The sequence below is a fragment of the Streptomyces sp. NPDC055189 genome (genome assembly GCF_053606765.1).
The window spans coordinates 1-41,161 of sequence record NZ_JBSGSG010000086.1 but is presented as its reverse complement, the minus strand read 5'-3'; the positions used below and the strand labels follow the sequence as shown (position 1 = coordinate 41,161).

Annotated in this window: 29 protein-coding genes, 1 tRNA gene and 1 rRNA gene; 9 read left to right on the top strand and 22 right to left on the bottom strand. The window is 70.6% G+C overall.

What is annotated here, in order from left to right:
- Nucleotides 1–193: 193 nt before the first annotated feature.
- From ACWFR3_RS38165 to ACWFR3_RS38150, 4 genes are all read left to right on the top strand, one after another.
- On the top strand, nucleotides 194–1,837 hold the full coding sequence (locus ACWFR3_RS38165) for an FAD-dependent monooxygenase (protein ID WP_453739293.1): 1,644 nt from the start codon (nucleotides 194–196) through the stop codon (nucleotides 1,835–1,837).
- Nucleotides 1,734–1,967, top strand: a complete 234-nt coding sequence (locus ACWFR3_RS38160; protein ID WP_453739292.1) for a putative leader peptide — start codon at nucleotides 1,734–1,736, stop codon at nucleotides 1,965–1,967. The genes ACWFR3_RS38165 and ACWFR3_RS38160 overlap by 104 nt, the downstream gene beginning before the upstream one ends.
- Nucleotides 1,968–2,033: 66 nt before the next feature.
- Nucleotides 2,034–2,585, top strand: a complete 552-nt coding sequence (locus ACWFR3_RS38155) for a cysteine dioxygenase (RefSeq protein WP_453739291.1) — start codon at nucleotides 2,034–2,036, stop codon at nucleotides 2,583–2,585.
- Nucleotides 2,582–3,001 (top strand): rhodanese-like domain-containing protein, encoded by a 420-nt coding sequence (locus tag ACWFR3_RS38150; protein WP_453739290.1) that lies wholly within the window; start codon nucleotides 2,582–2,584, stop codon nucleotides 2,999–3,001. Before ACWFR3_RS38155 ends, ACWFR3_RS38150 begins: the two co-directional genes overlap by 4 nt.
- 79 nt (nucleotides 3,002–3,080) lie before the next feature.
- Here the strand turns inward: ACWFR3_RS38150 and ACWFR3_RS38145 are convergent, their stop codons facing one another.
- From ACWFR3_RS38145 to ACWFR3_RS38120, 6 genes are all read right to left on the bottom strand, one after another.
- Nucleotides 3,081–5,624: an FtsX-like permease family protein gene (locus tag ACWFR3_RS38145; RefSeq protein WP_453739289.1), complete on the bottom strand. Its 2,544-nt coding sequence runs from the start codon at nucleotides 5,622–5,624 to the stop codon at nucleotides 3,081–3,083.
- Complete coding sequence (locus ACWFR3_RS38140; RefSeq protein ID WP_453739288.1) at nucleotides 5,621–6,316, bottom strand: ArsR/SmtB family transcription factor; 696 nt, start codon at nucleotides 6,314–6,316, stop codon at nucleotides 5,621–5,623. The genes ACWFR3_RS38145 and ACWFR3_RS38140 overlap by 4 nt, the downstream gene beginning before the upstream one ends.
- A gap of 325 nt (nucleotides 6,317–6,641) precedes the next feature.
- Nucleotides 6,642–7,391: a recombination regulator RecX gene (recX, locus tag ACWFR3_RS38135; protein WP_453739287.1), complete on the bottom strand. Its 750-nt coding sequence runs from the start codon at nucleotides 7,389–7,391 to the stop codon at nucleotides 6,642–6,644.
- A 3-nt stretch (nucleotides 7,392–7,394) separates the two neighbouring features.
- Nucleotides 7,395–8,519 carry a recombinase RecA gene (gene recA / locus ACWFR3_RS38130; protein WP_453739286.1) on the bottom strand — a complete coding sequence of 375 codons (1,125 nt, stop codon included), beginning with the start codon at nucleotides 8,517–8,519 and terminating at the stop codon, nucleotides 7,395–7,397.
- A gap of 294 nt (nucleotides 8,520–8,813) precedes the next feature.
- Nucleotides 8,814–10,142, bottom strand: coding sequence for an AI-2E family transporter (locus tag ACWFR3_RS38125; protein ID WP_453739285.1), 1,329 nt, complete (start codon nucleotides 10,140–10,142; stop codon nucleotides 8,814–8,816).
- A 104-nt stretch (nucleotides 10,143–10,246) separates the two neighbouring features.
- Entirely contained in the window at nucleotides 10,247–10,441 is a 195-nt protein-coding gene (locus ACWFR3_RS38120; protein WP_453739284.1) for a DUF3046 domain-containing protein, read from the bottom strand.
- Nucleotides 10,442–10,520: 79 nt separating this feature from the next.
- Between ACWFR3_RS38120 and ACWFR3_RS38115 the strand changes: the two genes are divergently transcribed.
- Nucleotides 10,521–11,507 (top strand): hypothetical protein, encoded by a 987-nt coding sequence (locus ACWFR3_RS38115; RefSeq protein ID WP_453739283.1) that lies wholly within the window; start codon nucleotides 10,521–10,523, stop codon nucleotides 11,505–11,507.
- On the opposite strand, the gene ACWFR3_RS38110 is transcribed toward ACWFR3_RS38115, so the two are convergent.
- The 4 genes from ACWFR3_RS38110 to ACWFR3_RS38095 form a co-directional block, all read right to left on the bottom strand.
- The gene (locus ACWFR3_RS38110) at nucleotides 11,478–12,713 is read right to left on the bottom strand and encodes a PucR family transcriptional regulator (RefSeq protein WP_453739282.1); all 1,236 of its coding nucleotides are present in this window, start codon (nucleotides 12,711–12,713) and stop codon (nucleotides 11,478–11,480) included. The genes ACWFR3_RS38115 and ACWFR3_RS38110 overlap by 30 nt on opposite strands.
- Nucleotides 12,714–12,840: 127 nt before the next feature.
- On the bottom strand, nucleotides 12,841–13,149 hold the full coding sequence (locus ACWFR3_RS38105) for an AzlD domain-containing protein (RefSeq protein ID WP_453739281.1): 309 nt from the start codon (nucleotides 13,147–13,149) through the stop codon (nucleotides 12,841–12,843).
- On the bottom strand, nucleotides 13,146–13,913 hold the full coding sequence (locus ACWFR3_RS38100) for an AzlC family ABC transporter permease (RefSeq protein WP_453739280.1): 768 nt from the start codon (nucleotides 13,911–13,913) through the stop codon (nucleotides 13,146–13,148). The genes ACWFR3_RS38105 and ACWFR3_RS38100 overlap by 4 nt, the downstream gene beginning before the upstream one ends.
- A 44-nt stretch (nucleotides 13,914–13,957) precedes the next feature.
- Complete coding sequence (locus tag ACWFR3_RS38095) at nucleotides 13,958–14,875, bottom strand: AraC family ligand binding domain-containing protein (RefSeq protein ID WP_453739279.1); 918 nt, start codon at nucleotides 14,873–14,875, stop codon at nucleotides 13,958–13,960.
- Nucleotides 14,876–14,955: 80 nt separating this feature from the next.
- On the opposite strand from ACWFR3_RS38095, the gene ACWFR3_RS38090 reads away from it, so the two are divergent.
- The 3 genes from ACWFR3_RS38090 (at nucleotide 14,956) to ACWFR3_RS38080 (ending at nucleotide 21,771) form a co-directional block, all read left to right on the top strand.
- Nucleotides 14,956–19,647, top strand: a complete 4,692-nt coding sequence (locus ACWFR3_RS38090) for an ATP-dependent helicase (protein WP_453739278.1) — start codon at nucleotides 14,956–14,958, stop codon at nucleotides 19,645–19,647.
- 318 nt (nucleotides 19,648–19,965) lie between these two features.
- On the top strand, nucleotides 19,966–20,766 hold the full coding sequence (locus ACWFR3_RS38085) for an Fpg/Nei family DNA glycosylase (protein WP_453739277.1): 801 nt from the start codon (nucleotides 19,966–19,968) through the stop codon (nucleotides 20,764–20,766).
- A gap of 159 nt (nucleotides 20,767–20,925) precedes the next feature.
- Nucleotides 20,926–21,771 carry an SDR family NAD(P)-dependent oxidoreductase gene (locus ACWFR3_RS38080; protein WP_453739276.1) on the top strand — a complete coding sequence of 282 codons (846 nt, stop codon included), beginning with the start codon at nucleotides 20,926–20,928 and terminating at the stop codon, nucleotides 21,769–21,771.
- 590 nt (nucleotides 21,772–22,361) lie between these two features.
- On the opposite strand, the gene ACWFR3_RS38075 is transcribed toward ACWFR3_RS38080, so the two are convergent.
- The 9 genes from ACWFR3_RS38075 to ACWFR3_RS38035 all read right to left on the bottom strand — a co-directional run bounded on the left by ACWFR3_RS38075 (nucleotide 22,362) and on the right by ACWFR3_RS38035 (nucleotide 37,106).
- Entirely contained in the window at nucleotides 22,362–22,832 is a 471-nt protein-coding gene (locus ACWFR3_RS38075) for a Dps family protein (RefSeq protein WP_453739275.1), read from the bottom strand.
- Nucleotides 22,833–23,137: 305 nt separating this feature from the next.
- Nucleotides 23,138–23,512, bottom strand: coding sequence for a helix-turn-helix domain-containing protein (locus tag ACWFR3_RS38070; RefSeq protein ID WP_135333667.1), 375 nt, complete (start codon nucleotides 23,510–23,512; stop codon nucleotides 23,138–23,140).
- Between the two features lie 109 nt (nucleotides 23,513–23,621).
- Nucleotides 23,622–24,269 carry a CinA family protein gene (locus ACWFR3_RS38065; RefSeq protein ID WP_453739274.1) on the bottom strand — a complete coding sequence of 216 codons (648 nt, stop codon included), beginning with the start codon at nucleotides 24,267–24,269 and terminating at the stop codon, nucleotides 23,622–23,624.
- Nucleotides 24,266–24,979 (bottom strand): CDP-diacylglycerol--glycerol-3-phosphate 3-phosphatidyltransferase, encoded by a 714-nt coding sequence (pgsA, locus tag ACWFR3_RS38060; protein ID WP_453739273.1) that lies wholly within the window; start codon nucleotides 24,977–24,979, stop codon nucleotides 24,266–24,268. The genes ACWFR3_RS38065 and pgsA overlap by 4 nt, the downstream gene beginning before the upstream one ends.
- Complete coding sequence (rimO, locus tag ACWFR3_RS38055) at nucleotides 24,976–26,469, bottom strand: 30S ribosomal protein S12 methylthiotransferase RimO (protein ID WP_453739272.1); 1,494 nt, start codon at nucleotides 26,467–26,469, stop codon at nucleotides 24,976–24,978. The genes pgsA and rimO overlap by 4 nt, the downstream gene beginning before the upstream one ends.
- Before the next feature lie 102 nt (nucleotides 26,470–26,571).
- Nucleotides 26,572–27,489, bottom strand: coding sequence for a helix-turn-helix domain-containing protein (locus ACWFR3_RS38050; RefSeq protein ID WP_453739271.1), 918 nt, complete (start codon nucleotides 27,487–27,489; stop codon nucleotides 26,572–26,574).
- Nucleotides 27,490–27,725: 236 nt separating this feature from the next.
- On the bottom strand, nucleotides 27,726–30,527 hold the full coding sequence (locus ACWFR3_RS38045) for a DNA translocase FtsK (protein ID WP_453739270.1): 2,802 nt from the start codon (nucleotides 30,525–30,527) through the stop codon (nucleotides 27,726–27,728).
- A gap of 137 nt (nucleotides 30,528–30,664) precedes the next feature.
- Entirely contained in the window at nucleotides 30,665–31,348 is a 684-nt protein-coding gene (locus tag ACWFR3_RS38040; RefSeq protein WP_453739269.1) for a response regulator, read from the bottom strand.
- Nucleotides 31,349–31,592: 244 nt separating this feature from the next.
- Nucleotides 31,593–37,106, bottom strand: coding sequence for a HAMP domain-containing protein (locus ACWFR3_RS38035; protein WP_453739268.1), 5,514 nt, complete (start codon nucleotides 37,104–37,106; stop codon nucleotides 31,593–31,595).
- Between the two features lie 274 nt (nucleotides 37,107–37,380).
- Here ACWFR3_RS38035 and ACWFR3_RS38030 point away from each other — a divergent pair, with 274 nt between their 5' ends.
- Nucleotides 37,381–40,044, top strand: a complete 2,664-nt coding sequence (locus tag ACWFR3_RS38030; RefSeq protein WP_453739267.1) for a SpoIIE family protein phosphatase — start codon at nucleotides 37,381–37,383, stop codon at nucleotides 40,042–40,044.
- Between the two features lie 94 nt (nucleotides 40,045–40,138).
- Here the strand turns inward: ACWFR3_RS38030 and ACWFR3_RS38025 are convergent.
- The 3 genes from ACWFR3_RS38025 to rrf form a co-directional block, all read right to left on the bottom strand.
- A tRNA-Thr gene (locus ACWFR3_RS38025) sits at nucleotides 40,139–40,211 on the bottom strand.
- Nucleotides 40,212–40,297: 86 nt separating this feature from the next.
- A complete protein-coding gene (locus tag ACWFR3_RS38020) occupies nucleotides 40,298–40,960 on the bottom strand; it encodes a DegT/DnrJ/EryC1/StrS family aminotransferase (protein WP_453739266.1) in 663 nt (220 codons plus the stop codon).
- Between the two features lie 114 nt (nucleotides 40,961–41,074).
- Nucleotides 41,075–41,161, bottom strand: a 5S ribosomal RNA gene (rrf, locus tag ACWFR3_RS38015); the annotation flags it as partial.

Sequence of the window (41,161 nt, the reverse complement as noted above, 5' to 3'; positions counted from 1 at the left end):
GGCCCTGACGCATGTACCGACCTGGTATTCCCGCGAACAGCCTCGGACGAAGTCCGGCCTCCCGTGCGTCCAGCTTGACGGCCAGGCACCCAGTCTGTTGCATACGTTCTGTGATCGCGCACCGGGCTCCAACTGTAAGTTCCTGTACGTACGTCCAGCGCTCCCGGGCCCTTGCGGCGGGAGGGTACGCACCGTGGACCCGGTGATCGTCGTCGGCGCGGGCCCCGTGGGGCTCACGCTCGCCCTGGCTCTCGCGCGTCACTCCGTACCCACCGTCGTACTCGATGAAGGTCCTGGCAAGGACGAGCAGCGGCCCGCGCGGACCGTGGTCCTGCGGGATGACACGGCCGCCCTCATGGAACGGCTCGCCGGTCACCCGTTCGGCGACCAGGATTCCGGTGCGCGGTGGGAGGGCTGGCGGTCCCTGCGACGCAAGCAGCTGATGCGGGAGATCACGTTCAGTGATGAGATGCCGGCCCCGCTCCATGTGCCCCAGCATGTGCTGACCGGTGCCCTGCGCGCGGCCATCGCCGACGAACGTCTCGTCAAGATCGCCGTGGAGAGCAAGCTCGACTCCCTGGAGCAGGACGCGGGCGGACTGACCGCCCACACGCGCGGGCCCAAGGACACCTGGTGGCGCGGCAGTTATCTGGTGGGCTGCGACGGCCCGCGCTCGACGGTGCGCAAGCTTCTCGACATCCGCTTCCCGGGGCGCACGGCCGTCGAACGACACGCCGTGGCCGCGCTGCGCACGGAACTTCCCGGGCCCGGTGAGGCGTTGTTGCATCGTGCGCCTCCGTGGCGTCACGGAGGCGCCGAGGTGACGGGTCGTCCGCTCGCCGACGGGGTGTGGCGGATCGACTGGCTGCTGCCGCCACGCGGCGATCTCGTGACGCCCGACGCCCTCGTGGTCCGCATCCGCGAGACGCTCGCGGGCTGGTGCGGGGGCTCCACACCGCCGTACGAACTGCTCGACACCGGCGTGCACACCGTCCACCACCGTCTTGCCCGACGGTGGCGGGCCGGCCGCGCCTTCCTCGCGGGGGACGCCGCGCATCTGCTCGGCGCGCTCGGCACCCAAGGGCTCGACGAAGGGCTGCGGGACGCGGACAACCTCGCCTGGAAGCTGGCCATCGCGTGGCACCACGGCGCGCGGGACGCCCTGCTCGACAGCTACCAGGCCGAGCGGCGGGCCGGCGTCGCCGCACGTCTGCGCGCGGCCGACCAGTCGCTGCCGATACTGCGGGGCGGCGGAGGCCTGCGTTCCTACGTGCCGGGGTCGGCGCGCGGGCACGACATGCTGCTCGCCGACGGCCATGTGGGGCGCGGCCCTCTCGGTGCCCCCGGATCGTACGCGGACTCACCGCTGGCGCCCGCTCCCGCCGAGTCCGAGGTGGTCGTGGGCACGGAGCCGGGGACGCCCGTGACCGATGTGCCGGTGACCGCTCCCGACGGCACCCTGGTGCGGCTGCGGGACCGGCTCGGCACGGGACACCTGCTCGTCGTCCTTGTCGCGCCCGGCACGGTCGTGTGGGAGCGGCGTCACTGGGTGACGGCCGGGATCATGCCCCGGCTCGCCGCCGCCGTATCGGCACTGCCGCACCCCGCGGAACTGCTCGTCGCGGAGAGCTACCCCGGAGCCCCCGCGCACTCGGTGCTGCTCGTCCGCCCCGACGGCCACCTGGTCATCGCGCTCGGCGGGGTACGGCCCGCCGAGCTGTATACGGCGGCCGATGCGGCCGTCGGCGGGGCGGCACCGAAGCGGCGCGCGGACCGCGCGGACACCACGGAGAAGACGGAGAGCACGGCCTCCGCGGGCCGGCCGACCACCCAGTGAACAGGAGTTGACCGGCCCGCGGCGTCATGGTCTACTCCGAAACGTGACCGACACCGATGTGCGCCTGTGGCGACGGGTCCATATGGACCTCGTCCGCTATGCGGGCTGCGTGTGTCGCCCGTCCTTCTGAATTCGCCTTTCTTCCTGCGCGCCCTCTTCTTGGCGCGCGCTTCCGCGAACTTCCGGGACGGTAGCCGTGTCTCCTTCTGTTTCTGCTTCCGCTGTTTCCTCCACGCATGCCTCCACGGCGGTGGCCGCGCCCACCGCCGCCGAGCTTCTCGACTTCGTGCGCCGCACCGCGGCCGACCCCGAGCTCATCGCCTCACTGCCGCTCGACCCCGAGGGACGCACGTGGGTGCGCCTCGAAGGGCCCGGTGGCAGCGAGGCCTGGCTGATCGGCTGGCCGCCGGGCACCGGCACCGGCTGGCACGACCACGCGGAGTCGGTCGGCGCCTTCCTCAGCGCGGCCGGCACCCTCAAGGAGAACTCCCTCGCCGCCCGGCTGCCCACCGACGGCTGGAAGACCCTGGAGCTCTCCGAAGACGTGGACCGCGAGCGTGAGTTGACGCCCGGCAAGGGCAGGGCGTTCGGCCAGAACCACGTACATGAAGTACTGAACGAATCCACGAGCGAGCACGCCGTCTCCGTGCACGCCTACTATCCGCCGCTCCCCCGCATCCGCCGCTATAGCCGTACGGGCGCGGTCCTGCGCCTGGAGTCCGTGGAGCGCCCGGAGGACTGGCAGTGAGTGAGCACTCCGTAGCGGGCCGCCCGGCAGACGCGTCTCCCGTAGGCATCGACGAGTTGCTCGATCGTGTGCGGGTCGGCCTCGACCGGGTCACCCCGGAGGAGGCGCGCGACACCGCGGCCGCGGGAGGGCTGCTGGTCGACATCCGGTACGCGGCCCTGCGCGACCGGGACGGTCTGATTCCCGGCGCCCTCGTCGTCGAGCGCAACGAACTGGAGTGGCGCCTGGACCCGCAGGGCAGTCACCGCGCCGCGGAGGCCGTCGGCCATGACCTGCGCGTCGTCGTGATCTGCAACGAGGGGTACGCGTCGAGCCTCGCGGCCGTCTCCCTGCGGCAGTTGGGGCTGCGGTACGCCACCGATCTCATCGGCGGCTTCCAGGCGTGGAAGGCGGCCGGGCTGCCCGTCGCGGGGTGAGTAACGCATCTCTCGTGGATGGGGCGTGGGTGCCCCTCTCCGGATTCGGTAAGGGGCACCCACCATTGCGTGCTGCCGCTTACTCCTTGGCCGTGGCCACCGTGACGGGGCGCGGCTTCAGGGCTGCGCGGCCCGGGAGCGCGGTCGCCACGAGGGCGAGCAGAGCCGCGACGGCGACCACGGAGACGTACACCAAGGGAGTGACCGAGGGTGCGGCACTGCCCGTCATGCCGACACTGAAGGCGGTCAGGACGGCGAGCGCGATGCCGCTGCCGATGGCCGTGCCGATGAACAGGACGGACAGCGCCTCGGTGCGCAGCATGCGCAGGACCTGGCGACGGCTCGCACCCGCGAGACGCAGCATCGCGAACTCGCGGATGCGCTCGGAGACCGACATCGCGAGCGTGTTGACGACGGCGATCGCGGTGAAGGCCAGGATCAGGCCCATGGCCAGGTAATTCACCTCGGCGTTCGCCTCCTGGCGCTCGGCCTGGAGGTTGTCGGCGGCGGCCGGGGCGAGCACGCGTACGCCCGGGAACTTCTCCACGCGTGCCGCGAGTTGTTCCTGTGTACGGTCGCTCTTGATCAGGACCGTGGCGGCGAGCGGGTTGTCGACGTGGCGGGCGACCAGGTCGTGCGCCATGGTCAGATCTCCGAACCCGAGCCCGCGCGCGTATACGGCGCTGACCTCGAGCGCGGTCTTCGTGCCGTCGCCGAGCGTGAGCTTCAGAGTGCTGCCGGGCCGCAAGCCGAGCTGATCCGCGGCCAGTTCGCTGACGGCGACGCTGCCCTTGCCGAAGCCCTGCAGGGATCCGGCGGTCACGTCCGGGTCCCAGGTGCGGGTGAGACCGGCCGTGCTGACGCCCTGCGCCGGGTACTTGTCGAGGCCTACGCGCACGGTGGTGCGCACGACTTCGGTGGCGGCCCCGACGCCTTCGGTCGTACGCAGTTGCTGCGCGGCCCCGGCCGGAACGCCGGGCCCCTGCGCCGCCAGGACCCAGTCGGCTCGGATGCCGTCGCGGGCCTGCGCGCGGGCCGCGTCGCCGAGGGTGGGCTGCACGAACAGGACGGTGCAGGTCATGCCGGTGAGCAGGGCGAGCGGGGTGACGGCCGCCGCCATCCGGGCGGCGTTGCCGCGCAGGTTGGCGTGCGCGAGGCGGCCGCCGGGGCCGGAGAGGCGCAGTGGGCCGCGGAGTACGGCAGCCGCCGCCTTGACGATGAGCGGGCCGAGGAGCGCGACGGCGCAGGAGAGGACCACGACGGCCAGGAACGTCACGGGCGTGGAGGCGGGTTCGGTGCGCAGCACGCTGAGCACGGCGACCAGCACGGCGCCGCCGGCCAGCACGACGAGCCCCGCGATGATGCGGCTCCACGCCGGACGGGTGCGCTCGACACGTGCTTCGGCGAGGGCCTCGGCCGGGCGGATACGGGCGATGCGGCGGGCCGAGACACGGGCTGCGGCCCAGGCTCCGAGCAGCGTCGCGGCCACGGCGGCGAAGAGCGGGAAGACGCTCACGGTCCGCTCCAGGGTGGCGGGGACGGCACCCATGTCCACGAACCTGCCGTGCAGCCAGCCGCCCAGCGGGATTCCGGCGAGCGCACCGCTGACGCCTGCTGCCGCGCCGACGATCAGTGCCTCGCGGCCGAGGAGCCCCCGGATCTGCTTCGGGGTGGCGGCGATGGCGCGGAGCAGGGCGAGTTCGCGGTGGCGCTGCTGCACGGAGAGGGCGAAGGTGCCGACGACCACGAGGATGGCGACGAGGAGCGAGGTGCCGCCCATCGCACCGCCCATGCTGACCAGCTTGATGCGGGCGCCCGCCGCGTCGAGGAACTCCACGGGGCCCCGGTCGTCGCCGGTGCTGACCTGCGCCTTCGTACCGGCGAGGGAGTCTGCGACCGCCTTCTTGAGCTCGGCCGTCCCGGTGCCCTTGGCCGGTACGACGCCGAGCGTGGTGATCTGGCCGGGGTGGGCGGCGAGCCGTTCGGCCTCCGCGGTGGAGAAGAAGAGGGACGTCTGGTGGGCGAGGTCGCCGCGGGCGGGGGCTGCGACACCGGTGATGCGGTAGGAGCGCGGGGCCTGTGTCGACTGGACGGTGAGGCGGTCGCCGGTCTTGAGCCGGGCGCTCTCGGCGAGGCCGCGATCGATGACGAGGTCGCCGGTGGCGCGCGGGGCCGCTCCGTCGACGAGACGGAAGGGCGTCAGCGCGGCCGACTCCCAGGCGTGGCCGTACGCGGGTTTGCCGGCGAGGTCACCGGCCTCGGAGGTCAACGGCACGGCGAGGAAGGTCAGCTCGGAGATGACTTTGCCGACGCCCTGCACGCCTCTGAGCTTGTCCGTCGTGTCATCCGGCAGCCAGGCCCGCTCGGCGATCGGCTTGGCCTTGTGCTTGACCTTGGTCTTGCCCTTCTTGTGCTTGACGGTGGTCTTGTGGACGTTCTGGTCGGCGGAGACGACCACGGGGGCCGCGGCGTAGCGCTCGGTCCGGATGGTGCCGCGCAGGCCGGTCTCCAGGAGGGTGCCGCAGGCCGTGATGAGCGCGGCGGCGCACATCAACGCCAGGAAAGCGCCGAGGAATCCACCCTTTCGGTCCCGGACTGTCTGCAGTGCGTAGCGGAGCATCATGAGGTCGCCTCGGGCTCGGAGGGAGGAGAGGGGGAGAGGGAGGATTCGTCGATCTCTGCGGGGGCGTCGATCGTTGCGGAGGTGTCGGCCGTTGCGGGCTCGTCGGTCGGCTCCGGCGCCGGGAAGGCAAGGAGCCGCGTGAGTACGGTGCGGGCGTCTGCCGGGGTCTGCGCGTCGGGGCGCTTGTAGCGGTTGAGCAGGGCGATGTACTCCTCGAAGAACTCGCGGAGTTCGGGCAGCGTCAGCCGGATCGTGCCGCGCGAGTACGCAAACGCGTCGGCCCACTCACCGAGTCCGGCGCCGCCCTCTCGCTGAAGCTGCTCGAAAAGCTCCAGGTCTGCGGCGTACGAGAGGTGGTTCAACTCGTCCATGACGAGCCGCGTCTCGGCGTTCTGCTTGCTGCGCGGCGGGAAGCGCCGGTCGCCGGGGATCGCGCGCCACCAGCGTTCACGCCCATGGCCCGCGTCCCCGGTCTCCTCGACGAAGCCGTAGCGGGCGAGCTCGCGCAGGTGGTAGCTGGTGGCGCCGGTATTGAGGCCGAGCGCCCTGGCGAGCGTCGCGGAGGTGGCCGGGCCGTGCGCGGTGAGGTGCTGCAGCATCTGCTGGCGCCGGGGCTGCGCGAGCGCCTTGAGGACACGGAGGTCGCTCAGCTCCTCGGGCGCACCGTCAGTAGTGCCGGGTTCCTTTGCCATGCGTACACAGTCGTCTGTGCACAGGTTCCTTTGCAGTGCGGCGGACCGGCGTCTTCAGTGGGGGGTTAACCCCACCTTGCGGGCGGGGAGGGGGAGTTGAGCTGGGCGTAAGCCCGCTCGGTACGAGTCCCTCGCAGGTTCGGCGCGAACCCGGCGCGTGCCACGTTGGCCCGCGTCCGCGCCGGCCGCCCGCATCGCCACCGGCCACCGTGTTCGAGGCCCCTCATCGGCACGCCCCGGCGGAACGCGAAAGGGCCGGGCCGCGGTTCGCACCGCGCTGCCCGGCCCAGACCCGGGCCCCACCCCCGCGAGGGCCCTGGTCAGCTCAATCCCCGTCGTACCCCAAGTCCTCCGCGTCCTCGCCCTCTTCCTCGATTGCCTGCCGGACGATCCGGAGTGCCAGGCCTTCCGAGTAGCCCTTGCGAGCGAGCATGCCCGCGAGGCGGCGCAGCCGCTTGTCGCGGTCGAGACCCCGCGTGGCACGGAGCTTGCGGGCCACGAGCTCGCGTGCGGTCGCCTCTTCCTGCTCCGAGTCCAGCTGTCCGACGGCCTCCTCGATCAGCACGGCGTCCACGCCCTTCGTGCGCAGCTCCTGTGCGAGCGCCCGCCGGGCCAGGCCCCGGCCGTGGTGCCGGGACTCCACCCACGCGCCCGCGAAGGCTCCGTCGTTGATCAGGCCGACCTCTTCGAAGCGGGTCAGTACCTCGTCCGCCACGTCGTCCGGGATGTCCCGCTTGCGCAGCGCGTCCGCCAACTGTTTGCGCGTGCGCGGGGTCCCGGTGAGCAGCCGCAGACAGATCGCCCGCGCCTTCTCACCCGGATCCGCTGTCGGCGGCTCCCCCTTCTCGGCCCTCGACGAGAAAGGGGGACCGCTGTCCTGTGAACCGTCACCCCGGCCTTCACCGAAGCCACCACGCCGCCGGCGGCCCCTCCGGCCGCCGCCCCCGCGGAACCCGGTGCCGTCACCGGCCTGGTCGGCGCCGCCCTGATCCGCACCGTCCGCGAGGCCTCGGCCCGCGGGGTCGGTGTGGTGCTCGGGGGTGATCTGGTCCGCCCAGTCCGTGCGCCGCGTCATGGATCAGCTCTTGGCCGCGGCGGCCTTGGGCTTGGTGGCCTTGGTCGCCGGCGCGGGCACCGTCTTCGTGGCGTCCTCGACCGCCGCACCCGGCGCGTCCTTGGCCGGCTCGGCAGCCGGCTCCTCCGTCGGCTTCACGCCGACGCCCAGCTTCTCCTTGATCTTCCGCTCGATCTCGTTGGCGAGATCGGGGTTGTCCTTCAGGAAGTTGCGGGCGTTCTCCTTGCCCTGGCCGAGCTGGTCGCCCTCGTACGTGTACCAGGCGCCGGCCTTGCGGACGAAGCCGTTCTCCACGCCCATGTCGATCAGGCCGCCCTCGCGGCTGATGCCCTGGCCGTAGAGGATGTCGAACTCGGCCTGCTTGAAGGGCGGCGCGACCTTGTTCTTGACGACCTTGACGCGGGTGCGGTTGCCGACCGCGTCCGTGCCGTCCTTCAGGGTCTCGATGCGGCGGATGTCGAGACGCACCGAGGCGTAGAACTTCAGCGCGCGGCCACCGGTCGTGGTCTCCGGGGAGCCGAACATCACGCCGATCTTCTCGCGGAGCTGGTTGATGAAGATCGCGGTGGTCTTGGACTGGTTGAGCGCACTGGTGATCTTCCGGAGCGCCTGGCTCATCAGACGGGCCTGCAGACCCACGTGCGAGTCGCCCATCTCGCCCTCGATTTCCGCGCGCGGCACCAGGGCCGCGACGGAGTCGATGACGATCAGGTCGAGCGCGCCGGAGCGGACCAGCATGTCGACGATCTCCAGAGCCTGCTCGCCGTTGTCCGGCTGGGACAGGATCAGGTTGTCGATGTCGACGCCCAGCTTCTTCGCGTACTCGGGGTCGAGTGCGTGCTCGGCGTCCACGAAGGCGACGGCGCCGCCCGCGCGCTGTGCGTTCGCCACGGCGTGCAGCGTCAGCGTCGTCTTACCGGAGGATTCCGGTCCGTACACCTCCACCACACGGCCGCGCGGGATGCCGCCGACGCCGAGCGCGACGTCGAGCGCGGTCGAGCCGGTGGGGATGACCTCGATGGGGTCGTTCGGCCGCTCGCCCATGCGCATCACTGCGCCCTTGCCGAATTGCCGTTCAATCTGTGCGAGGGCGGCTTCGAGCGCCTTCTCGCGGTCGGTTCCTGCCATGGGTTCCACCCGATTTGCTTGTGTCGATCGCTTCACGTCAATGACGCTAGCGCCTGCCACTGACAATCCGCCCCGACGGCCGTCCGGCCTGTGGATAACTCGGGGCGATCGCCCCGCCGAAAACCGCCGGAGCCCCAGGGATCCCCCCGCGAAAACCCCGGGAAAACGCCGCCAGGCAACCCATAAGAATGGATGTTCGATTTTGGTGTCAAGCGCACCACGCGGCTCCACCGAGAGTACGGAAGGGTTCGGTCCGCAGGGCGTACATCGGCCTCCCGACCCTCCGTGCCGCGCCTACTGACGCTCGCCGGGCCCTGATTCCGGGCCGTGGTCCGGTGCGGTGTCGGGGCTCGCACCCGAAGCTTCCTCGGCCGCGATCTCGGCCTCCGAACTCGCCCCCGGATGGTTCGGTGCGCGCATGGCGCGCCGCATGCGCGTGAGGAGGGACGCTCCGCCCTTGCGCCGGTGCCCGTGCACGCGCGGGTCGTCCGTGACGTCGTACCGCTTCACGTACGCCCCCAGGAAGGCCTGCAGGGTCGCGATCGCCGGGATGGAGATCAGGGCGCCGACCGCGCCGAGGAGTGCCGTGCCCGCGATGACCGACCCGAAGGCGACCGCCGGGTGGATGTCGACGCTCTTGGCGGTGAGCTTGGGCTGCAGGACGTAGTTCTCGAACTGCTGGTAGACCACCACGAAGATCAGCACCCACAGCGCGTACCAGGGATCGACCGTGAAGGAGATCAGCATCGGCAGCGCGCCCGCCAGATACGTGCCGATGGTGGGGATGAACTGCGAGACCAGGCCGACCCACACCGCGAGCACGGGTGCGTACGGCACGCCGAGGGCCTGCAGCAGGACGTAGTGCGCGATTCCGGAGATCAGTGCCATCAGACCGCGCGAGTAGAGATAGCCGCCGGTCTTGTCGACCGCGATCTCCCAGGCGCGGAGCACCTCGGCCTGCCGGGCGGGCGGCAGCACCGAGCAGAGCGCGCGCCGCAGCCGCGGTCCGTCGGCCGCGAAGTAGAACGAGAACAGCATGACCGTCAGGAGCTGGAAGAGGCCGCCGAGGACCTGCGCCGACACGTCCAGGACGCCGCTGGCGCTGTTCTGCACGTACTTCTGCAGCCAGTCCGAGTGGACCAGGCTGTCCTGGATCTCGACCCGGGAGAGCTCCGTGTGGAAGGTCTGGTTGATCCAGCTGATGACGTCGTCGAGGTACTCGGGGAAATCCTCGACCATGTCCACGATCTGGCCCGCGAGCATCGACCCCATGAGCGTGATGAAGCCGGCGCTCGCGATCAGGACGCCGAGAAAGACCAGGAAGGTGGCGAAGCCCCTGCGCAGCCCGCGCGCGGCCATCCAGCTCACCGCGGGCTCGACCGCGAGCGCCAGGAAGAACGCGATCAGGATGTTGATCAGCAGCCCGGTCAGCTGGTGGAAGGCCCAACTGCCCAGCTGGAAACAGGCGATGAGCGCGAGGGCGAGCACCATGGCGCGCGGCAGCCAGCGCGGCATACTTGCGGCCCGCCCGCTGCCCGCCCCGTTCGGGGGCTGTGCGGGCGGCGTCGTGCCGAGCGGAGCTGCGTCCTGAGTGACCTGCGCGGTCTCGTCTGTCGATGCCACGGGATCAGTCTCGCCCACCCCACCGGCATTCAGCCGCCGCCCCCGTGTCTTCGCGCCCGTCAGAGCCCGGGACGGGCCGCCGGCGGGCGGCGAACTGTCCGCCCTCAGCGCTTGTCGGCCGGTACGTCCATCGCCGTGCACACGGCACGCCAGACGTCCTTGGCGTCCCAGCCAGCGTCCAGTGCCTGGTGCACCGTGCGCCCGCCGAGCTCCGCCATCACGTGATCGCGAGCGAACGAGTCCGCGTACCCCTGTCCGAAGTGGGCAGCCATCCGCTCCCAGAAAATCGTCAACCGCATGCGTTCAGTATCACGCCCTTGAGAGTGCAGCCGGACGCAGGGGGCTTACCGAAGGCGCTTTCCGGCCTACGGTCTGTGCATGGCCGAAACCGGAGCATCCCCGCACGCCGCGCCCTCGCCGGTCGCACGCGCCGAGCACTTCGTCTGGCTCACCGCGCGCGTCCTCGAGCAGCGGCGGTTCGCGTACCACTTCCTGAACACCGCGGGCGGTGCCGGACCCGACCCGCTGGCCGACGCGGTCGAGAGCGCCCTGACCGCGTACGCCACCGCGGACGGCGGGTACGGGTACGCGCTCCAACCGGATCTGCGCGGCCCCGTGAGCCAGCCCCTGCACGCCGGGCACGCGCTGCGCGTCCTGGATTCCGTCCGGCGCTGCGGCGGGCAGCGGGTGGAGCGCGTGTGCCGCTACCTGACCTCGGTTTCGACGTCCGACGGCGCGCTTCCTGCGATCCATCCCAGCCAGCGCGGCTACCCCTCGGCCCCGTTCATGCCCGTGGTGGACGATCCGCCGAGCGAACTCCTGACCACCGGCCCCGTAGTGGGCCTGTTGCACCGCAACGAGGTCTGGCACGCCTGGCTTTTCAGAGCCACAGACTTCTGCTGGGCCGCCGTGGAGTCCCTCGAGAAGTCCCACCCCTACGAGATCCAGGCGGCCGTCGCGTTCCTCGACGGCGTACCCGACCGGCCTCGCGCGCAGGCGGCCGCCGACCGCATCGGCAGGATCGTGCGGGAGCAGCGCCTCGTGGCGCTCGACCCCGGACAGCTGGACGCGTATCCCGTGGCGCCGGGCTACGCACCGGGCGAGCATCACTTCGCGCACGACTACGCGAAGGCGCCCGAGTCGCTCGCGCGCGCGTGGTTCACCGACGCGGAGATGGCACGCTCCCTGGACTTCCTCGAGCAGGAGCAGCAGGAGGACGGCGGCTGGCCGATACTCCCCCATGGCTCAACGCGCGGGGGGACCCCCCTGCGGCAGTGGGCCCCGGGCAGCGCCCTCGAAGCGCGCCCGATCGTCACCATCGAGGCGCTGCGCACGCTACGGGCGTACGGGCGGCCCATCTCCTGAGCTGGCTCCATCTCCTGAGCGGGCCCCATCTCCTGAGGGGGCCTCCTCCGCTTCCCTCAGGAGCAGCGCGGCGATGGCCAGTGCCGTGCCGCGCGGCGACGACAGGTCGATGCCGGTACGTTCGCCGATCTTCGCGAGACGGTTGTCGACGGTGTTGGGATGCAGGCCGAGGGCGGCGGCGGTCGCCCTGCGCTCCTGCTGCTGGGCGAGGTGGATGCGCAGCGTCTCCAGGAGTTCGGGACGGTCGGCGACCGGGTCGAGCAGCGCGGAGATGAGGTGGCTGCTCTCGTTGCGGCGGGAGAGGTGGTACTCCAGGAGCACGTCGTCCATGCGGTGCAGTCCGGGAGGCATCCCGCACGCGCGCGTGATGCGCAGTATCTCGGTCGCGGTGCGGGCCGCGTCGGTCACGGCTTCGGGCCCGGCCGCATCCACGGCGGCCACCCGTACGGGAAGGCCGCAGGCCTTGCTCAAGCGGCGCGGCAGGTCTTCGGGCGGCCGGCACTCCTTGGGCACGACGACCCGCCCGCCACCGGCCTCCAGGAGCGCGAGCACCTCCACGTCGAAGGCATGGTCGAGGGCGCTCTGCACACGCCGCAGCCGCCGCCGTACCGCTACGGGGCCTTCGGCCGGCGCCCCGTCGAGGCCGACCGCGAGGACGAGCGCCGGCCCCGCCAGGCGCAGCTGGTCGAGGAGCACGTGGCCGGGCGGCACCATGCCGTCGAGCAGGCCGCGCACCAGCGAACTGCGCTGGGCGCGCTGTTCGGCCTCCAGCGCGGAACGTTCGTCCAGGTAGGTCTCGGCCACGGTCCCCACGATGGCGGGGTGCGACTGCAGCAGCACGTCCACGAGTTCGACCAGCGCCGCTTCCTCGCCGGGGCGTGCCACATCGCGCAGCGCCTGCCACAGGACGTAGAGCCCCAGAGCGTGCGTACGCAGCAGAAGGTGCAGCGGCATGCCCTCTTCCGCGCGCTGCGCGGCCCGCTCGCGGAAGACCCGGTGACTGCCCGGCTGATCGGTGACGCGGCGCAGGAAGAGGCGCACTCCGTGGCGTGCGGTCGCCGCTATCTCCAGGTCCTTCACGTCGTCGGGGAGCTCCGCGTATCCGGGCAGTTCCTCGAACGACTCACGGGCCATCCTGCGGGCCAGTTCATTGACCCCGGGCTCACAGCGCGCCGCGAGGGCCCTGGCTTCGGAGGACAGCGCCACGGTGTCTCCTCTCCAGGGGGCGGGCCGTCTCCTCTCCAGGGGCGGGCCGCGATTGTGACGCGTCACATTACCCACGGGGTCTGTGCACGACGGGATCGGGTGTCCGGGGCCGCGGGGAGGGCAACGGTCAGCCCGTGAGGGCGCGCACCCCCGCGGTGACGACCACGGCCGCGCCGATGACGACGAGGAACGGGGCACGCAGCAGCAGAGCCACAGCGGCCGCCGCGAGCCCCAGCGCCTTGGCGTCGAGTTGCAGGACCCGCCCGTCGGCGAAGGCCTGCTGAGCCGTGAGCGCGGCCAGCAGCGCCACGGGCAGCAGGGCGGCCATGCGCTTGACGAGCGGGCGTTCCAGGGCGCCCGCGGGCACCAGCAGGCCCGCGAGCTTGACGAGGTAACAACCGACGATGGTCACGCCGATCGCGATCCAGATGTTCAACGGTCTTCCTTCTGGCCTTCGTTGTGCGGTTCGTCGCGGCGTGCGTCTTCCTCGGCGCCTGTCTTGGCGGCGCCCTTGCGGCCCTCCGCATAGAGCACGGCGGGCGCGGCAAGTGCGGCCACCAGGACGGGCACCCCGGCGGGCAGTATGGGCAGCAGGCCGAGCCCCAGGACGACCGCGATCGCCGCCACGGCCCGCTCCGTGGTCGTACGCAGCATCGGCGCGAGGAGTGCCAGGAAGACCGCGGGTCCTGCGGCGTCCAGCCCCCACGCGTCGGTGTCGCCGATGGCCTCGGCGCCGAGCGCGCCGAGCAGCGTGGTGAGGTTCCACAGCAGGTAGAGGCTCAGTCCGGTGACCGTGAAGCCGATGCGGGCAGCGCGCCGTGTCGGCTGTGCGAGCGAGACGGCGGTGGTTTCGTCGATGACCCAGTGGGCGGCGAACGGGCGCACCGCGCGCGGGAGGGCCAGGAGCTGCGAGAGCCGCAGTCCGTAGAACGCGTTGCGTACGCCGAGGAAGAAGGCACCCGCCGCGGCGGTGAACGGGTTTCCGCCGCCCGCGAGCGCCCCGACCAGCGCGAACTGCGAGGCACCGGTGAAGACCAGCAGGCTGAGCGCGCAGGTCTGCAACACGGTGAGACCGCCGCCCGCCGAGGTCACCCCGAAGGCGAAGCCGGAGAGTCCGACGGCGACCCCGACGCCGAGGGCGTCGCGTACCACGGCGGAATCGGGTTTCTCCGGTGTGCGGTCGCCTGAGTCGCCTGTCATGTCTTCCGGGAGCCCTGCTGTCACGTCTGCCGACAGGCCGGCTGTTATATCTGCGGGTGTCGTCTGTTCTGCCACACGCCGGACGGTACGAGCAGGTCCGACACCCCGTCTTGTACGTTCTTGCGCTCGCGTCCTTGTACGTTCTTGCGCTCGCGCTGATAGGCCCCGGGCGGCACCCCGACGATCCTCGCGAAGTGCCGGTTGAGGTGCGGCTGGTCGGTGAAGCCCACGGCGACGGCCGCCTCAGCGGGCGCCGTCCCCGCGTCCAGGAGGCGCCGTGCGGCGCGCACGCGCGCATCGGTGAGCCATGTGTGCGGAGGCATCCCGTACGCGTCGCGGAAGGCCCGCAGAAGGGGGAACGGGCCGACCCCGAGATCGGCGGCGAGCCGCTCCAGGCTCGGCGGGTCGGCGAGACGCTCCTCGAGGACGCCACGCGCGCGTGCCGCGGTCCTCGCGCCCGCCGTGCGCACGGCGCGCTCGGGAAGCGTTCCCCCGTTCAGCCGCAGCAGCCGGGTCACGGCCACCCGCAGCAGCGTGTCGGCGGCGAGCGCGTTGCCCTCCTCCGCGGCACGCAGCACCCGGTGGACGAGAGTCACCGCGTACGGGTCATCGAGCACCGGACGGACGAAGCCGGGGGTCCCGCGGATGGTGGTGGTCTCGGCGGCGATGGCGGCGACCAGCTCCGGCGACGGATAGACCACCCCGTACCGCCATCCCTCGGGCCCACCGGCGCGGCCCGTGTGCATGGTGTCGGGGTTGATCAGGGCGACGGTTCCGGGCCCCGCGTGCTGATCGGCACCGCCGTGGTGGAAGACGTCGACGCCCTCCGCGATCGCGGCGATCACGAAGTGCTCATGCGTGTGCCGCACGAACGTCTTGCTGATGTAGTGGGCACGCAGCAGGTCGACCCCGGGCAGCTCCGCGTACCGCCAGTGCCGCGCCTGCTCCGCCGAACCCGCCATGACCCCATTCTGCGCCAGCCACGCAAACCCCTTTTCCGCAGGTCGGCGCAGTTGTCAGTGGCGAGGTGCACGATGGGGTCATGGTCAGGTCCGCACCCAGTGCCCACAGCGCCCTCGATGGGTTCTCCCCCGCGACCCGCAGCTGGTTCACGGGGGCCTTCTCCGCGCCCACGTCCGCGCAGGCCGGGGCGTGGAAGGCCATCGGCGAGGGCTCGGACGTGCTGGTCGTCGCGCCCACCGGCTCGGGCAAGACACTGGCCGCTTTCCTCGCGGCCCTCGACCAGCTGGCCTCGACCCCGCCGCCCGCCGACCCCAAGAAGCGCTGCCGCGTGCTGTACGTGTCTCCGCTCAAGGCCCTCGCGGTCGACGTGGAGCGCAATCTGCGCAGCCCGCTGACCGGCATCCGCCAGGAGTCCGTGCGCCTGGGACGCCCAGAGCCGGAAGTGCGGGTCGGCATCCGTTCGGGCGACACCCCGCCCGCCGAGCGCCGTGCCCTTTCCACACGCCCGCCGGACATCCTGATCACCACCCCCGAGTCGCTCTTCCTGATGCTCACGTCCGCCGCGCGGGACGCGCTCACGGGCATCGAGACGGTCATCCTGGACGAGGTGCACGCCGTCGCGGGCACCAAGCGCGGCGCCCATCTCGCCCTCTCCCTGGAGCGGCTCGACGAACTGCTTCCCAGGCCCGCCCGCCGTATCGGCCTGTCGGCGACGGTCCGTCCGGTGGACGAGGTGGCGCGCTATCTGTCGCCGCAGCGCAGGGTGGAGATCGTCCAGCCGCCGTCCGGCAAGGAATTCGACCTGTCCGTGGTCGTGCCGGTCGAGGACCTCGCCGAGCTCGGCGGTTCCCCGGCCGCCGACGCCGACCAGGGCGCGGAGCGCCCCTCGATCTGGCCGCACGTCGAGGAGCGCATCACCGACCTCGTCCAGGCACACCGCTCGACGATCGTGTTCGCCAACTCACGCCGCCTCGCGGAGCGCCTGTGCAACAGGCTCAACGAAATCGCGTACGAGCGTGCGACGGGAGAGCCCCTCCCCGAAGACCACTCCCCCGCCGAGCTGATGGCCGAGTCGGGCGCGGCCAAGGGCGCCCCTCCGGTCCTCGCCCGGGCCCACCACGGCTCGGTCTCCAAGGAGCAGCGCGCGCTCGTCGAGGAGGACCTGAAGGCGGGCCGCCTGCCCGCCGTCGTCGCCACCTCGAGCCTGGAGCTCGGCATCGACATGGGCGCGGTCGACCTGGTGGTCCAGGTCGAGTCACCGCCCTCCGTGGCCTCCGGCCTGCAGCGCGTCGGCCGGGCGGGTCACCAGGTGGGTGCGGTCTCCACCGGCGTCGTCTTCCCCAAGTACCGAGGGGACCTGGTCCAGGCCGCCGTGGTCACCGAGCGGATGCGGACCGGCTCCATCGAGTCGCTGCGCATCCCGGCCAACCCCCTGGACGTCCTCGCGCAGCAGCTCGTCGCAACGGTCTCCCTCGACACCTGGCAGGTCGACGACCTGCTCGCCCTGGTCCGCCGCGCCGCCTCCTTCGCCTCGCTCCCGGAGTCGGCGTTCACGGCCGTCCTGGACATGCTCGCGGGCCGGTATCCCTCGGACGCCTTCGCGGAGCTGCGCCCCCGCGTGGTCTGGGACCGCGTCGCCGGAACCGTCACCGGACGGCCGGGCGCACAGCGCCTCGCGGTCACCTCCGGAGGCACGATTCCCGACCGTGGCCTCTTCGGAGTCTTCCTCGCCGGCGCCGACCCCAAGAAGGGCGGCGGCCGCGTAGGAGAGCTCGACGAGGAGATGGTCTACGAGTCCAGGGTGGGCGACGTCTTCACGCTCGGCACCAGTTCCTGGCGCATCGAGGACATCACCCGCGACCGCGTGCTCGTCTCCCCCGCCCCCGGTGTCCCCGGTCGCCTCCCCTTCTGGAAGGGCGACCAGCTGGGCCGCCCGCTCGAACTGGGCCGTGCGGTGGGCGCGTTCCTCCGCGAGGTCGGCTCCCTGTCGCGCGACGACGCGCGCGTGCGCCTGCAAGCCGCCGGCCTGGACGATTGGGCGGCCGACAACGTCCTGACGTACCTGGCCGAGCAGCGCGAGGCCTGCGGCCACATCCCGGACGACCGCACGATCGTCGTCGAGCGGTTCCGCGACGAGCTTGGCGACTGGCGGGTCGTGGTGCACTCCCCGTTCGGCGCGCAGGTACACGCGCCCTGGGCTCTCGCGCTCGCCTCCCGGCTGACCGAGCGCTATGGCATGGACGCCCAGGTCATGCACGCCGACGACGGCATCGTGCTGCGCCTGCCCGACGCCGACCTGATGAGCCTGGACCTGCTCGACCAGGAGCCCACCGAACAGCTTCTGGAGTACGACAACGACAAGGCCCCCGTAGGAGCCGCGGACGTCGCCTTCGACAAGGGCGAGGTCAATCAGATCGTCACCGACCAGGTGGGCGGCTCGGCCCTGTTCGCCTCCCGCTTCCGCGAGTGCGCAGCCCGCGCACTGCTGCTGCCGCGCCGCAGCCCCGGAAAGCGCACACCGCTGTGGCAGCAGCGCCAGCGTGCCGCGCAACTGCTCCAGGTCGCGAGCGAGTTCGGATCGTTCCCCATCGTCCTGGAAGCGATCAGGGAGTGCCTCCAAGACGTCTTCGACGTCCCCGGCCTCACGGAACTGATGGGCGACATCGAGTCCCGCAAGGTCCGGCTCGTCGAGGTCACCACCCCCGAACCGTCCCCCTTCGCCCGCTCGCTCCTGTTCGGCTACGTGGCCCAGTTCCTGTACGAGGGCGACTCACCGCTCGCCGAGCGGCGCGCCGCGGCCCTCTCCCTGGACTCCAGGCTGCTCTCCGAGCTCCTGGGCCAGGCGGAGCTGCGCGAGCTGCTCGACGCGGACGTCCTCACGGAACTGGAGCAGGAACTCCAGTGGCGCACGGAGGACCGCCGCATCAAGGACGCCGAAGGCGTCGCCGATCTGCTGCGCCTCCTCGGGCCGCTCACCGACGCCGAGTTGGCCGAGCGCGGCGGCGAGCCGGAGTGGGCGCGGGAGCTGTCCGCCGCCCGCCGCGCGATCCAGGTCCGCATCGCCGGGACCGACCACTGGGCGGCGATCGAAGACGCGGGCCGCCTGCGTGACGCGCTGGGCACCGCGCTGCCGGTCGGTGTCCCCGAGGCGTTCACCGAGCCGGTCAAGGACCCCCTCGGCGACCTCATCGCGCGGTTCGCACGCACGCACGGCCCCTTCACCTCCGCCACGGCCGCCGCCCGCTTCGGCCTCGGAGCGGCGGTCACCGAGGGCGCGCTGCAGCGCCTTGCCGCGGCCGGACGTGTCGTACAGGGAGAGTTCCATCCGGCGGGCATCGGCCAGGAGTGGTGCGACGCGGCCGTCCTGCGCCGGCTGCGCCGCCGCTCCCTGGCGGCGCTCCGGCACGAACTGGAACCGGTGCCGCCCGCCGCACTCGCCCAGTTCCTGCCCCAGTGGCAGCACTTGAGCGGACACGGACTGCGGGGCCTCGACGGGCTTGTGCGTGCCATCGAGCAGCTGCAGGGGGCGACCGTGCCCGCCTCCGCACTCGAGAAGCTCGTGCTGCCCTCCCGCGTCTCCGGATACGCACCCGCGATGCTCGACGAACTCACCGCGGCCGGCGAGGTCGTGTGGGCCGGGTCCGGATCCCTGCCCGGCAAGGACGGCTGGGTCTCCCTCTATCTGGCCGACGCCGCGCCCCTGCTCCTGCCGCCGGCCCACCCCCTTGAGCTCACCGCGCTCCACCAATCGGTCCTGGACACCCTCTCCGGGGGGTACGGCCTGTTCTTCCGGCAGATCGCCGACCAGATCCGCGCCACCACCCACCCCGAAGCCTCCGACCTCCAACTGGCCGACGTGATCTGGGATCTGGCCTGGTCCGGACGGCTCACGAACGACACGCTCGGCCCGATGCGCTCGCTCCTCGGCTCGGGCCGCACCGCGGGCTCCACCGCCCACCGCGCCAAGCGCAGCGTCCCGCGCGGGCGCTACGGCACACTGACGGCCGCCGCCCGCCCCACATCGCGTACGGGCCCGCCGACCGTCGCGGGCCGGTGGTCACTGCTCCCAACCCACGAACCCGACCCCACCCTGCGCGCCCACGCCCTTGCCCGCACCCTCCTGGACCGGCACGGCGTGGTCACCCGTGGGGCGGTCGCGGCCGAGGGAGTCGAGGGCGGCTTCTCGGCGACGTACCGCGTCCTGTCCGCTTTCGAGGACAGCGGGCAGGCGCGGCGCGGCTATGTGGTCGAAGGGCTCGGCGCCGCCCAGTTCGCCATGGACGGCGCGGTGGACCGATTGCGCGCGGCGGCGAATGCGCGTGAACGCACGGACAGTTCACCGTCCGCCATGAACTACTCTCCGCGCTCCTCGGACAACCAGGCCCTCGTCCTGGCCGCCGCCGACCCGGCCAACGCCTACGGAGCCGCACTTCCCTGGCCCGATCCGCCCACCGACGCGGGCCACAAGCCGGGTCGCAAGGCGGGCTCCCTGGTCGTCCTGGTCGACGGCGAACTGACCCTCTACATGGAGCGCGGCGGCAAAACCCTGCTGGCCTGGCCCTCGGCCCCACAGGACGACGCCCCTGCCACCGAGGACGCCCGCCTGCACCTGGCCGCCGAAGCCCTCGCCGCGGCGGCCCGGGCGGGCTCACTCGGCACGGTCACGGTCGAGCGCATCAACGGAGGCTCTTCCCTGACGTCCCCCTTCGCACCCCTCCTGGAAGGAGCAGGCTTCCACGCCACCCCACGCGGCCTGCGCCTGCGCGCGTGACACCGCCTCACGCACGACGCGTAGCGCCCAAGGAGTAGTACGTCCCTTACCCCGACCCGCCCTTGGCCACCGGGCAGGCAAACCCCGGCCGCCGGCCCACCCCGACCACCCGGCCCGCCACCGCCGCCCGATTGACGGACCAGGCCGCACCCGCTCTGCCCGCAGCAGCCCGCCACCGGACCACCCCTCCGGCCAGCCGCCAAAGACCGCGGTCCGCACCCTCGCTCTGTCCCGCCCCCTCCGCCCCACCCCCGTCAGCCGCGCCCGCACCCCCTCGCCTAGCCCTCGCCCCGCCCTCCACATGCCACCCTGGACCTCATGCCCGAAGGCGACACCGTCCACCAGGCAGCCCGGCGTCTGCACACCGCCCTCGCCGGGCACACCGTCACGCTCTCCGACCTCCGCGTCCCGAAGCTCGCGACCGTCGACCTCACCGGACGCACCGTCCTGGACGTCACCCCACGCGGCAAGCACCTCCTCACCCGCTTCGAGGGCGGGCTCACCCTGCACTCGCACCTGCGCATGGACGGCTCCTGGCGGGTGTACACCCCCGGCGAGCGCTGGAACGGCGGCCCCGGGTACCAGATCCGGGCGATCCTGGGCACCGCCGAGCGCACGGCAGTCGGCTATCGCCTGCCCGTGCTCGAACTCCTGCGTACCGCCGACGAGCACAAGGCCGTGGGTCACTTGGGTCCCGACCTCCTGGGCCCCGACTGGGACCCCGACCAGGCCCTCGGCAACCTCCTGGCGACCCCCGACCGCCCCCTGGGCGAGGCCCTGCTCGACCAGCGCAACCTCGCGGGCATCGGCAACGTCTTCAAGTGCGAGATCTGCTTCCTCCTGGGCGTCACCCCCTGGCTCCCCGTGGGCGAGCTCCCCGCCGAGACGGCCGCACGCATCCCCGCCCTCTCCAAGAAGCTCCTGGAAGTCAACCGCGACCGCCCGGCGCGCATCACCACGGGCCGCGACCGCCCGGGCCACCGCCTGTACGTCTACGGCCGCGCGCCCCGGCCCTGCCTGCGCTGCGGCACCCCCGTCCGCAAGGGCCAGCAGGGCGACGGCTCCCGCGACCGCCCCACGTACTGGTGCCCCACCTGTCAACCAGGCCCGACCTCCTGAACTCCTAAGCTCCCGGCCTCCTGAACCCCTGAGCTCTGGAACTCCTGCGCCCGCCACCCCTCCGCTCAGGCCAAACGCCGAACCCCGCTCACCCAGCAACCCACACCCACACCCACCCGCTAGTTGACGCCCCGTCAGATGCAGCCGTACCGTCCCGTCATGCCCCTCTCGGCGTACGACCTCAGCGGACGCACGGCATTCGTCACCGGCGCGGCCAGCGGTATCGGCAGAGCCTCGGCCGTGCTCCTCGCGGAAGCGGGCGCCACTGTCCACTGCGCCGACCGCGACACCCGGGGGCTCCACGAGACGGCGACGCTCATCAAGGCCGTGGGCGGCACCGCGCACACCCATTACCTGGACGTGGCGGACAGAGCCCAGGTCGACCAGGCCGTCGCGACCGCCACCGCCGCCACCGGCCGACTGGACATCATGGCCGCCATCGCCGGGATCATGCACAACAGTCCGGTCCTGGAGACCCGCGACGAGGACCTCGACCGGGTCCTGAACATCAACTTCAAGGGCGTCCTGTACGCCTGCCAGGCCGCGGCCCGCGCAATGATCGAGGCAAACACCAACACTGCGAACCCCGACACTGCGAACCCCGGCACGGCCAACCCCGCCGAAGCCAACGGCTCCCGCCGCCCCGGCAGCATCATCACCATGGCCTCCGGCGCCGTGGACACCGGTGGCCCCGGTCTCCTCTGCTACGGCGCGGCGAAGGCCGCCGTCGTCCAGCTAACGAAGACCCTCGCCACCGAGGTGGGCCGGCATGGCATCCGCGTCAACGCCGTCGCCCCGGGCTGGATCCGCACCCCCATGACCGACCGCCACGACAGCGACGCACAGGCGCACACCGAGGGGCTCATGGTCCGCATGTCCCCGCTGGGCCGCGTCGGCGAACCGGAAGACATCGCGCACGCCGTCCTGCACCTGGCATCCGACGCATCCGCCTTCACGACGGGCCAGATCCTCCGCCCGAACGGCGGCGTCGCCATGCCTTGGTGACAGCATCGCCGGCGGCCCGCGAAGCAGCCTTGCCGGCCTTGACCGTAAGCTCCCCGGACCGCCGCGCCCACTGCGCCCACTGCGGCCCCCGCCCCGTCGCACCGCAAGGCTCCCCCGGCGCACGGTCCGGCCGCCGAGCGCGCTCCCTGGCCAGGGCCGCGGCGCTCAATGCCCGCGACTTCGGCACACAGTGCACCGGCAGCAGGCTCAGCCCCCACCCGCCGGCCGCCACCGCCCCCTCAAGAACACCCGCATCGGGCGCGAGCGCCAGGCGCAGTACCCCCCACCACCAGAGCGCACCGAGCGCCAGAGCCGGCGCCCACCGCACGACTCTCCATGCCACGGCCACCACCTCCGAACGATCGAGGCCCGCGCCAGGCCCCGCACGGAGCCCTCACGAGGCCCGCTCGATGCCCGGCACCCGGCGCCGGACACCCGGTCGACGCAAGACGCCCGGTCGGTCGACGCTAGACGCCCGCCTTCACCGGACGGGAGGGCGCACCACAGCGCACACGAGGCACGGACACCGCGGCACGGCCACCGCCCTGCTCAACGACTCCGCGCGCCCCGATAACCTCCGCGCGATCCGATCAGCCGTTCTCCGCCTGGAACATCCAGTGATGCTTCTCCAGATCAGCCGTGATCCCGATGAAGATGTCCTGGCTCACCGGATCCGCCTCACCGGTCGCTCCGACCCGCTCCCGCATCCGTGTGATCACCGCACCGAGCGCGTCCACGAGCGTGCCCACCGCGTCAGCGTCCTTGACCCAACCACCGGCGACCTCGCCGATGCCGCTGCTGCGCGCCACGGTCCCGGCCCGGCCGTCGGGCGAGACGCCGAGCGTGGACGCCCGCTCGGCCACCGTGTCGGAGTGCAGCCGCGCCGTGTCCACGACCTCGTCGAGCTGCAGATGTACGGAGCGGAATCGCGCGCCGACGACGTTCCAGTGGATCTGCTTGGCCACCAGGGAAAGGTCGACCAGATCCACGAGCGCCCCCTGCAGGGCGTCCGAAACCGTCTTCAGATCCGCATCCGACAGAGGACTCTTCACGACATACATGCAACCTCCAAAGATCATGGGATCCCGTGAGCTAAAATCCCCACCAAATATTGCACAAGTACTCTAATAGGGACATCCAGCAAGCTTCTTGGAGCATGAACTAGTGACCTCAAGAAGCTGCTTCAAACTCCTGGAAAGCTGCCGGAGAGCTGCCGGACAGCTACCGGAAAGCCGCTGGAAGCCGCTCCGCCCCAGCGGCGAACAGCACCCCAAACCGCACGGAACGCACGAAAGCCCCGACCGGTAACCCGGCCGGGGCTTCTCACATCTGAGCGCTCAAGCAGCGTGCACAGTCCAGCGCAGCATCACGCGGCGACGACGTCCACCGCCTCCGCAGGCGCTTTGATCGTCACCCGTTCCGGCGGCACACCGCTCACCGAGACGGAATTGAGCATCGGGCGAACCGGTGTACGAACCGGTTCCGTAGCCGCTGCCGACGCAGCCAGTTCGGCGAGAGAGAGCTCATCGCTCACCTCGCGCATGAGCTCGGACATCCGTACGTCAAGCGCGTCGCAGATCGCGGAAAGCAGTTCGGAGGATGCCTCCTTCTGCCCCCGCTCCACCTCGGAAAGATAGCCGAGCGAGACTCGGGCGGACGAGGAGACTTCGCGCAGAGTACGGCCCTGGCGCTGGCGCTGCCGACGCAGCACGTCACCCAGCAGGCGACGGAGCAGAATCATCGGTGGCTCCCTCCTCGGACCGCGTAGCCGCATCCTTCACGCCCCACCGTACCGCCTCGCGCGGCGGCCGTGCGGGGAGCGATGTCGTGTTCACTCAGGGCTGCAAACATCAAGTCCCCCCGTTCTGTTCCGTATCCTGTGCCCGCCCATTCCCAGCACGTTCGCCGGACAGCCGCTCGAGCAGCAGCCTGAGCACGCTCCGTACACTCTCCATACGAATGTCCGAACGGCCACCGTTCAACCGCAGCGCCGCCACTTTCCCCTCAGAGCGAAGCGCGGAACCCGGTCCATCGACCGTGGAATCTGGCCCATCGGCCGCGGAAACTAGCCCATCGGCCGCCGAATCAGACCCGCCGACGGCGGAATCCAGCCCGCCGACCACGGAAACAGGCCCGTCGACCGCCACGAAAACGGTCCCGACCGCCTGCCCGTCCTGCGGATCCGGCCCGGCGACGCCCGTGGTCGCTATCCCCCAGTCCGCGCCCATGACCTTGCGCACACCGGCCGCCATCTGCAGCGCCACCTCGGCATCCACAGCGCCGCGCTCCGCCAACAGAGTGCCGTCGACTCCGAGCACCTGCTGCTTCAGCTCGGTCGCGTACGCCGTCACGGACCCCCGGAAGACCCGGGAGGCTCCCGGCACCACCGTCACCTCGGCGGCCACCAGGCCCCCGGTGAGCGACTCCGCGACGGCGAGCGTCTCGCCCCGCGCCTCAAGGAGCCGCAGCACCTCCGCGGCCGGACCTGCGGACGTCACGTCGCCGACTCCCTGGCCCCCTCGCCGGAGGCCGCAGCGGACGCGGAAGCCGCTTCCGCCGCCTCCGCGAGCCCGAGGCGACGCAGCACGACGGCCTGCCGCACATAGTCGAGGCCGGTCAGGACGGTCAGGACGACGGCGACCGCCATCACCCAGAACCGCAGCGTGGCGAGCGGCCCGGTCAGCGCGAGGACGTACATCCCGGCCGCCGTGCCCTGCCAGAGCGTCTTCATCTTGCCGCCGCGACTGGCCGGAATGACACCGAAGCGGATCACCCAGAACCGCAGCAGTGTGATTCCGAGCTCACGTCCGAGAATGACGCCCGTCACCCACCAGGGAAGATCGCCGAGGTAGGAGAGACAGACCAGCGCGGCGCCCATGATCGCCTTGTCGGCGATGGGGTCGGCGATCTTTCCGAAGTCCGTGACCAGGTTGTATGTACGTGCCAGGTGCCCGTCGAACAGGTCAGTGATCATGGCTACGGCGAAGGCTGCCCAGGCCCAGGCACGCCAGGCCGGGTCGTACCCGCCGTCGGCGAGCAGCAGCATCACGAAGCCGGGCACCAGGAGCAGCCGGATCACCGTCAACAAATTGGCGACGTTCCACACGCTGGCTTGATTGACGGCCGCAGCGCCCAACTTTCCACCGCGCACCGGCTTGGCGCCCTGCGCGCCGGAGCCGCCCGCCGCGGATGCCGGGACTCCGGTCATCTGCGCGCCTCCTCGGCCGGGATCCGGGGCTCGTGCCCCAGAATTTCGCTGTACTCAGCCACCAGGTCCACGCCTTCCGTGCCGACGACCTTTGCCACGACCATACGGCCGACCTGCAGGTCATCCCCACCCGTGGGGCCCGCAAAGCGAATCTGGCCGTCCGTCTCGGGCGCCTGGTGCGCCGCCCGGCCGATCGCGCCGTCCTCCTCGTCCACGGACTCCACAAGCACCTCGACGGTCTCACCGAGACGGTCGTCGGCGCGCTGCGAGGTCAGCTCCTCGGCGAGCCGCGAGATGCGCGCGAGCCGCTCGTCGACGACGTCCTGGTCCAGCTTCTTGTCGTACGTCGCCGCTTCCGTGCCCTCCTCGTCGGAGTACCCGAAGACGCCGATGGCGTCCAGCCGCGCACCCGTGAGGAACCGCTCGAGCTCGTCCACGTCGGCCTCGGTCTCGCCGGGGAAGCCCACGATGAAGTTGGACCGCACGCCGGCCTGCGGAGCCTTCGTACGGATGGTGTCCAGAAGCTCCAGGAACCGGTCGGTGTCCCCGAAGCGCCGCATCGACCGGAGCACGGTGGGCGACGAGTGCTGGAAGGAAAGGTCGAAGTAGGGCGCGACCTTCTCGGTGGACGTCAGTACGTCGATGAGTCCGGGGCGCATCTCGGCGGGCTGGAGGTAGCTGACCCGCACCCGCTCGATCCCGTCGACGGCCGCCAGCTCGGGCAGCAGCGTCTCCAGGAGCCGGATGTCGCCGAGGTCCTTGCCGTACGAGGTGTTGTTCTCGGAGACGAGCATGACCTCCTTGACGCCCTGCTCGGCCAGCCAGCGCGTCTCGCCGAGCACGTCCGAGGGGCGCCGCGAGATGAAGGACCCGCGGAAGGAGGGGATGGCGCAGAACGAGCAGCGCCGGTCGCAGCCGGACGCCAGCTTCACCGAGGCGACGGGGTTGGTGCCCAGGCGCCGCCGCAGCGGGGCGCGCGGCCCGGAGGCGGGCGCGAGGCCCTCGGGCAGGTCCACGGGCGCGTGTCCGGGCAGCGCGACGTCGGAGCCGGCCTCCTGCCGCTCGGCAGGGCTGATAGGCAGGAGCTTGCGCCGGTCACGCGGGGTGTGGGCCTCGACACTGCCGCCGCCGAGGATGGTGTTCAGACGGCTGGAGATGTCGGAGTAGTCGTCGAAGCCGAGGACACCGTCGGCTTCGGGGAGGGCTTCGGCGAGCTCCTTGCCGTAGCGCTCGGCCATGCAGCCGACGGCGACGACGGCCTGGGTCTTGCCGTGCCCCTTGAGGTCATTGGCTTCCAGGAGGGCGTCGACGGAGTCCTTCTTGGCGGCTTCGACGAATCCACAGGTGTTGACTACGGCGACGTCCGCGTCTTCAGCGGCCTCGACGAGCTGCCAGCCGTCCGCCTCCAAGCGGCCTGCGAGCTCCTCCGAGTCCACCTCATTGCGGGCGCAGCCAAGAGTGACAAGGGCGACGGTGCGGCGTTCGGGCATGCTCTCAAGACTACTTTGTCCCTGCCCGGGCCCCCGCCGCGAGGGTCCGGGCCCCGTCCCGCAGGGCACACGAGGCACACAAGGCGCACGAGACGCACAAGGTCAGCCGACCTCGGGATCGCCCTTGGTGTACGTCAGCCGCTCGACCTGACCGGGATCGAATTCGTTGTCGACGGCCTTGCCGTTCACGAACAGTGCGATCGCGCCCGCGTCACCGAGCACCAGGTCGATCTTCTGCTTGTCCGTGAAGGTCTTCGACTTGCCCTCTTCGAGGACGCCGTCGAAGAGCGTCCGGCCGTTGTGGTCCTTGGCCGAGATCCAGCTGCGCCCGTCCGGGGCGCTGACCTTCACCGTGACCTTGTCCTTGGGGGCACCGGCGATCGCGCTGTCCGACGGGTCGGGCTTGGGGTCGGCGGGCTTGTCGGGCGTCGGCTTCGTGGCGGGCTTGCTGGTGGCGGGCGATGCGCCCTCGGCCTGCGACTTCGCACCGCCGGTGTCCTCGTCGCCCCCGCTGAACGCGGTGAACCCGACGAAGCCGATGACGGCGACGATCGCCGCGACCATGGCCGCGGTCCAGTTGGGCCGGCGCGGATCGGACCTGATGCGTTCGGCCTCGAAGAGCGGCGCCGCCGGAGTGGGCGCGGGCGGGCGGCCACCGTGCGCCTTGTCGTACTGGGCCAGGAGAAGGGCGGGATCGACTCCCACGGCGCGTGCGAGCGTCCGGATGTGGCCGCGGGCGTAGACATCGCCGCCGCACCGGGAGAAGTCGTCCTGTTCGATCGCGTGCACGATCGGGACGCGCACCCGGGTGGACGCGCTGATCTCGTCGACGGTCTGGCCCGAGTCGATACGTGCCTGCTGCAGCGTGCGCCCGATCGAGGGCTCCTCGACTGCCGGGCTCTCGGCTGCCGCAACGTCCTCAGCGGGCCTGTCTTCGGCGGGCTGATGGCCGGTGGGCCGGTCGTCTGTAGGTCGGTGGTCTGAAGGGCGGTCGTCTTCAGGGGAGTTGCCGATGGACACGGGGGCGCCTTTCGAGCGTGTAGCCACCTGCCGGATGTTCAGTCTAGGGGGGTTCGGAAAGGGTGGGGCAACTGGGCGAGGGACTTTGTACGCCATCGGAATGGCCGGACATCCTGATGTTGGAACAGCCGGAGATCCCGCCGTCGCGACGGCCGGACATCCTGATGTTGGTACATGGTGCGGTCCCTCCCCTCAACTTGACGTGTGCCGAAGGGAAACGGTTGCCTGCCGCACCCTTATGGGTGAGCCTCCCCGCGGATCACCGCGAGCACGCCATCCAGCTCATCGGGTTTCACAAGAACGTCACGAGCCTTCGAACCCTCGCTCGGCCCCACGATGCCGCGCGATTCCATGAGGTCCATCAGCCGCCCGGCCTTCGCGAAGCCGACGCGCAGCTTGCGCTGGAGCATCGACGTGGACCCGAACTGAGTGGAAACCACCAGTTCAGCGGCCTGGCAGAGCAGATCGAGATCGTCGCCGATGTCCTCGTCGATCTCCTTCTTCTGCTTGGTCGCGACGGTGACGTCGTCCCGGAAGACGGGCGCCATCTGGTCCTTGCAGTGCTGGACGACCGCGTGGATCTCTTCCTCGGTGACGAAGGCGCCCTGCATTCGGGTGGGCTTGTTCGCCCCCATCGGCAGGAAGAGCCCGTCACCCTTGCCGATCAGCTTCTCGGCACCCGGCTGGTCGAGGATGACGCGGCTGTCGGCGAGCGAGGAGGTCGCGAAGGCGAGCCGTGAGGGCACGTTCGCCTTGATCAGACCGGTCACGACGTCCACGGAAGGACGCTGCGTGGCGAGCACGAGGTGAATACCGGCCGCACGCGCGAGCTGCGTGATGCGGACGATCGAGTCCTCCACGTCGCGCGGGGCGACCATCATCAGGTCGGCGAGCTCGTCGACGATCACCAGGAGGTACGGGTACGGGCTGAGCTCCCGCTCGCTGCCCTCGGGCGTCTTGAGCTTGCCCTCGCGGACGGCCTGGTTGAAGTCGTCGATGTGCCGGTAGCCGAAGGCCGCGAGGTCGTCGTAGCGCAGATCCATCTCGCGTACGACCCACTGGAGCGCCTCGGCGGCCCGCTTGGGGTTGGTGATGATCGGCGTGATCAGGTGCGGGATGCCCTCGTACGCGGTGAGCTCGACGCGCTTGGGGTCGACGAGGACCATCCGGACGTCCTCGGGGGTCGCCCGCATCATGATCGACGTGATCAGGCAGTTGATGCAGGACGACTTTCCGGAGCCGGTGGCACCGGCGACCAGGATGTGCGGCATCTTCGCCATGTTGGCCATGACGAAGCCGCCCTCGACGTCCTTGCCGAGCGCGACCAGCATGGGGTGATCGTCCTCGGCCGCGTCCGCGAGGCGCAGCACGTCGCCCACGTTGACCATCTCGCGGTCGGAGTTCGGGATCTCGATGCCGACCGCGGATTTGCCGGGGATGGGGCTGATGATGCGCACGTCGGGGCTCGCGACCGCGTACGCGATGTTCTTGGCCAGAGCCGTGATCTTCTCGACCTTTACCGCCGGGCCGAGCTCGACCTCGTACCGCGTGACGGTGGGGCCGCGCGTGAAGCCGGTGACGTCGGCGTCGACCTTGAACTCGCTGAAGACGGTGCTGAGCGAGGCGACGACCGCGTCGTTGGCGGCACTGCGGGACTTGCCGGGGCCGCCGCGCTCGAGCAGGTCGAGCGTGGGCAGCGAGTACGTGATGTCGCCGGCGAGCTGGAGCTGCTCGGCGCGCGGCGGGAGATCGCGGGGCTTGTCCGAGGGCGACTTGGTCAGGTCCGGCACTCCGGAGTCCTCGGACTCACCGGGCTTCTTGCGCCGCACGCCGGGCGGCGGGCTGTCAGCGGCGCGTGCGGGGCTGTCGGCGGCCGACGCGGGACTCTCGGTGGCGCGCGCGGTCGGCACCGGCACCGAGCCCTCGGCGGGCTTCTGGTCGCGCTCCCCGGAGACGCCCTGCGTAAGGTCGGCGACCAGCGGCGAGGGTGGCATGCCGTTCATTACGGCGCCGTCCAGGGCGGCGGCAGCGGCGGCCGCCACGTCCACGGCGTCCATCGGCCGGTCCATCGAGGGCTGCGAAGACGCCCTGCGGGGCCTGCGCCGCCGGGTGAGCGCCTCTTCCTCCGCCTGGTCCGGGTCGTACGGCCCGGCGGCCTCCGCGCGCCTGCGCGGCCGTGCGGGCAGCGCCTCGCGCCACTGCTCCTCGTACCGCTCGTCGTCGCCGTAGTCGCCCTGCATCTCTTCGGGCTCAGCCTGGACGATGCCGAGCTTGGTGCCGAGCAGCCGAAGACGCTGCGGGATGGCGTTGACGGGCGTCGCCGTGACCACGAGCAGTCCGAAGACGGTCAGCAGGACGAGCAGCGGTACGGCGAGGACCTCGCCCATCGTGAAGATCAGCGGAGTGGACGTGGCCCAGCCGATGAGGCCGCCCGCGTCCCTTATGGCCTCCATGCCGTCCGCGCGGGCGGGCGAACCGCAGGCGATGTGCACCTGGCCGAGCACGCCGATGACGAGCGCGGACAGGCCGATCACGATGCGGCCGTTCGCCTCGGGCTTCTCGGGGTGCCTGATGAGGCGTACGCCGATGACCGCGAGCAGTATCGGAAGGAGCAGGTCGAGGCGGCCGAACGCGCCGGTCACCAGCATCTCGACGAGATCGCCGACCGGGCCGCGCAGATTCGACCACGTGCCCGCGGCGACGATCAGCGCGACACCGAGAAGCAGCAGCGCGACGCCGTCCTTGCGATGGGCCGGGTCGAGTCCCTTGGCGCCTCGCCCTATGCCGCGGAACAGCGCACCCACGCTGTGCGCGAGACCGAGCCAGAGGGCGCGCGCGAGGCGGTACACGCCGCCCGTGGGACTGGGCGCCGGCTTCGGTACGGGCTTCTTCGCCACGGCTTTCTTGGCGGGCGCCTTCTTCGCCGGAGCCTTCTTGGCGGGCGGTTTCTTGGCGGCGGCCTTCTTCGCCGGAGCCTTTGTGGGCGCGACCGCCTTCTTCGCGGGCGTCTTCTTGGCTGCGGACGGACGTGAGGCCATGGGGTTGAGGTTACCGGTGGAGACCACTGCGGACACGTGTGCCTACTGCTTCACCCGTTTGTGTCGCCCTTGCGGGGGCGGTGAACTGACGGACGTTCACCGCCTCCGGTCGGGCTTCGCCCGGTGTCCGCACCGGTTCAGTTCTGCGAGGACACCGAAGGCGCACCGCTGCCGGTGCCCGGCTCCAGGGCGTCAAGAGCCCGCCGAAGGCCGGTGAGTTTGCGTTCGAGATGGGCCGCGGTGGCGACTGCGGCAGCATCCGCCGAGTCGTCGTCGAGCTGTTTCGACAGCGCCTCCGCCTGTTCCTCGACCGCCGCGAGGCGCGCCGAAAGCTCGGCGAGAAGCCCCGCGGGCTCCTTGGTGTCACCCGCCGCCGACTTGCCGCCGCCCTCGAGCTGGAGACGCAGCAGGGCTGCCTGCTCCCGCAGTTGGCAGTTCTTCATGTAGAGCTCGACGAACACCGAGACCTTCGCGCGCAGCACCCACGGATCGAACGGCTTGGAGATGTAGTCCACCGCGCCGGCCGCGTAACCCCGGAAGGTGTGGTGCGGCCCGTGGTTGATGGCGGTGAGGAAGATGATCGGGATGTCCCGGGTCCGTTCTCGCCGCTTGATGTGCGCGGCGGTTTCGAAACCGTCCATGCCCGGCATCTGGACGTCCAGCAGAATGACCGCGAAGTCGTCCGTCAGCAGAGCTTTGAGCGCTTCCTCCCCGGACGATGCCCGTACCAGGGTCTGATCGAGCGCAGAGAGGATGGCCTCCAGCGCCAGCAGATTCTCCGGCCGGTCATCGACCAGGAGGATCTTGGCCTTCTGCACCATGGCCCGCCCTCCTCGTCCCGGCGGTACACCGGGCGCCGCCCCAGGGGACGACTCCCTTACGCCGTCCGTCCTTGTGCCGGTCATGGTAGCCGCACCCCGCCTGTCGCCACACCCTGTCACCGCGATGTCACCGTGCACGTAGCAGAAACGCGGTGGGAGACCAGAAGGTTCCCCGTATATCGCGGTTCTACACGGCTTCGGCCACACTCTGTCAGCAACTCCGCGTAATGAAGCCTCTTCTCGGTCACTCCCCGCGCATCCACTGCTCCATCACCGAGAGCAGATGATCCGGGTCGACCGGCTTCGTAACGTAATCGGACGCGCCGGAGTCGATAGCCTTCTCCCGATCTCCCTTCATGGCCTTCGCGGTGAGCGCGATGATCGGGAGTCCGGCGAACTGCGGCATCCTGCGGATCGCCGTCGTCGTCGCGTACCCGTCCATCTCCGGCATCATGATGTCCATCAGGACGACCGTCACGTCGTCGTGCTGTTCCAGGACCTCGATGCCCTCGCGGCCGTTCTCCGCGTACAGCACCGAGAGGCCGTGCTGCTCCAGGACGCTGGTGAGCGCGAAGACGTTGCGGATGTCGTCGTCGACGATGAGTACTTTCTCACCGCCGAACTGGTAGCCGGGACGCGCGGCCGGCGACTCCTGCCCCGCGGTCGGCCACTGCTCCTGCGAGCGCGGCTCCTGAGGCTCCCTGGCGCCCTGCCCCGGCAGCACCGGCGGCTGCTCCGAAGACGCGTGCGCGGCACGACGGCGGCGCCGGAACAGCGTGCCGGACTCCGGCGTCTCGTCCGTCTGCGGGGGCGTGACGTCCTCGCGCTGCGGCGGCTGCTCGGCCGTGGACGGAGCCTCCTCCAGAGCGAGCCTCGACGGCGTTCCCGGCAGGGGCGCCAGCTGCGTGTAGCCCTGGGGCGGCAGTTCGCTCGGGTGCAGCGGCAAATAGAGCGTGAACGTCGAGCCGCGGCCCGGTTCGCTCGCCGCGTGGATCTCTCCGCCGAGGAGACGCGCGATCTCCCGGCTGATGGAGAGCCCGAGTCCCGTACCGCCGTACTTCCTGCTCGTCGTCCCGTCGGCCTGCTTGAACGCTTCGAAGATGACCCGCATCTTGCTGCCCGCGATCCCGATGCCCGTGTCGCTCACCGAGAAGGCGATCAGATCGGCGTCCGCGTCCCGCAGCGAACCCGCCTCCAGGAGCTGCTCGCGGATGGCGTTGGGCACATCGGCGTTGGCGTGCCGGATCACCAGCTCGACCGCTCCGGAGTCGGTGAACTTCACCGCGTTGGACAGGAGGTTGCGCAGCACCTGCAGGAGGCGCTGCTCGTCCGTGTGCAGCGTCGCGGGCAGTTCCGGGGACACCCGTACGGAGAAGTCGAGCCCCTTCTCCGCGGTCAGCGGCCGGAAAGTGGCCTCTACGTAGTCCACGAGTTGCACCAGGGCGATGCGCGTCGGGGAGACGTCCATCTTGCCCGCCTCGACCTTGGAGAGGTCGAGGATGTCGTTGATGAGCTGCAGCAGGTCCGAGCCCGCCCCGTGGATCGTCTCGGCGAACTCCACCTGCTTGGGGGTGAGGTTGGCGTCGGCGTTGTCGGCGAGCAGCTTGGCGAGGATCAGCAGGGAGTTGAGCGGCGTGCGCAGCTCGTGCGACATGTTCGCCAGGAACTCGGACTTGTACCGCATGGAGACGGCGAGCTGTTCGGCGCGCTCCTCCAGGACCTGCCTGGCCTCTTCGATCTCGGTGTTCTTGACCTCGATGTCGCGGTTCTGCTGGGCGAGCAGCTCGGCCTTCTCCTCCAGTTCGGCGTTCGAGTCCTGCAGCGCCTTCTGCCGGTTCTCCAACTCCGCCGATCGCTCGCGCAGTTGCTCGGTCAGCTCCTGCGACTGCTTGAGCAGCACCTCGGTCTTCGTGTTGACGCTGATGGTGTTGACGCTCGTCGCGATCATTTCGGCGATCTGGCTGAGGAAGTCCTTCTGGATCTGCGTGAACGCCTGGAAGGCGGCCAGCTCGATCACACCGAGGACGGTCCCTTCGAAGAGCACCGGAAGGACGATCACCTGGGCGGGCGGCGCCTCGCCGAGGCCGGAGGCGATCCGCAGATAGCCGGACGGCGCGTTCTCCACGAGGATCGTGCGCCGCTCCTGCGCGGCGGTGCCGATCAGCGTCTCACCGGGCCTGAAGGACGTCGGCATGGAGCCCATGGAGTAGCCGTAACTGCCCATCATGCGCAGTTCGTACGCGTCCTCCTGCTCGGCACCGGGCTCCGCGGCGTCGTCCGTGGGCAGGGCCAGGAAGAAGGCGCCGTGCTGTGCGGAGACCACCGGCGTCAGCTCGCTCATGATCAGCGAGGCGACGTCCTCCAGGTCGCGGCGGCCCTGCATCAGACCGGAGATGCGGGCCAGGTTGCCCTTGAGCCAGTCCTGTTCCTTGTTGGCGAGGGTGGTGTCGCGGAGGTTGGCGATCATCGAGTTGATGTTGTCCTGCAGGACCTGGATCTCGCCCGCGGCATCCACGTCGATCTTCAGGTTCAGGTCGCCGCGGGTCACCGCGGTGGCGACCTCGGCGATGGCACGCACCTGGCGGGTCAGGTTCCCGGCCATCTCGTTCACCGATTCGGTGAGGTCGCGCCACGTCCCGTCGACGTCCCGCACCCGCGCCTGACCGCCCAGCTGCCCTTCCGTACCCACCTCGCGGGCCACGCGCGTGACTTGCTCGGCGAAGGACGACAGCTGGTCGACCATCGTGTTGATCGTGGTCTTCAGCTCCAGGATCTCGCCCCGGGCGTCGATGTCGATCTTCTTGGTCAGATCGCCCTTGGCGATCGCGGTGGTGACCATCGCGATGTTGCGGACCTGGCCGGTGAGGTTGGAGGCCATGCCGTTCACGGACTCCGTCAGGTCCTTCCACGTACCCGACACTCCGGGCACCCGGGCCTGACCGCCGAGGATGCCGTCCGTGCCCACCTCGCGGGCCACACGGGTCACCTCGTCCGCGAACGAACTCAGCGTCTTCACCATCGTGTTGACGGTGTCGGCGAGCTGCGCGACCTCGCCGCGCGCCTCGACGGTGACCTTCTTGGTGAGGTCTCCGTTGGCGACCGCCGCCGCGACCTGGGAGATGTTGCGCACCTGGCCGGTCAGGTTGTTCGCCATCAGGTTGACGTTGTCGCTGAGGTCCTTCCACGTGCCGGTGACGCCAGGCACCCGCGCCTGGCCGCCCAGGTTGCCCTCCGTGCCCACCTCGCGGGCCACGCGGTTCACCTGCTCCGCGAAGTTCGACAGCTGGTCGACCATCGTGTTCACGGTGGTGACGAGCTCGAGGATCTCGCCCTTCGCGTCGACGGTGATCTTCTTGGAGAGGTCGCCCATGGCGACGGCGGTGGTGACCTCGGCGATGTTGCGGACCTGAAGGGTCAGGTTGTTCGCCATGCCGTTCACGGACTGCGTGAGGTCCTTCCAGGTGCCGGAGACACCCTGCACCTCCGCCTGCCCGCCCAGGATGCCGTCGGTGCCCACCTCGCGGGCGACCCTCGTCACCTGCTCGGCGAAGGCCGAGAGCTGGTCCACCATCGTGTTCAGCGTGTTCTTCAGTTCGAGGATCTCGCCGCGCGCGTCCACGTCGATCTTCTGCGACAGGTCACCGCGCGCCACCGCGGTCGCGACCTGCGCGATGTTGCGGACCTGGGCGGTGAGGTTGCCGGCCATGCCGTTCACGGAGTCGGTCAGATCGCGCCAGACACCGGCCACGCCGGGCACCTGCGCCTGCCCGCCGAGGCGGCCCTCCGTGCCCACCTCTCGGGCCACCCGGGTCACCTGGTCGGCGAAGGCGGAGAGCTGGTCGACCATCGTGTTGATGGTGTTCTTGAGCTCAAGGATCTCGCCGCGCGCGTCCACGTCGATCTTCTGCGACAGGTCGCCCCGCGCCACCGCCGTCGTGACCTGGGCGATCTGACGTACCTGCGACGTCAGGTTCCCCGCCATGAAGTTGACGGAGTCGGTCAGTTCCTTCCAGGTGCCGCTGACGCCGTCCACGCGCGCCTGGCCGCCGAGGCGCCCCTCGGTGCCCACGTCACGGGCCATCCGCGTGACCTGATCGGCGAACGACGACAGCTGGTCCACCATCGTGTTCACGGTGTTCTTCAACTGAAGCATCTCGCCGGAGACGTCGACGGTGACCTTCTGCGACAGGTCACCGTTGGCGACCGCCGTCGTCACCTGGGCGATGTTGCGGACCTGGCCCGTGAGGTTGCGGAAGGCCGTGTTGACCGAGTCCGTCAGGTCCTTCCACGTACCGGCCGCGCCCTGCACCTGCGCCTGGCCGCCGAGCTCACCCTCGACGCCGATCTCCCGCGCCACTCGCGTCACTTCCGCGCCGAAGGCGGAGAGCTGGTCCACCATCGTGTTCACGGTGTTCTTCAGCTCGAGCATCTCGCCCGCGACATCGACGGTGACCTTCTGCGAGAGATCACCGTTGGCGACCGCCGTCGTGACCGTCGCGATGTCGCGCACCTGCGTGGTGAGGTTCCGGAAGACCGTGTTCACCGAGTCGGTGAGGTCCTTCCACGTCCCCGCCGCGCCCGGCACGTTCGCCTGACCGCCCAGCTGCCCCTCGGCACCGACCTCGTTCGCGACGCGGGTGACCTCGTCCGCGAACGTACGCAGCGTCTCGGTCATCTGGTTGATCGTCTCGGCGAGTTGGGCGACCTCGCCGCGGGCACTCACCGTCACCTTCTGGGACAGATCGCCGTTCGCGACGGCCGTCGTGACCTGGGCGATCCCGCGCACCTGTGCGGTGAGATTGCCGGCCATAAGATTCACCGAGTCGGTGAGGTCCTTCCACACTCCCGCCACACCAGGCACCTGCGCCTGGCCGCCGAGCTCGCCCTCGGTGCCCACCTCGCGCGCGACACGGGTCACCTCGGAGGAGAACGAAGAGAGCTGGTCCACCATCGTGTTGACGGTGTTCTTCAGCTCCAGCATCTCGCCGGCGACGTGAACCGTCACCTTCCGGGACAAGTCACCCTTGGCAACCGCCGTCGTGACGAGAGCAATGTCACGTACCTGCGCGGTGAGCCGGTACGCCATGGTGTTCACCGAATCCGTGAGGTCCTTCCACGAACCGGACATTCCGCGTACCCGTGCCTGACCGCCCAGCTTGCCCTCGGTGCCCACTTCGCTGGCCACGCGCGTGACCTCGTCGGTGAACGTCGAAAGCTGGTCGACCAGGTTGTTGACCGTCCGGCCGACCTTCAGGAACTCCCCGCGCAGCGGGTGGCCACTGCCCTCGTCCGCCTGCGCCCGCAGCTCCATCCGCTGCTCCAGGTCGCCCTCCGCCACCGCGGAGAGCACCCGCCCGACCTCGGAGACGGGGCGTACGAGGTCTTCGACCAGCGCGTTCGACGCGTCGATCGCCGCGGCCCACGAGCCCTCGCTCGCGCCGCTCTCCAGGCGCTCCGTGAGCTTTCCCTCACGTCCGACCATGCGCCGGACGCGCGAGAGCTCACCGGTCAGATGCAGATTCCGGTCGGCCACCTCGTTGAAGACGGCGGCGATCTCGGACATGACGTCGTCACCGGAGACCGTGAGCCGCTTGCGGAAGTTTCCGTCCCGCATGGCCGCGAGCGCCGCGAGCAACCTGTTCAGGGCCGCCGTGTCCACAGACGTAGTCGCCCCGTGGCGCGGTTTGCGCTGTTTACTGAGGGACTGTCCGTCTTTCGCGCGCGTTTTAGTGCCCCGCGTCGCTGCGCCAGACTCCACTGTGTCCCTCCCGCAAGGGTCGACCGTACTGCTCGGGTTACCTGGGCTCTCTCCAAGAAGCTTGCCCAGTGTTTCACCATGGCTGAACCAGGCCATAACAGTTCGGCAGCTTCGCACACCGTTCCGCAAACCCTCCGGGCGGAAACACTGACGACCGGCATCAGCATGGACGGCGAAGGTAAGTAACCTGGCATCCGGCTGTCCAACCACCTCGGTCCTGCCCGGCCTGGGCGGTGGCACACGTACAAGCGGGCATCGGAGGGGCGGCCGCACCATGGTGGGAGATCTGGGCGTCGATACTCGTACGAGGAGTTCTGTGATCACCGCGCGCGCGGCTGCGACTTTCGACCCCGTCGGGCGTTCCGTCGCGACGGCACGCTCCTTTGTCCGCGACACCCTCCAGGGCTGGGGGTTCACGGACATCGTCGACGACGCGGTCGTCCTCACCAGCGAGCTGGTCACCAACGCCGTCGTCCACGCCGGAACCGCCGCGGACGTCCTCTGCCTCCGCAGCGAGGACGCCGTCCGCATCGAGGTCTCCGACCACTATCCGGAACGCGAGATCCCGCTCCAGCAGTCCGCCGTCAACATGGGCAACCCGGACCGCGAGGGCGGCCGCGGCCTCCAGCTGTGCGCGGCGCTCGCCACCCGCTGGGGCGTCGACTACACCCCCACGCAGAAGCAGGTCTGGTTCCAACTCGACCTCCCCGACCGCTCGGTGGGCACCCGCGCCGCAGGACCCGCACTCCCGGCCGAGCTGCTCCCGCTCACCGACGGCAGAGTCCGCGTGGCCGTCGTGCAGATCGACCGCGTGGGCGCGATCTCCGCCTGGAACGAAGACGCGGAGGAACTCTTCGGGTACGCGGCCGAACAGGTCACCGGCAAACCACTCACCGACCTCGCCGCCTGGCCGCACACCCCGGGCACGAGCACCGGCATCGTCGAGGCCCTGCGCCTCTCCCGCTGGGAGGGCAGCTACGGCATCCGCGGTTCCGACGGCCGCGTGACCCCCGTCTACGCCTCGCACCTGCGCGTCCGCGACGCCGACGGCGAGCCCTCCACGGTCTGCCTGCTCGTCCGCGACGACGAGCGCGCCGTCCTGCAGACCCCGCTGCGAGGCCCCGCCCCCGAGCCCGGAACGCTCACCGAGGCGCACCCCGCCGACCCCTTCGAGGTCTTCATCGGCTCCCCCGCGCCGGACGACCTCGACGGTCTGCTCCAGCGCACGGTCGAGCGCGCCCGCGACATGCTCGACGGCGACGCCGCCTTCCTGCTCCTCGCCACGGACGACGAGACGGAGCTGGAGGTCCGGGCCTCCACAGGCCTTCCGTCGGCCCGTCAGCGCTTCGCCCGCGTCCCCGTGGAGGCGGGCCCCGGACGGTACGGCTCCGCCCGCATGCCGGCCGTACACGAAGACCTCACGGTCGTCCCCGGCGCCGTCCCGCTCCTCAGCGGCACGGGCATGCGCTCCGTGGTCACGGTCCCCCTGAAGGTCGAGGGCCGCCTCACGGGCTCCCTGGGCGTCGCCGCGGAGTCCCCCGACCGGTACTCGAACGAAGAAGCCCTGCGCCTGCAGTTCGCCGCGGACCGCATCGCCCTGGCCGTCGAGTCCGCGCGCCTGGGCGAGCTCGAGCGCCTGCGCCGCGGTTCGCTCTCCTTCCTCGTCGAGGCCTCGGACCTCCTCGCCGGCACCCTGGACCGCGACCAGACCCTGGCCCTCATGGCCCAGATGACGGTCCCGACGCTCGCCACCTGGTGCGCCGTCTACACGATCGCCGACCAGGCGTCCGAGCCCTACCTCTCGTACGTCCTGCATGAGGACGAGGAGCGCATCGACGGCCTCAAGGCGCTCCTCTCCAAGATCGCCCCTCCCGACCCCGTACCGACCCCCGGAGCCCGCGTCTGGGCCGCCCCCTCCGAAGCGGCCCACCAGGCCGCCCTGCGCACCTCCATGCGCAGCCTCGGCCTCGGTGAGCCCCTGAGCCTGGGCTCGGGAATCGGCACGACGCTCTCCACGGCGTCCGCGGTGGGCGGCGAGACGGTCGTCCTGCCCCTGGTCGCCCGCAACCGCGTCATCGGCATGCTCACGCTGGGCAAGCCCTCCGACGAGCACTTCCGCCAAGAGATCCTGGAATTGGCCGAAGATCTCTCCCGCCGAGCCGCCCTCGCCCTGGACAACGCCCGCCTGTACTCGGAGCGCATGGCCATCAGCCAGTCCCTCCAGCGCAGCCTGCTGCCGCCGGGGCTCCCGCAGGTCCCTGGCGTCGAGGTCGACGTCATCTACCGCGCGGCCGGCGAGGGGAACGAGGTCGGCGGCGACTTCTACGACCTCTTCCCCATCCGCGACGGCGCGTACGGCTTCGCGATCGGCGACGTCTGCGGCACGGGCCCGGAGGCCGCCGCGGTCACCGGCCTGGCCCGCCACGCCCTGCGTCTCCTCGCCCGTGAGGGCTTCGGCGGCCCCGCGGTCCTGGAGCGCCTGAACGCCGCGATCCTCGACGAGGGCGCCCGCAGCCGCTTCCTGACCCTGCTGTACGGGGAGTTGTGGCCGCAGGAGGACGGCTCGGCCGTGCTGAAGATCGTCTGCGCGGGCCACCCGCTCCCGCTCCGCCTGCGCCAGGACGGCACGGTGGAGCCGTACGCGGAGCCGCAGCCGCTGCTCGGCGTCATGGAGGACCTGGAGCTCTACGAACAGACGATGACGCTCGATCCGGGCGATGTCCTGCTCTGCGTGACGGACGGAGTCACCGAGCGCCGCGAGGGCACCCGCATGCTCGGCGACGACGGCCTCGCTGACGTTCTCACGACCTGCACGGGCCTGACGGCCGGCGCGGTCGCGGCCCGCATCATGCGGGCGGTGGAGCGCTTCGCGTCGGACGCTCCGTCGGACGACATGGCGATCCTCGCCATGCGGGTTCCCGGCCTCCAGAAGGACTGAGGGCCACACCGGCGGGGGCCCGCTCCGGCCCCCGCCCCGGGAAACGAAAAAGTCCCCGCCCAATTGGGCGGGGACTTCTGCTTCTTGCTCTCTGAGCCCCCATGCGGAATCGAACCGCAGACCTTCTCCTTACCATGGAGACGCTCTACCGACTGAGCTATAGGGGCCTGTTGCGCTTTCGCGGTTTCCCGCTTCGCAACGGAATAAAGCATACCCCGAACTCAGGCCTGGTCCGAACCGCCGTTCACCCTCTTCAGAAGGCGGGCTGCAACAGCCCTCCGAGGGCATTGCACGCCGATACGACGCGCTGCAGTCCACGCCGCGACATGGCCGCGTCGACCGGCAGCGCCAGCGTCTCGTCCGCGGCGCGCTCGGTCTCCGGAAGATAGACGTCACGCCAGAAATCCGACGTGCGGTGAACGGGCGTCTTCACGGGCACCCGGCAGTCAATTCCCTTGGCCCGCACGGCACGTGCGAACGCGTCCCGGTCCGGCCGCCCGTTGCCGGGCACCCGCACGACGTACTGCTGATAGCTGTGCCCCTCGACGCCGTCCGGGGTGATCACACCGCCGAGCCGCCCACTGAGATAGACCGCGTGCGCCCGCCGCTGGGCGAGCTCGTCGTACGGCGCGTCCGGCTCGCCCCGCTCGAGCACGAGAATCCCGTGCCGCTGCCCGATGTCCCGGAGCCGCCTGACATCCGCCGGGTGCCCGAAGCGGTGCACGACCACGACAGCGGCCGTACGGGAGGTCACGGCGGCGTTCACCGCGTCAGGATCGAGGCAGTACGTCGCCCTGTCTATGTCCGCGAAGACGGGCACGGCCCCTGCCAGAACCACGGCCTCGGCGATCTCGACGTCCCCGTACGCCGGCACGATGACCTCGTCACCGGCACCGACACCTGCGGCTCGCAACATGCCAACTGTCTGCATGACTCTGATGCTGGCGGCGGAACGTGAACGGCAAGTGACGCAAAACAAAAAAGAGCTGGTCCCTGAACCGAAGTTCAGGGACCAGCTCTTCTAATAATAGTTCGGCGGCGTCCTACTCTCCCACAGGGTCCCCCCTGCAGTACCATCGGCGCTGTGAGGCTTAGCTTCCGGGTTCGGAATGTAACC

Bases quoted from the DNA above. Each gene is read 5' to 3' on its own strand.
- ACWFR3_RS38160 (WP_453739292.1), top strand. From the start codon at position 1,734: ATGCGGCCGTCGGCGGGGCGGCACCGAAGCGGCGCGCGGACCGCGCGG.
- ACWFR3_RS38145 (WP_453739289.1), bottom strand. From the start codon at position 5,624: ATGATGCTCCGCTACGCACTGCAGACAGTCCGGGACCGAAAGGGTGGA.
- ACWFR3_RS38140 (WP_453739288.1), bottom strand. From the start codon at position 6,316: ATGGCAAAGGAACCCGGCACTACTGACGGTGCGCCCGAGGAGCTGAGC.
- recX (WP_453739287.1), bottom strand. From the start codon at position 7,391: ATGACGCGGCGCACGGACTGGGCGGACCAGATCACCCCCGAGCACCAC.
- recA (WP_453739286.1), bottom strand. From the start codon at position 8,519: ATGGCAGGAACCGACCGCGAGAAGGCGCTCGAAGCCGCCCTCGCACAG.
- ACWFR3_RS38120 (WP_453739284.1), bottom strand. From the start codon at position 10,441: ATGCGGTTGACGATTTTCTGGGAGCGGATGGCTGCCCACTTCGGACAG.
- ACWFR3_RS38115 (WP_453739283.1), top strand. From the start codon at position 10,521: ATGGCCGAAACCGGAGCATCCCCGCACGCCGCGCCCTCGCCGGTCGCA.
- ACWFR3_RS38100 (WP_453739280.1), bottom strand. From the start codon at position 13,913: ATGACAGGCGACTCAGGCGACCGCACACCGGAGAAACCCGATTCCGCC.
- ACWFR3_RS38095 (WP_453739279.1), bottom strand. From the start codon at position 14,875: ATGGCGGGTTCGGCGGAGCAGGCGCGGCACTGGCGGTACGCGGAGCTG.
- ACWFR3_RS38090 (WP_453739278.1), top strand. From the start codon at position 14,956: ATGGTCAGGTCCGCACCCAGTGCCCACAGCGCCCTCGATGGGTTCTCC.
- ACWFR3_RS38085 (WP_453739277.1), top strand. From the start codon at position 19,966: ATGCCCGAAGGCGACACCGTCCACCAGGCAGCCCGGCGTCTGCACACC.
- ACWFR3_RS38080 (WP_453739276.1), top strand. From the start codon at position 20,926: ATGCCCCTCTCGGCGTACGACCTCAGCGGACGCACGGCATTCGTCACC.
- ACWFR3_RS38075 (WP_453739275.1), bottom strand. From the start codon at position 22,832: ATGTATGTCGTGAAGAGTCCTCTGTCGGATGCGGATCTGAAGACGGTT.
- ACWFR3_RS38070 (WP_135333667.1), bottom strand. From the start codon at position 23,512: ATGATTCTGCTCCGTCGCCTGCTGGGTGACGTGCTGCGTCGGCAGCGC.
- pgsA (WP_453739273.1), bottom strand. From the start codon at position 24,979: ATGACCGGAGTCCCGGCATCCGCGGCGGGCGGCTCCGGCGCGCAGGGC.
- rimO (WP_453739272.1), bottom strand. From the start codon at position 26,469: ATGCCCGAACGCCGCACCGTCGCCCTTGTCACTCTTGGCTGCGCCCGC.
- ACWFR3_RS38045 (WP_453739270.1), bottom strand. From the start codon at position 30,527: ATGGCCTCACGTCCGTCCGCAGCCAAGAAGACGCCCGCGAAGAAGGCG.
- ACWFR3_RS38040 (WP_453739269.1), bottom strand. From the start codon at position 31,348: ATGGTGCAGAAGGCCAAGATCCTCCTGGTCGATGACCGGCCGGAGAAT.
- ACWFR3_RS38030 (WP_453739267.1), top strand. From the start codon at position 37,381: ATGGTGGGAGATCTGGGCGTCGATACTCGTACGAGGAGTTCTGTGATC.
- ACWFR3_RS38020 (WP_453739266.1), bottom strand. From the start codon at position 40,960: ATGTTGCGAGCCGCAGGTGTCGGTGCCGGTGACGAGGTCATCGTGCCG.